The sequence below is a fragment of the Stenotrophomonas nitritireducens genome (assembly GCF_050984405.1).
GTDB lineage: Bacteria > Pseudomonadota > Gammaproteobacteria > Xanthomonadales > Xanthomonadaceae > Stenotrophomonas > Stenotrophomonas nitritireducens_B.
In genome coordinates this window covers 1,390,135-1,447,805 of record NZ_CP158790.1, presented here as the reverse complement: position 1 = coordinate 1,447,805, position 57,671 = coordinate 1,390,135, and the positions used below count along the sequence as shown (strand labels likewise).

The 57,671-nt window shown below is 70.1% G+C and carries 46 protein-coding genes (2 of these 46 only partly in view); 25 read left to right on the top strand and 21 right to left on the bottom strand.

Annotation, left to right across the window (positions count from 1 at the left end; all coding sequences use genetic code 11):
- Positions 1–985 carry the 5' portion of a ribosome small subunit-dependent GTPase A gene (rsgA, locus tag ABTV91_RS06080; protein WP_433853706.1) on the bottom strand. The gene continues 113 nt to the left of window position 1, outside the view, so 985 of the gene's 1,098 nt are visible here — the first part of the coding sequence; the start codon lies at positions 983–985; its stop codon lies off the left edge, out of view.
- A 189-nt stretch (positions 986–1,174) separates the two neighbouring features.
- On the opposite strand from rsgA, the gene ABTV91_RS06075 reads away from it, so the two are divergent.
- The 4 genes from ABTV91_RS06075 (at position 1,175) to ABTV91_RS06060 (ending at position 4,314) form a co-directional block, all read left to right on the top strand.
- A complete protein-coding gene (locus ABTV91_RS06075; protein WP_433853705.1) occupies positions 1,175–2,446 on the top strand; it encodes a pyridoxal phosphate-dependent aminotransferase in 1,272 nt (423 codons plus the stop codon).
- Between the two features lie 96 nt (positions 2,447–2,542).
- Entirely contained in the window at positions 2,543–3,211 is a 669-nt protein-coding gene (locus ABTV91_RS06070) for an SGNH/GDSL hydrolase family protein (protein ID WP_433854132.1), read from the top strand.
- Between the two features lie 23 nt (positions 3,212–3,234).
- A complete protein-coding gene (locus ABTV91_RS06065; protein WP_433854131.1) occupies positions 3,235–3,906 on the top strand; it encodes a class I SAM-dependent methyltransferase in 672 nt (223 codons plus the stop codon).
- Positions 3,907–3,984: 78 nt separating this feature from the next.
- Positions 3,985–4,314, top strand: coding sequence for a DUF6172 family protein (locus ABTV91_RS06060; protein ID WP_433853704.1), 330 nt, complete (start codon positions 3,985–3,987; stop codon positions 4,312–4,314).
- Positions 4,315–4,481: 167 nt separating this feature from the next.
- Here the strand turns inward: ABTV91_RS06060 and ABTV91_RS06055 are convergent, their stop codons facing one another.
- Positions 4,482–5,732 carry a DEAD/DEAH box helicase gene (locus ABTV91_RS06055; RefSeq protein ID WP_433853703.1) on the bottom strand — a complete coding sequence of 417 codons (1,251 nt, stop codon included), beginning with the start codon at positions 5,730–5,732 and terminating at the stop codon, positions 4,482–4,484.
- A gap of 35 nt (positions 5,733–5,767) precedes the next feature.
- On the bottom strand, positions 5,768–6,562 hold the full coding sequence (locus tag ABTV91_RS06050; protein WP_433853702.1) for a polysaccharide deacetylase family protein: 795 nt from the start codon (positions 6,560–6,562) through the stop codon (positions 5,768–5,770).
- Between the two features lie 47 nt (positions 6,563–6,609).
- On the opposite strand from ABTV91_RS06050, the gene grxD reads away from it, so the two are divergent.
- Complete coding sequence (gene grxD, locus ABTV91_RS06045; RefSeq protein ID WP_433853701.1) at positions 6,610–7,536, top strand: Grx4 family monothiol glutaredoxin; 927 nt, start codon at positions 6,610–6,612, stop codon at positions 7,534–7,536.
- Positions 7,537–7,714: 178 nt separating this feature from the next.
- Here grxD and ABTV91_RS06040 read toward each other — a convergent pair whose 3' ends face one another.
- A complete protein-coding gene (locus tag ABTV91_RS06040; RefSeq protein ID WP_433853700.1) occupies positions 7,715–8,254 on the bottom strand; it encodes a DUF924 family protein in 540 nt (179 codons plus the stop codon).
- Between the two features lie 270 nt (positions 8,255–8,524).
- On the opposite strand from ABTV91_RS06040, the gene ABTV91_RS06035 reads away from it, so the two are divergent.
- The 5 genes from ABTV91_RS06035 to ABTV91_RS06015 all read left to right on the top strand — a co-directional run bounded on the left by ABTV91_RS06035 (position 8,525) and on the right by ABTV91_RS06015 (position 13,365).
- Positions 8,525–9,934: an amidohydrolase gene (locus ABTV91_RS06035; RefSeq protein ID WP_433853699.1), complete on the top strand. Its 1,410-nt coding sequence runs from the start codon at positions 8,525–8,527 to the stop codon at positions 9,932–9,934.
- Complete coding sequence (locus ABTV91_RS06030) at positions 9,931–11,202, top strand: amidohydrolase family protein (protein ID WP_433853698.1); 1,272 nt, start codon at positions 9,931–9,933, stop codon at positions 11,200–11,202. Before ABTV91_RS06035 ends, ABTV91_RS06030 begins: the two co-directional genes overlap by 4 nt.
- A 132-nt stretch (positions 11,203–11,334) precedes the next feature.
- The gene (locus ABTV91_RS06025) at positions 11,335–12,279 is read left to right on the top strand and encodes a DegV family protein (protein ID WP_433853697.1); all 945 of its coding nucleotides are present in this window, start codon (positions 11,335–11,337) and stop codon (positions 12,277–12,279) included.
- Positions 12,280–12,348: 69 nt separating this feature from the next.
- Positions 12,349–12,687, top strand: coding sequence for a hypothetical protein (locus ABTV91_RS06020; protein ID WP_433853696.1), 339 nt, complete (start codon positions 12,349–12,351; stop codon positions 12,685–12,687).
- A 3-nt stretch (positions 12,688–12,690) separates the two neighbouring features.
- The gene (locus ABTV91_RS06015; RefSeq protein WP_433853695.1) at positions 12,691–13,365 is read left to right on the top strand and encodes an ATP-binding protein; all 675 of its coding nucleotides are present in this window, start codon (positions 12,691–12,693) and stop codon (positions 13,363–13,365) included.
- Between the two features lie 156 nt (positions 13,366–13,521).
- On the opposite strand, the gene ABTV91_RS06010 is transcribed toward ABTV91_RS06015, so the two are convergent.
- From ABTV91_RS06010 to frmR, 4 genes are all read right to left on the bottom strand, one after another.
- The gene (locus ABTV91_RS06010; RefSeq protein WP_433853694.1) at positions 13,522–14,943 is read right to left on the bottom strand and encodes a GGDEF domain-containing protein; all 1,422 of its coding nucleotides are present in this window, start codon (positions 14,941–14,943) and stop codon (positions 13,522–13,524) included.
- Between the two features lie 103 nt (positions 14,944–15,046).
- Complete coding sequence (gene fghA, locus ABTV91_RS06005; protein WP_433853693.1) at positions 15,047–15,877, bottom strand: S-formylglutathione hydrolase; 831 nt, start codon at positions 15,875–15,877, stop codon at positions 15,047–15,049.
- Between the two features lie 61 nt (positions 15,878–15,938).
- Entirely contained in the window at positions 15,939–17,048 is a 1,110-nt protein-coding gene (locus ABTV91_RS06000; RefSeq protein WP_433853692.1) for an S-(hydroxymethyl)glutathione dehydrogenase/class III alcohol dehydrogenase, read from the bottom strand.
- Between the two features lie 159 nt (positions 17,049–17,207).
- On the bottom strand, positions 17,208–17,483 hold the full coding sequence (gene frmR, locus ABTV91_RS05995) for a formaldehyde-responsive transcriptional repressor FrmR (RefSeq protein ID WP_055772201.1): 276 nt from the start codon (positions 17,481–17,483) through the stop codon (positions 17,208–17,210).
- 641 nt (positions 17,484–18,124) lie between these two features.
- Between frmR and ABTV91_RS05990 the strand changes: the two genes are divergently transcribed.
- Both ABTV91_RS05990 and ABTV91_RS05985 read left to right on the top strand, forming a co-directional pair.
- Positions 18,125–19,810: a ShlB/FhaC/HecB family hemolysin secretion/activation protein gene (locus ABTV91_RS05990; protein ID WP_433853691.1), complete on the top strand. Its 1,686-nt coding sequence runs from the start codon at positions 18,125–18,127 to the stop codon at positions 19,808–19,810.
- Between the two features lie 11 nt (positions 19,811–19,821).
- Complete coding sequence (locus ABTV91_RS05985; RefSeq protein ID WP_433853690.1) at positions 19,822–26,568, top strand: MBG domain-containing protein; 6,747 nt, start codon at positions 19,822–19,824, stop codon at positions 26,566–26,568.
- 304 nt (positions 26,569–26,872) lie between these two features.
- On the opposite strand, the gene ABTV91_RS05980 is transcribed toward ABTV91_RS05985, so the two are convergent.
- From ABTV91_RS05980 to ABTV91_RS05965, 4 genes are all read right to left on the bottom strand, one after another.
- The gene (locus ABTV91_RS05980) at positions 26,873–27,661 is read right to left on the bottom strand and encodes a DUF3011 domain-containing protein (protein ID WP_433853689.1); all 789 of its coding nucleotides are present in this window, start codon (positions 27,659–27,661) and stop codon (positions 26,873–26,875) included.
- A 247-nt stretch (positions 27,662–27,908) separates the two neighbouring features.
- Complete coding sequence (locus ABTV91_RS05975) at positions 27,909–28,151, bottom strand: hypothetical protein (RefSeq protein WP_153191005.1); 243 nt, start codon at positions 28,149–28,151, stop codon at positions 27,909–27,911.
- 149 nt (positions 28,152–28,300) lie between these two features.
- Complete coding sequence (locus ABTV91_RS05970; protein WP_433853688.1) at positions 28,301–28,933, bottom strand: glutathione S-transferase family protein; 633 nt, start codon at positions 28,931–28,933, stop codon at positions 28,301–28,303.
- 53 nt (positions 28,934–28,986) lie between these two features.
- A complete protein-coding gene (locus ABTV91_RS05965; protein WP_433853687.1) occupies positions 28,987–30,351 on the bottom strand; it encodes a glutamate--cysteine ligase in 1,365 nt (454 codons plus the stop codon).
- A 341-nt stretch (positions 30,352–30,692) separates the two neighbouring features.
- Here ABTV91_RS05965 and ABTV91_RS05960 point away from each other — a divergent pair, with 341 nt between their 5' ends.
- The 3 genes from ABTV91_RS05960 (at position 30,693) to ABTV91_RS05950 (ending at position 33,898) form a co-directional block, all read left to right on the top strand.
- Positions 30,693–31,394 carry a VIT1/CCC1 transporter family protein gene (locus ABTV91_RS05960; RefSeq protein ID WP_433853686.1) on the top strand — a complete coding sequence of 234 codons (702 nt, stop codon included), beginning with the start codon at positions 30,693–30,695 and terminating at the stop codon, positions 31,392–31,394.
- On the top strand, positions 31,391–32,230 hold the full coding sequence (locus ABTV91_RS05955) for a helix-turn-helix transcriptional regulator (protein WP_433853685.1): 840 nt from the start codon (positions 31,391–31,393) through the stop codon (positions 32,228–32,230). The genes ABTV91_RS05960 and ABTV91_RS05955 overlap by 4 nt, the downstream gene beginning before the upstream one ends.
- A gap of 693 nt (positions 32,231–32,923) precedes the next feature.
- Entirely contained in the window at positions 32,924–33,898 is a 975-nt protein-coding gene (locus ABTV91_RS05950; RefSeq protein ID WP_433853684.1) for an MBL fold metallo-hydrolase, read from the top strand.
- Positions 33,899–33,969: 71 nt separating this feature from the next.
- Here the strand turns inward: ABTV91_RS05950 and yihA are convergent, their stop codons facing one another.
- On the bottom strand, positions 33,970–34,572 hold the full coding sequence (gene yihA / locus ABTV91_RS05945) for a ribosome biogenesis GTP-binding protein YihA/YsxC (RefSeq protein WP_433853683.1): 603 nt from the start codon (positions 34,570–34,572) through the stop codon (positions 33,970–33,972).
- 126 nt (positions 34,573–34,698) lie between these two features.
- Between yihA and ABTV91_RS05940 the strand changes: the two genes are divergently transcribed.
- The 4 genes from ABTV91_RS05940 (at position 34,699) to ABTV91_RS05925 (ending at position 37,973) form a co-directional block, all read left to right on the top strand.
- Positions 34,699–35,484 (top strand): c-type cytochrome, encoded by a 786-nt coding sequence (locus ABTV91_RS05940; RefSeq protein ID WP_433853682.1) that lies wholly within the window; start codon positions 34,699–34,701, stop codon positions 35,482–35,484.
- A gap of 89 nt (positions 35,485–35,573) precedes the next feature.
- Positions 35,574–36,221 carry a thiol:disulfide interchange protein DsbA/DsbL gene (locus ABTV91_RS05935; protein ID WP_433853681.1) on the top strand — a complete coding sequence of 216 codons (648 nt, stop codon included), beginning with the start codon at positions 35,574–35,576 and terminating at the stop codon, positions 36,219–36,221.
- A 119-nt stretch (positions 36,222–36,340) separates the two neighbouring features.
- Entirely contained in the window at positions 36,341–37,168 is an 828-nt protein-coding gene (locus tag ABTV91_RS05930) for a thiol:disulfide interchange protein DsbA/DsbL (RefSeq protein ID WP_433853680.1), read from the top strand.
- Positions 37,169–37,235: 67 nt separating this feature from the next.
- Positions 37,236–37,973, top strand: coding sequence for an endonuclease/exonuclease/phosphatase family protein (locus ABTV91_RS05925; RefSeq protein ID WP_433854130.1), 738 nt, complete (start codon positions 37,236–37,238; stop codon positions 37,971–37,973).
- Positions 37,974–38,149: 176 nt separating this feature from the next.
- Here ABTV91_RS05925 and ABTV91_RS05920 read toward each other — a convergent pair whose 3' ends face one another.
- Positions 38,150–39,028, bottom strand: coding sequence for an EamA family transporter (locus ABTV91_RS05920; protein WP_433853679.1), 879 nt, complete (start codon positions 39,026–39,028; stop codon positions 38,150–38,152).
- A 140-nt stretch (positions 39,029–39,168) separates the two neighbouring features.
- The gene (locus ABTV91_RS05915; protein WP_433853678.1) at positions 39,169–39,576 is read right to left on the bottom strand and encodes an ExbD/TolR family protein; all 408 of its coding nucleotides are present in this window, start codon (positions 39,574–39,576) and stop codon (positions 39,169–39,171) included.
- Positions 39,577–39,744: 168 nt separating this feature from the next.
- Here ABTV91_RS05915 and ABTV91_RS05910 point away from each other — a divergent pair, with 168 nt between their 5' ends.
- Together ABTV91_RS05910 and ABTV91_RS05905 are read left to right on the top strand one after the other, a co-directional pair.
- Complete coding sequence (locus ABTV91_RS05910; protein ID WP_433853677.1) at positions 39,745–41,691, top strand: transglycosylase SLT domain-containing protein; 1,947 nt, start codon at positions 39,745–39,747, stop codon at positions 41,689–41,691.
- A gap of 124 nt (positions 41,692–41,815) precedes the next feature.
- Positions 41,816–43,036 (top strand): multifunctional CCA addition/repair protein, encoded by a 1,221-nt coding sequence (locus ABTV91_RS05905; protein WP_433853676.1) that lies wholly within the window; start codon positions 41,816–41,818, stop codon positions 43,034–43,036.
- A gap of 18 nt (positions 43,037–43,054) precedes the next feature.
- Here ABTV91_RS05905 and ABTV91_RS05900 read toward each other — a convergent pair whose 3' ends face one another.
- The 6 genes from ABTV91_RS05900 to ABTV91_RS05875 all read right to left on the bottom strand — a co-directional run bounded on the left by ABTV91_RS05900 (position 43,055) and on the right by ABTV91_RS05875 (position 50,622).
- Positions 43,055–44,134, bottom strand: coding sequence for a S41 family peptidase (locus ABTV91_RS05900; RefSeq protein WP_433853675.1), 1,080 nt, complete (start codon positions 44,132–44,134; stop codon positions 43,055–43,057).
- 66 nt (positions 44,135–44,200) lie between these two features.
- The gene (locus tag ABTV91_RS05895; protein WP_433853674.1) at positions 44,201–45,265 is read right to left on the bottom strand and encodes an acyltransferase family protein; all 1,065 of its coding nucleotides are present in this window, start codon (positions 45,263–45,265) and stop codon (positions 44,201–44,203) included.
- A 474-nt stretch (positions 45,266–45,739) separates the two neighbouring features.
- Complete coding sequence (nagA, locus tag ABTV91_RS05890) at positions 45,740–46,879, bottom strand: N-acetylglucosamine-6-phosphate deacetylase (protein WP_433853673.1); 1,140 nt, start codon at positions 46,877–46,879, stop codon at positions 45,740–45,742.
- A gap of 300 nt (positions 46,880–47,179) precedes the next feature.
- Positions 47,180–48,205, bottom strand: coding sequence for an SIS domain-containing protein (locus ABTV91_RS05885; RefSeq protein ID WP_433853672.1), 1,026 nt, complete (start codon positions 48,203–48,205; stop codon positions 47,180–47,182).
- A gap of 4 nt (positions 48,206–48,209) precedes the next feature.
- The gene (locus tag ABTV91_RS05880) at positions 48,210–49,286 is read right to left on the bottom strand and encodes a LacI family DNA-binding transcriptional regulator (RefSeq protein WP_433853671.1); all 1,077 of its coding nucleotides are present in this window, start codon (positions 49,284–49,286) and stop codon (positions 48,210–48,212) included.
- 43 nt (positions 49,287–49,329) lie between these two features.
- Complete coding sequence (locus ABTV91_RS05875) at positions 49,330–50,622, bottom strand: sugar MFS transporter (protein WP_433853670.1); 1,293 nt, start codon at positions 50,620–50,622, stop codon at positions 49,330–49,332.
- A 369-nt stretch (positions 50,623–50,991) separates the two neighbouring features.
- Between ABTV91_RS05875 and ABTV91_RS05870 the strand changes: the two genes are divergently transcribed.
- The 4 genes from ABTV91_RS05870 to ABTV91_RS05855 form a co-directional block, all read left to right on the top strand.
- Positions 50,992–52,014 carry a glucokinase family protein gene (locus tag ABTV91_RS05870; RefSeq protein WP_433853669.1) on the top strand — a complete coding sequence of 341 codons (1,023 nt, stop codon included), beginning with the start codon at positions 50,992–50,994 and terminating at the stop codon, positions 52,012–52,014.
- A gap of 90 nt (positions 52,015–52,104) precedes the next feature.
- Positions 52,105–54,780, top strand: a complete 2,676-nt coding sequence (locus ABTV91_RS05865) for a TonB-dependent receptor (protein WP_433853668.1) — start codon at positions 52,105–52,107, stop codon at positions 54,778–54,780.
- Positions 54,781–54,890: 110 nt separating this feature from the next.
- Positions 54,891–57,200: a family 20 glycosylhydrolase gene (locus ABTV91_RS05860; RefSeq protein WP_433853667.1), complete on the top strand. Its 2,310-nt coding sequence runs from the start codon at positions 54,891–54,893 to the stop codon at positions 57,198–57,200.
- 350 nt (positions 57,201–57,550) lie between these two features.
- Positions 57,551–57,671: the start of a glucokinase family protein gene (locus ABTV91_RS05855; RefSeq protein ID WP_433853666.1), read on the top strand. 902 nt of this gene lie beyond the right edge of the window; the window shows 121 of its 1,023 coding nt (coding positions 1–121); its start codon is at positions 57,551–57,553; the stop codon falls past the right edge of the window.

Sequence of the window (57,671 nt, the reverse complement as noted above, 5' to 3'; positions counted from 1 at the left end):
CTTCCTCGCGCAGCTTGAGGTAGTTGAGCAGGCGGCTTTCGTCGATCTCGCCCCGCTCGATGGCCGCGCGCACCGCGCAGCCCGGTTCGTGCTGGTGCGAGCAGTCGCGGAAGCGGCACTGCGCGGTCAGCGCCTCGATGTCGGCGAAGCCGCCCTCGGCCAGGGTTTCCTCGCCGGTGGGCTTGAGTTCGCGCATGCCCGGCGTGTCGATCAGGCAGGCGCCGCTGGGCAGCGGCAGCAGCGCGCGGTGCGTGGTGGTGTGGCGGCCGCGCGAATCGCTGCCGCGCACCTCGCCGGTCTTCATGCGGTCCTGGCCCAGCAGCGTGTTGGTCAGCGTGGACTTGCCGGCGCCGGAAGAGCCGACCAGCACCACGGTGCGGCCCGGCCCCAGCCACGGCGCCAGCGCGGCGACGCTGGCCGGGTCCTTGCCGTTGATCGCCAGCAGCGGGATGTCCTGCGCGGACAGGTCCTCCAGCACCGCCAGCGCGTCGGCGCCGTACTCGGTCTGGTCGGCCTTGGTCAGCACCACCACCGGCGCCGCGCCGCCGCTGCCGGCCAGCATCAGGTAGCGCTCGATCCGGCGCGGATTGAAGTCCGCGTCCAGCCCGCAGACGATGAACACCGTATCGATGTTGGCCGCGATCACCTGCTGGTGGTAATGCTCGCCGGCCGCGCCGCGCTTGATCGAGGTGCGCCGCGGCAGCAGCGCGACGATGCGCGCGTCCTCCAGCAGCACCCAGTCGCCGACCGCCGCGCGCTCGTGGCTGGGGAAGCGCGGCCGCTGCCATTCCGGCAACGACTCGGCCTTGAGCGCGGCATCCGGCGCGTCGGCCACCACGTAGCCGGAACGGTGCTGCTCGACCACCCGCGCCGGGCGCGCCCGCGGGTGCGCGGCGAAGGCGGCCTGCCAGGCCGGCGCCTCGGGCGGGCCGGGCCAGGGCCAGCCGATGTGGCCCAGCGCGGTGAAATCGATGGTGTCGGTCATCGGGGGATTTTAGGAGCAGGAACGAGTGGAGAGAAACGAGGAACGAGTAAGAGCAGAAGCAGAGCCGGAGCAGGAGCGATCCCCACCTGCGTGGGGATGACGGCCGTTGCCTTTACTAGTTCCTCGTTCCTCCCCCGCAGCGCAGCAATTCCGCTACCATGCGGTTTCCCGCCCATGACGGCCCCACGCATGTCAAGCCCTGTCAAACCGCTGCCCACCCGCGAACGCCTGTCCGAAGTCCGCTACGAGATCCGTGGCGAGCTGGCCCGGCGAGCCCGCGAGCTGGAGGCCCAGGGCCGCAGGCTGATCAAGCTCAACATCGGCAACCCCGGCAACTTCGGCTTCCGCGCGCCCGAGCACCTGCAGCACGCCATCGCCGACGACATGGGCCGCACCGATCCCTATACCCACCAGCAGGGCCTGCCGGTGGCGCGAGAGGCCATCGCCGCGGCCTACGCGCGGCGCGGCGCGCCCGACGCGCACGCCGACCGCGTGTTCCTCGGCAACGGCGTGTCCGAGCTGATCGACCTGTCGCTGCGCGCCCTGCTCAACCCGGGCGACGAAGTGCTGGTGCCCTCGCCCGACTACCCGCTGTGGTCGGCGGCCACCATCCTCAATGACGGCCGCCCGGTGTATTACCGCTGCGCGCCGGAGAACGGCTTCCAGCCCGACCCGGTGGAGATCGAGACGCTGGTGTCCTCGCGCACCCGCGCCATCGTGCTGATCAATCCCAATAACCCCAGCGGCGCCAGCTACCCGCGCGAACTGCTGGAGAAGATCGTCGCCGTCGCCCGCCGCCACAACCTGCTGCTGCTGGTGGACGAGATCTACGACCAGATCCTCTACGACGGCGCCACCTTCCAGCCGGTCGCGCCGCTGGCCGGCGACCACCCGTGCCTGACCTTCAGCGGCCTGAGCAAGGTGCACCGCGCCTGCGGCTGGCGCGTGGGCTGGATGCTGCTGTCCGGCGCCGCCGAACGGCTGGGCGAGTTCCGCGCCGCGCTGGACCTGCTCAGCGCGCTGCGCCTGTGCGCCAACGTGCCCGGCCAGTACGCCATCGAGGCGGCGGTCAACGGGCCGGACACCATTTCCGCGCTGTGCGCGCCGGGCGGCCGCCTGTACGAAACCCGCCGCGCGGTGATCGAGGCCTGCGCCGCCAGCGAGCACCTGCAGCTGGTCGCGCCGGCCGGTGCGCTGTACGCCTTCCCGGCGGTGGTCGGGCCAGCCGCGCAGGGCTTCGACGACCACGAGTTCGCGCTGGAGCTGATGAACGACGAGGGCGTGCTGGTCGTGCCCGGCTCCAGCTTCAACGTGCCCTACCGCCACCATTTCCGCGTGACCCTGCTGCCCGAGGCGGCGACCATGCGCGAGGTGTTCGGCCGCATCGACCGCGTGCTGGCGCGCCGCGCCGAGCAGGTGACCAAGGTGGTGCCGTTGCGGCCCCGTAACGCGGTCGGCTGAGAAAGCGAGGAACGAGTGGAGAGGAACGAGGAACCAGTGAAGGCAACAGCAACGGCTGTCAGCCCCACGACCACCGCGATCCCCGCGCAGGCGGGGATCGCTCCTGCTTCTGCTCCCGCTCTTACCCGTTCCTCGTTCCTCTCCACTCGTTCCTACCTGGCGCTAGGCGACTCCTACACCATCGGCGAAGGCGTGCCCGCCGAAGGCACCTGGCCCTTCCAGCTGGCCGCGGCGCTGCGCGCGCGCGGCATCGCGCTGGACGATCCGCAGGTGATCGCCACCACCGGCTGGACCACCGACGAACTGGCCGCCGCCATCGACGCGGCCGTGCCGCAGGGGCCGTACGCGCTGGCGAGCCTGCTGATCGGCGTCAACAACCAGTACCGCGGGCGGCCGCTGGCCGAGTACCGCCAGCAGTTCGAACAGCTGCTGCAGCGGGCCATCGCGCTGGCCGCCGAAGACCCGCGTCGGGTGCTGGTGCTGTCCATCCCCGATTGGGGCGTGACGCCCTACGCGGCCGCACACGAGCGCGATGCCGCCGTGGTCGCGCGCGAGATCGACGACTTCAACGCCGCCGCGCGCGCCTGCTGCGGCGACTACGGCGTCGCCTTCGTCGACATCACCCCGGCCAGCCGCGCGCGCGGTGCCGAGCCGGCGATGCTGGTGGACGACGGCCTGCACCCGTCCGCGGCGATGTACCGGCTGTGGATGGAACAGGCGCTGCCGGTCGCCGCGGACCTGCTGACGGACCCGCCCGCCGCGTGAGCAGGGCAGGCGGCACCGCGGCCATGCCCGCCCAGGACGCCCGGGCCATCGCCCGCGCGTTCGCCCCGCGCCATCCCTGGGGCAACCGCTGGGACTACTGCTACGTGCTGTCCAAGCTGCGCAGCGACCCGCTCTATCCTGGCGTGCTCGACGCCCTGCGCGGCAGCCACGCGCCGCTGCTGGACATGGGCTGCGGGCTGGGGCTGCTGGCGCATGCGCTGCGCCACGACGGCCAGGCCCTTTCCTACCGCGGCGTGGACAACGACGCGGCCAAGATCCGCCGTGCGGCCGGCGTCGCCAGCCGCGCCGGCCTGGCCGCCAGCCACTTCGAGGTGATGGACCTGGCCACCGCCCTGCCCGTCCACCGCGGCAGCGTGGCGATCCTCGACGTCCTCCAGTACCTGCCGGCCGAGGCGCAGGCGAACCTGCTGCGCCAAGCCGCCGCCATGCTCGACGGCGACGGCCGCCTGGTGCTGCGCATGGCGCTGGCCGACGACAGCCGCCGCGGCCGCATCTCGCGCATCGGCGACCGCGCCGCCAACTGGATCGGCTGGATGCAGTTCCGCCCGCGCCACTATCCCGACGCCGCCACGCTGCGCGGCCTGCTCGAGCAGGCCGGCCTGCGGGTCAGCCTGGCGCCGCTGTACGGCAACACCCCGTTCAACAACTGGCTGCTGGTCGCCCACCGCGCCTGAACCACGGACGCGCCGTTTGCGCGGATAATCGCGCCATTCCCCGCCGCCCGTCCCGGCCGGCGCCATGACGAGAACCCCGTGAGAAGAACCTACCGCCTCGACATCGAAGGCAAGCACCCCGACCGCCTGCTGGAAGCCAGCAAGCACGACATCCGCAAGTACATCAAGCGCGAGCGCGGCAAGGCCCTGCCAGCCGGCGCCGATTTCTGGGATTTCGACAGCAAGGCCGGCGTCGACGAGGCCAGCGCGCAGGCCGTGCCGTTCCCCGAACTGATCCGCGCGGTGGACGCGCTGGTCGCCGCCGGCAACAAGCAGTTCTACGTGGAAGTGCTGCGCAAGCCGGGCAAGCGCACGCCGCGCCCGGCCGCGAGCGCGGACGTGCCGGCGGAAAGCGACTTCGAGGATTGATCCCCCGGGCCGGGCTCTGCCCGGCCGGGTTGCTGTGTGACGCCAAGCCGGGGCGATGCCCCGCGCTACCAGAGAAACGGATCGCCGCCGCCCTGGAGCGTGGGGCAAAGCGCCAGCGCGAGGTTGTCCCGTCCTGCCGGTGCGATACGCCGCCCGGCTCGGGACTTTCAGGACGGCTTGGCCTGTGCGGCGGCGCGCAATCTGTCCTTCCTGCTGGGCCGGCGCCCCTTGATGCCGCCGTTGCCATCGCTCGCCGGCGCCGCCGGGGCCACCTCCTGTGGTTCGAAACCCGGCACCACTTCCGGCTCCAGCCGCAGGCCGTGGCGCCGGCAGATCAGCCGCCAGTGCGCCAGCGCCGCTGCCTCGACGAAGCTCACCGCCAACCCCGCGGCGCCGGCACGGCCGGTGCGGCCGATACGGTGCAGGTAGTCGGCCGGCGAACGCGGCAGTTCATGGTTCACCACCACCGGCAGGCCGGCGATGTCGATGCCGCGCGCGGCCACGTCGGTCGCCACCAGCACCTGCAGCTCGCCGTCCTTGAACGCCTGCAGCGCGCGCACGCGGCGGCCCTGCGACAGATCGCCGTGCAGCGCCTGTACGGCGATGCCGCCCTTGCGCAGCGCGCCGGCCAGGCGGTCGCCCTCGCGGATGCTGGCAACGAACACCAGCACCTGCCGCCAGCGCGGATCGCCCAGCAGCGACAGCAGCAGTTCGACGCGGCGGCCGGCATCGACGCGCAGCGCGCGCTGTTCGATCTCCGGCGGCGCCTGCGCATCGACCTGCAGCCGTTGCGGCGCGCTCAGGCCGGCAACAGCCAAGGCCTCGATCTGCTCCGGGAAGGTGGCCGAGAACAACGCCGTCTGCCGCTGCGTGGGCAGCCCGGCGAGGATCTGCCGCAGCTCGTCGCCGAAACCCAGTTCCAGCAGCCTGTCGGCCTCGTCCAGCACCAGCAGCTGCACCTGCCGCAGCGACAGCGCGTTGTGCGCCAGCAGGTCGAGCAGGCGGCCAGGCGTGGCCACCACCACGTCGGCGCCACCGCGCAGCGCCATCATCTGCGGGTTGATCGACACCCCGCCCACCGCGCACACCACCCGCGGCTGCCGCGGCAGTTCCCGGCCCAGCGTGGCGAACACGTCAGCCACCTGCAGCGCCAGTTCGCGCGTGGGCACCAGCACCAGCTGCCGCAGCGCGCGCGGCCTGCGCGGCGGCGCCAGGAAGAAAAGCTGCAACGCCGGCAGCACGTAGGCGGCGGTCTTGCCTGAACCGGTCGGCGCCAGCGCCACCACGTCCTGCCCCTTCAGCAGTACCGGCACCGCCTGCTGCTGGATCGGCGTGGGCGCGCCGTAGCCGGCCTGCCGCAGTGCGCGCTGCAGGGCCGGCAGCACGTAGGGAGACAGGCCGAGTCGGGAAAAGGGCATCTGCGGTTCCAGGGGCCGCCGACGGGGCGGCGAGTCTAAGCGGTTTCCGGCGGCAGCCGGGCGGACAGTCCACGCGCCCGCAGCTGGCGCAGCACCGCTTCGACGATGGCCGGGTTGTGGCCGTGCGCGGCGCCTTCGTGCAGCAGCACGATCACGCCCGGCGCCAGGTCGCGGGCGATGCGCGCCACCACCACATCGGGCTGGCAGTGCACGCCGTCGAACCCGCGCGCGCTCCAGCCCACCCGCGCCAGGCCATGCCGGCGCAGGGCGGCGGCGACGAACGGGTTGGTCATGCCGACCACCGAGCGGTACCAGCGCGGCGGCGTTCCGGCGATGGCCGCCAGCGCCTGCTGGCAATGGCTGATCTCTTCGGCCATCCGCCGCGGCCCGAGGCGCCAGAACCACACCTGCGGATGCGAATGGCTGTGGTTGCCCAGCCCATGCCCGCGCCGCAGCACCTCGCGCACCAGCTCCGGCCGCGCCGCCGCGCGCTCGCCGACCATGAAGAAAGTGGCGTGGGCGTCGTACCGGTCGAGCAGGTCGAGGATCGCCAGGGTGTCGTCGGACGGGCCGTCGTCGATGGTCAGCCAGACCGCCGGACCGGGAAGGCGCGACAGCACCGGCGCGTAGAAGCCGCTGTTGGGCAGGAACACCGGCACCACGAACAGCGCGTGGCTGGCCAGCAGCAGCGGCAACCCGGCCTTCCAGCCCAGCCATGACCAGGCCAGCGCCACCAGCGCCTGCGACAGCAGCAGCCAGCCGATCCAGCGCCAGGGATGGGTCGGCGTGCGATGCAGGGTTCCCGTGGCGGTCATGTCCCATGATGCCATGCGGCGTAGAATCGGCCCCTGTCTTCGACCAACCTCACGAGTTCACGATGTCCCTGGATCCCGCCCTGCGCGAACGCATCGAATCCATCCTCGGCGCCAACCGCGTCGTCCTGTTCATGAAGGGCCAGCCGGCCATGCCGCAGTGCGGCTTCTCGGCCAAGGCGGTCGGCGCGCTGCAGGACCTGGGCGTGGATTTCGCCCACGTCAACGTGCTGGCCGACGGTGAAATCCGCGAGGGTATCAAGGCCTATGGCGACTGGCCGACCATTCCGCAGCTGTACGTGGACGGCGAGCTGGTCGGCGGCAGCGACATCGTGCTGCAGATGGCCAACAGCGGCGAACTGAGCGCCCTGCTCGGCGTGGCGCCGCCGGACCGCACCCCACCGTCCATCACCGTCACCCCGGCCGCGGTGGAAATGCTCAAGGGCGCGCTGGCCGACGCCCCGGGCGCCGCGCTGCAGCTGAGCATCGATGCGCGCTTCCAGCCGAACTTCCAGCTGGCCCCGCTCGACGCAAACGCCATCGCCGCCGAATCCAACGGCCTGCGCGTGCAGTTCGACGCGGCCAGCGCGCGCCGCGCCAACGGCATCACCATCGACTGGGTGGACGACATCCGCGGCCAGGGCCTGGCCATCGACAACCCCAACGCGCCGAAGCCGGTGCAGGAACTGGACGTGCGCGGCGCCGACGACCAGCTGCGCGCCGGCAGCCTGACCCTGGTGGACGTGCGCCCGGCCGACGAGCGCGCCATCGCCGCGGTCAACGCCCCGTTCGAAACCTTCGACGGCGACAACCGCGCCCGCCTCGAAGCGCTGCCGAAGGACACCGCGCTGGCCTTCCTGTGCCACCGCGGCGGCCGCAGCGCGCAGGCCGCCGAGCAGTTCCGCGCCCTGGGCTTCACCCGCGTCTACAACGTCACCGGCGGCATCGACGCCTGGGCCCAGGACGTGGACAGCAGCGTGCCGCGCTACTGATCCAGCGGCCGCGACCGTGGATGCACGAAGACACCGGCGCAAGCCGGTGTTTTCGTTTCGGTGACCAGCATCTCAACAGGAACCCGTAGGAGCGCACTTCAGTGCGCGATGGGGCTTTCCCGGTAGAGCCACTCGCGCACTGAAGTGCGCTCCTACAGGCGCGCTCCTGCGGGCAGCCTCACCCAGCGAAACCGCCCTCGGCCAGGAAATGCAGTTCCTCCGGCGTGGGAATCCGGCCCAGCACCGCGTTGCGGTGCGGGAAACGGCCGAAGCGGCGGATGATGTCGCGGTGCAGTTCGGCAAAGCGCAGGTATTCCAGGTCGCCGAGCACCTCGAACATCGCCACCGAGCGCTCTTGGTCCTGCGGGTCTTCGGAATGTTCGAACGGCAGGTAGATGAAGGCGCGCAGCTGCGGCGTCAGTTCGCGGTCCAGCCCTTCCTCGATGGTGCGCATGGCGTAGTGCCGCGCCAGTCCATCGGTGGCGAAGGAATGGGCGGTGCCGCGGAAACAGTTGCGCGGGAACTGGTCGAGCAGGATCTGCAGCGCCAGCGCGCCGTCGGCGCTGTGCAGCCATTCCTCGCAGCCGCGGCGCGCGGCGCGGTAATGCAGGTCCAGGAAGCGCCGGCGGAAATCGTCGTCGAAGGCGTCGTCGCGCGCGAACCATCGCCGCGGCCCCGCCGAACGCCAGAATTCCACCACGGACTGCACTGCTTCCATCACTCCCTTTCCCGATCGTCCGGCCGCCTGGACGGCGGCGCCGGCAAGCAGCTTACAGAAGGCGAGGAACGAGTGGAGAGGAACGAGGAACGTAGAGAAGGCAGAAGCGATCTCCGCCTTCGCGGAGATGACGACTTTGGCTCCTGCTCCTGCTTTTGTCCTCTCTGCGTTCCTCGTTCCTCCTCACTCGTTCCCTGCCTCCCGCTACTTGGCAAAGCCGGGATCGACAGCTAGCGTTCAGGCACCATCCACGCCGCACAGGGAGAACCCATGCGACATCGATTGCTGGCCGGGCTCGGGCTGGCCCTGGCCTGCGCGCATCCCGCGTCCGCCCCCGCCGCCTCGCGCTTCGTGCAGGACCCCTACCCCAGCACCTACCGTCCGGTTCCCTCGGCGCCGGTGCTGATCAGCCACGCCACCGTGCTCGACGGCACCGGGCGCCGGCTGGAGGACGCCGACGTGCTGCTGGCCGACGGCCGGGTGGTCGCGGTCGGCAGCGCGCTGCAGGCGCCGGCCGACGCGGTGCGCGTGGACGGCCGCGGCAAGTGGGTCACGCCCGGCATCATCGACGTGCATTCGCACCTGGGCGTGTACCCCAGCCCTGGCGTGCAGGCGCATGGCGACGGCAACGAGATGACCGCGCCGGTGACCGCCAACGTCTGGGCCGAACATTCGGTGTGGCCGCAGGATCCCGGTTTCGCCGCGGCGCTGGCCGGCGGCGTGACCGCGATGCAGGTGCTGCCCGGTTCGGCCAACCTGGTCGGCGGCCGCGGCGTGACGCTGAAGAACCTGCCCGCCACCACCTACCAGGCGATGAAGTTCCCCGACGCGCCGTGGGGGCTGAAGATGGCCTGCGGCGAGAACCCCAAGCGCGTATACGGCGGCAAGGGCACCGCGCCGGCCACGCGCATGGGCAATGTCGCCGGCTACCGCGCGGCCTTCATCGACGCCAGCGACTACATCGCCAAGAACACCGCCGCGCCGGTCAAGCGCAAGCGCCGCTTCGGCGGCGGCGACAACGGCGACAGTTCCGGCGACAGCGGCGGCAAGCGCGACCTCAAGCTGGACACGCTGGCCGGCGCCATCCAGGGCGACATCCGCGTGCACATCCACTGCTACCGCGCCGACGAGATGGCGACCATGCTCGACCTGGCGAAGGAGTTCGGCTTCAAGGTCGCCGCCTTCCACCACGGCGTGGAGGCCTACAAGCTGGCCGACCGCCTGGCCGCCGAGGGCGTCTGCGGCGCGCTGTGGGCCGACTGGTGGGGCTTCAAGATGGAAGCCTTCGACGGCATCCAGGAGAACATCGCGCTGGTCGACCGTCCGGCCAACAGCTGCGCCATCGTGCATTCCGATTCGCCCGAAGGCATCCAGCGCCTCAACCAGGAGGCGGCCAAGGTCATCGCCAGCGCGCGCCGCGCCGGCATGGACGAGATCACCCCGGAACACGCGATCCGCTGGCTCACCGCCAACGCCGCGCGCGCGCTGGGCATCGAGGAGAAGACCGGCACGCTGGAGCCGGGCAAGATGGCCGACGTGGTGGTGTGGAACGGCAATCCGTTCAGTTCCTACGCACTGGCCGAGAAGGTCTATGTCGACGGCTTCCAGGCCTACGATCGCGCCGACCGCCGGCAACAGCCGCTGAGCGATTTCATGCTCGGCCAGGGGGCGCAGCCATGAGCGCATCCCTCGTGTTCCTGCGCCGCCTGGCGTTGCTGGCCGCGGCCGCCGCCCTGCCCGGCGCCGCCGGCGCCCAGGACGTGCTGGTCCGCAACGCCACCGTGCACACCGCCACCGCGCGCGGCACGCTCACCGCCAGCGACGTGCTGGTGCAGGGCGGCGTGATCCGCGCCGTCGGCCCGGCGCTGGCCGCGCCGGCCGGCGTCGAGGTGGTCGATGCCGGCGGCCGCCCGCTGACCCCGGCGCTGTTCGGCGGCATCACCGACATCGGTGTGGAGGAAGTTTCCGGCGAAGCCTCCACCGTCGACAGCGCGGTGAAACTGGAAGAGCAGCCGCAGCGCCCCGAGTTCGACGTCACCCTGGCCTACAACCCCGATTCGGTGCTGATCCCGGTCGCGCGGGTGGAAGGCATCGGCTTCACCGCGCTGGGCGCCAACAGCGGCGGCGGCTTCATTGCCGGCCAGGGCGGTGTCGTGCGCCTGGACGGCAGCGCCGACCCGATCGGCCCGCGCATGCTGTTCGTGCGCATGGGCGCGGCCGGTTCGGAACTGTCCGGCAGCTCGCGCGCGGCGCAGTGGATGCTGCTCGACCAGATGGTGGCCGAGGCGCGCGGCCGCATCCCCGCCGACTCGCCGCACGCGCTGCTGACGCCGGCCGGGCGCGCCACGCTGGCGCGCTACCTGGCCGGCACCGGCCGCGTCGTGGTACGCGTGGACCGCGCCGCCGACATCCGCCAGCTGCTGCGCTGGGCCAAACGCGAGCAGGTGCGCATCGCGATCGCCGGCGGCACCGAGGCCTGGCGCGTGGCGCCGCAACTGGCCGAAGCCGGCGTGCCGGTGTTCGTCGACGCGCTGTCCAACCTGCCGGCCAGCTTCGACCAGATCGGCGCGACGCTGCAGAACGCCGCGCGCCTGCACGCGGCCGGCGTGGCGGTGGCCTTCAGCCAGGACGGCGACGCCTCGCACAACGCGCGCAAGATCCGCCAGCTGGCCGGCAACGCGGTGGCCAACGGCCTGCCCTGGGACGCGGCGCTGGCCGGCCTGACCCGGGTGCCGGCACAGGCCTTCGGCGTGGCCGACCGCATCGGCAGCATCGCCGTGGGCCAGCAGGCCGACCTGGTGCTGTGGGAAGGCGATCCGCTGGACGTGGGCCACTATGCCGAGCGCATGTGGCTGGGCGGACGCGCGGTGCCGATGCGTTCGCGCCAGACCGAGCTGCGCGACCGCTACCTGGGCGGAGCGCCGGCGCTGCCGGCCTACCGCCGCTGACGTCGCGCTCCCCGCTCCCGACGCCGCCGTCGGGAGCGGACCACCGCGCCGCGCGGCATTGCCCTGACTGCCTGGCGCGCGGTTTTGGGTTAGTGTGATCGCAGGCACACAACGCACCGGGGAGGTTGGATCATGCGCATCGGGATCGTCGTGGATTCGGCCTGCGACCTGCCGGCCGACTTCATCCGCGAACACAGGCTGATACTGCTGCCGATCACGGTCCGGATCGGCGAGGCCGTGCTGGCCGACCACCGCGAGGAGGACGCCACCCTCAACTTCCTCGATACCCACGTCGCCGAACGCGGCGCGGAGGCGGAAACCATCCCCTTCAGCGTCAACCAGATCCGCGACCTGTTCCTGCAGCACCTGGTCATCGACTACGACCATGTGTTCTGCCTGACCATCACCAGGACCCGCAGCCCGATCCACGACAACGCGCTGCAGGCCAGCTTCGCCATCCTCAACGAGTACCGGCCGATCCGCCAGGCCGCCGGCCACAACTCGCCGTTCGCCCTGCGCGTGGTCGACACCCAGAACCTGTTCGCCGCGCAGGCGGTGACCGCGGTGGAAGCGGTGCGGCTGCGCGAGGCCGGCGCCAGCGTGGCGCAGATGCGCGAGCGGCTGGAGGAACTGGCCGGCAACGTGCACGGCTACATGGTCACCCGCGACCTGTACTACATGCGCGCGCGCGCCCGCCACAAGGGCGACCGCAGCGTCGGCCTGCTTACCGCCGCGCTGGGCAGCGCGCTGGACATCAAGCCGGTGCTGCACGGCTACCGCGGCGAGACCGCGCCGGCGGCCAAGATCAAGGGCTTCGACAACGCGGTGAAGCGGCTGTTCGATTTCGTCGGCCAGCGCGCGGCGCACGGCCTGCTGACCCCGGTGGTGTGCGTGAGCTACGGCGGCCCGCTCGACGAACTGCGCGCCCTGCCCGGCTACGCCGCCCTGCGCGAAACCTGCCAGGCGCACGGCGTGGCCCTGCTGGAAAGCGTGATGAGCCTGACCGGCATGGTCAACGTCGGCAAGGGCGCGGTGACGGTCGGCTTCGCCGACGTCCCGCACGAATTCGAAGCCTGATCCGCACCGGCGTGTACGCGGGCGCGACGCCCGCCGCGCCACACTGTCCTTCCCAAGGAGACCCCACGCATGTCCGTGCACTACTCGATCTCGCTGCCCGACCCGGCCGCCGCCCGCGGCACCGATCCGCGCCTGTCCTTCACCGCCAACGGCGCCGACGCCTTCGCCGAACAGTTGCAGCATGCACTGCGCACGCCGGAACTGTTCGAGCGCTGGCGCGCCACCCAGGAAGAACCCGACGACGTCGACCCGAGCTGGGGTGTGACCGACCCGGAGGCGACGGTGAGCGGCAGGCAGTCGGACCTGCGCATCGACCTGGTCGCCGTCACCCGCATTCCCGGCGACGTGCTGAAGCGGCGCCTGCGCTGGCTGGCGGGCAACCACTGGGAACTGCGCGACGTGCGCTGAGCGGTGATACCCGCCCTGTTGTCCTGGAGCGGCGGCAAGGACGCCGCCTGGGCGCTGCATGTCCTGCGCCAGCGCGGCGACGTCGACGTCGTAGCGCTGCTCAGCACGCTGACCGAGGGCTACGACCGCTCCTCGATGCAGGGCGTGCGCGACACGGTGCTGCGGATGCAGGCCGACGCCGCCGGCCTGCCGCTGCTGCGCGCCTGGATCCCGCAGGCCTGCGACAACGCCGGCTACCTGCGGCGCATGGCGCAGACGCTGGACGAGGCACGCCGGCAGTGGCCGGGGTTGCGCACCCTGGCCTTCGGCGACCTGCTGCTGGAGGACATCCGCCAGTGGCGCCAGCAGCAGTACGCGGCGCTGGACTGGGACTGCCTGTTCCCTTTGTTCGGCCAGGACACCGCCGCGCTCGCGCGGCAGATGATCGACGCCGGGCTGCGCGCACGGCTGTGCTGCGTGGACACCCATAGGCTGGACGCCGCCTTCGCCGGCCGCGCCTTCGACCACGCCCTGCTCCACGCGCTGCCCGCCGGCATCGACGCCTGCGGCGAGAACGGCGAGTTCCACACCTGCGTCAGCGCCGGGCCGATGTTCCGCGGTGCGCTGCGGCTGCGGCAGGGCGATACCGTGCTGCGCGAGTCGCGTTACGCCTATACCGACTTCGAACCGGCCTCCTGACGCGCCCCCTCACCTCGGCTCCTCACGCGGGAAAGGAGGCTTCGGCCGCGGCACGGAAGAATGGACCGCGGCCGGGCGAACCGTGAGGCGGACGGCTGGCGGGCGCCGGCGACACGCGCGCTGCAGGAATACGACGATTCAACGTGCCTCGTGGAACTACCCGTCGCCCGCCGGAACTCCCTGCTCCTGCCCGGTTTCCACCCACGTCTGCACCCGGTTGCGGCCGGCGCGCTTGGCCGCGTACAGCGCGGCGTCCGCGCCGGCCAGCAACGCCTCCAGCGGCTGCGGCGACGCCGGCCAGGCGCCGGCCACGCCCACGCTGATGGTCACCGCCTGCGGCAGGTCGCCGGCGGGAATCGCCTGCACCGCCAGGCGCAGGCGCTCGCCCAGTTCATGGGCCTTTTCCGGACTTGCCGCCGGCACCACCACGGCGAACTCCTCGCCGCCGTAGCGCGCCACCAGATCGGCGCCGCGCGCCGCGGTGGCCTGCAGCACCGCGGCCACCTTCTGCAGGCAGCGGTCGCCCGCCGGGTGGCCGTAGGTATCGTTGAACCGCTTGAAGTGGTCGATGTCGATCAGCAGCAGCGACAACGCGCCGCCCTGGCGGCGGGCGCGGTTCCACTCGGCCTGCAGCACCGCGTCGAACTGGCGGCGGTTGGCGACGCCGGTTAGTCCGTCCAGGCGCGCCAGCGCGTCCAGCGCCGCCTGCCGCTCCAGCAGCCCGACCTGCAGCAGCATGCTGCGCAGGCCGAAGCCCAGGATCGCCGCCACGAAACCGGCCAGCGCCCAGTACCGCTGGTGGTCGACCACCAGGGTCGCGACCACCAGCAGCAGCAGCGGCAGGATCATCGGCCCGCCCGCCTGCACGGCGTGACGCAGGCGCGGGCGCGTGCGCGACGGGGCGGGTTCGCGCGCGCGCAGCGCCAGCACCGCCAGCAGCAGGAAGGGCAGGTCGATCAGCAGGTCGGCGTACAGGCCGAACGGGCTGTATTCGGAGACGTGGTTGATGTAGCCGGCCACTGCCAGGTAGGCCAGCGCGTATATCGCCAGCACGCGGAAGAACGCGCGCCGGTCCGGCAGGTCCGTGCAGGCCCAGCGCAGCAGGGCGAACGCCGCGATGCCGACGTTCTGGATGTCGAACATCATGCGCAGGCCGGCCATGCCCGCGTCGCCGGCGTTGGCGTGGTAACGGGTGTGCAGGAAGAACAGCACGCCGAGCAGGGCCGCCAGCAGCGCGTCGATCAGGCTGATCGCCCAGCGCTCGCGGCGCGCGCGCGCCAGCACGAACACCAGCGGCACGCCGTAGGCCACGTAGAACAGCAGGCTGATCTGCGGAGTGCTGCTGGGGTCGCCCGCGTGCAGCGCATCGGCCATGTTCAACGCCATGCCGCTCGCCCACAGCAGCATGGCCAGCGCGGTGGCCTGCCAGCCCAGCGCCGCACCGCGCCGTCCCTGCCACAGGCAGGCGGCGCCGGCCAGCAACGGCGCGGCGATGAGGAAGCAGAACGACAACACGGTGGCCGCTGCCGGCAGCAACGTCAGGGCCAGGCCATGGCACAACACGAACAGGACTGCCATCACTACCGGCATGCGTCCCCCTTGTCAGCGCCGATGGCCCGACGATAACAAGGCGCCGTGTGTGGAAAGCGCGACGAGGTGCGCGCTTTTCCACACTGCCCGCTCAGGCCATGGCGCGGGCGTGGTGGGCGATGTGCTCACCGATGAAACTGGCGATGAAGTAATAGCTGTGGTCGTAGCCGGGGTGCAGCCGCAGCTGCAGCGGATGGCCGGCGGCCGCACAGGCCTCCTGCAGCAGGTGCGGGCGCAGCTGGTTGTCGAGGAACTCGTCGGCCCTGCCCTGGTCGACCAGCAGCGGCAGCCGCTCGGCCGCCCCGGCCACCAGCGCGGTGGCGTCGTACTGCCGCCACGCATCGCGGTCCTGGCCGAGATAGGCGGCGAGCGCCTTTTCGCCCCACGGCACCTGCGACGGCGCCACGATCGGCGAGAATGCCGACACGCTGCGGTAGCGCCCGGGGTTGCGCAGCGCGACCACCAGCGCGCCATGCCCGCCCATCGAATGCCCGCTGATCGCCCGCGCGTCGCTGGCCGGGAAATGCGCCTGGACCAGGGCCGGCAACTCGTCGACCACGTAGTCGTACATGCGGTAATGCGGCGCCCACGGTTGCTGAGTGGCGTTGACGTAGAAGCCGGCGCCCTTGCCCAGGTCGTAGCCTTCGGCATCGGGCACGTCATCGCCGCGCGGACTGGTGTCCGGCACGACCAGGATGACGCCGTGCTCGGCGGCGTAGCGCTGCGCGCCGGCCTTGGTGATGAAGTTCTGCTCGGTGCAGGTCAGGCCCGACAGCCAGTACAGCACCGGCAGCTTCGCCCCGCTCTCCGCCTGCGGCGGCAGGTACACGCCCAGCGTCATGTCGCAGTCCAGCGCCTGCGAGCGGTGCCGGTAGACGTCCTGCCAGCCGCCGAAGCAGGCGCGGTGTTCGATGCGTTGCATGGTTCTCTCCAGTCTCGCGGAAGCATGGCGGGAGCGCGCATCGGCGCGCTCCCGCAAACCGTCAGAAGTGCACGACGCTGCGGATCGACTTGCCCTCGTGCATCAGGTCGAAGGCTTCGTTGATCTGCTCCAGGCCCATGGTGTGGGTGACGAACGGCGCCAGTTCGATGTCGCCCTTCATCGCGTCCTCGACCATGCCCGGCAGCTGGCTGCGGCCCTTCACGCCGCCGAAGGCGGTGCCCATCCACTTGCGCCCGGTGACCAGCTGGAACGGGCGGGTGGAGATTTCCTGGCCCGCGCCGGCCACGCCGATGATCACGCTCTGCCCCCAGCCGCGGTGCGCGCATTCCAGCGCCGCGCGCATCACGTTGACGTTGCCGATGCATTCGAAGCTGTGGTCAACGCCCCAGCCGGTCATCTCCACGATCACCTGCTGGATCGGCTTGTCGTGGTCCTTGGGGTTGACGCAGTCGGTGGCGCCGAACTGGCGGGCCAGCTCGAACTTGGACGGATTGGTGTCGATGGCGATGACGCGGCCGGCCTTGGCCTGGCGCGCGCCCTGGATCACCGCCAGGCCGATGCCGCCCAGGCCGAACACGGCCACGCTGTCGCCTTCGGCCACCTTGGCGGTGTTGTGCACGGCGCCGATGCCGGTGGTGACGCCGCAGCCCAGCAGGCAGACGTGTTCCGGGTTGGCGTCCGGGTTGACCTTGGCCAGCGAGACCTCAGCCACCACCGTGTACTCGGAGAAGGTCGAGCAGCCCATGTAGTGATGGATCGGCTCGCCGTTGTAGGAAAAGCGGCTGGTGCCGTCCGGCATCACGCCCTTGCCCTGCGTCGCGCGCACGGCGGTGCACAGGTTGGTCTTGCCGCTCTGGCAGAACAGGCACTGGCCGCATTCGGCGGTGTACAGCGGGATGACGTGGTCGCCCGGCTTCACCGAAGTCACGCCCTCGCCCACCTCCACCACGATGCCGGCGCCTTCATGGCCGAGCACGCACGGGAACAGGCCTTCCGGATCGTCGCCGGACAGGGTGAAGGCATCGGTGTGGCAGACGCCGGTATGGGTGATCTTAACCAGCACTTCGCCCTGCTTCGGCGGGGCGACGTCGATCTCGACGATCTGCAGCGGCTGGCCCGGGCCAAAGGCGACGGCGGCACGTGATTTCATGGGTTTCTCCTGTAGCGGTTGTTCGTGGGTGCGTGCATCCGCATGCACCGGTGTTTTCGCGCGAGCGGCTTCCGTTGCAAGAGGGCCTTCGCATTCGGTTCCCATGCCGGCAGCCATGGGGAGATCCGCGTGAAAGCCCTTTCGCGGCCGAAGCCGCTCCTACTTCAGGTAGGAGCGGATCAGGCCGGACATCTCGGCCACGCGCGCGGCGCGCTGCGCGGCCGACTGCGCCGGCTGGCCGAACTCCTCGCGCAGGTGCGCTTCCATCACTTCGGACATCAGTCCGTTGACCGCGCCGCGGATGGCCGCGATCTGCTGCAGCACCGGACCGCAGTCGGCCCCGGCCTCCAGCGCGCGCTCCAGCGCATCGCACTGCCCACGGATGCGCCGCACACGCGCCAGCACCTTCTTCTTTTCTTCGGGGGAATGCGGCATGCGCCCGTCTCTATCCTGTACTGGGGGACAGTATATTTGACGAACGCCGCACTGTCAGCGTTCCCGGACGCATGCCCGGACAGCCGTGGTCTGTGGCTCACGTACAGAGCAGGGCCAATGCCGCCCCCAGCGCCCAGAGGGCCCGAAGGGGAGCTCCAGGCGCCAGCGGCAAGGGCCAGGATGCAGCAGCATCGATAGGGTGCATCGATCCATCGGATCCGCCGCCGGATGCGGGCGTTCGCAATGCCCGATCCACGCCAGGCCGCCGGGCGGCGCCGGCGTGGATGGGCAGTCCCTGGCTTCTCCATCCGCATTGCGGATGACTCAAAGCAGGGGGCGCACCTGGCGGGACCAGAAGGCGGCAGTGCTTTCTGGAGTTCCGCGCTTGCGATGACATCTGCATGCCTGGGTCCGCACGGCCCCGGGCGACGGCCCTGCGCCCGCCTCCCCACGGTGGACGCTTCTTTCAGAGCCAGTCCCGGCCCTGCCGCACAGCTGGCAATTCAAATTGAGATATTCGTCACATATCATGCCGCCCACCTGAAATCGGGTGATGCCATCAGGCCGCTTTTCCCGGTTAGAAAGTAAGCCGGTCGCGTTCCCGGCAAGCGTTCTCAAAATCATTAACGGATACCACGCTGATGCCTTTTACTGGCAGCAACACCTCCATTCGCGCCCGCCGCTCCCATCCGCTGCGTGGCGCCGTACTGGCCGCCGCGTTGGCATCCGTCTTCAGCCCCTGCACATTCGCGCAGGATGCCGCGCCCACCACGACGGCCGCCACCGTGCATATCGCCCGCATCGCGGTCGAAGGCGTCGGCGAGCATCCGGACAGCGGCATCAGCCGCGCGGCGATCGATGCGGTCGCCAACCAGGCTCTGCGCGATATCAGCCCCACGCTGCCTGCAGCGCTGAACTTCGAGCAGATCAAACAGATCACTGCACGCATCACCCAGACCTACCGCGAGGCCGGCTTCCTGGTTTCGGTGGCCTACGTACCGCCGCAACAGATCGACGACAGCCAGACACTGACGCTGAAGGTGATGGAAGGCCGGGTCGGGCGGGTGCTGGTGCAGGGCAGCCGGCGCTATCGCGACGACCAGCTCAGCGCCAGCAGCCTGGGCCTGATCGGCCGCCCGCTGCGCCAGGCGGAGCTGGAACGCGCCCTTCTCTACGCACGCGACCTGCCCGGGGTGTCAGTCACCTCGGTGCTGCAGCCGGGCCAGAATGAAGGCGAGACCGACATCATCCTGGTCGCCCGCGACAGTGAACGCCCCTATGAAATCACCGCCGGCCTGAGCAACCACGGCACCGACAGCACCGGCCGGTACCGCGCCGAGCTGGGCGTGAGCGCGTTCAATGCACTGGGCCTGGGCGACGTGCTCGCCGCAAGCGTCGGCTACGGGCTGGACCCGGCCGACAGCTGGCAGGCGGCGCTGTCCCTGAGCGCCCCGCTGGCAACGGTCGATGGGCTGAGCGCCATTGTCGGCGCCAGCCGCAGCGAGATCGAGCTCAACTCCGGGCCGTTCGCCGCCATCGGCATCAAGGGCCCGACCACGCTCTACTACGCGGGCAGCGACTGGAAGTTCATCCAGCGCCCGGACCTGCAGGTCCAGGCGTCGGCGCGCTGGGTCCATGAGGAATCCAGGCTCGAGGGCCTGGACATCGAACTCTCGCGCCACACCTTCGACGTGGTCGAGGCCGGAGTGAACCTGCGCCACACCGACCGCCGCTGGCGTGGCATGAACCTGGCGCAGCTGTCGGTGCGCAAATCCGTCAAGGATGGTTCCCCGTCCTTCAACTGGCTGTATGCCGCGCACGATTCCTACTTCTGGGTGAGCCGGCTGGCACTGGCGCGCCTGCAGGCCCTGCCCGGCAACCAGCGCCTGCTGCTGCGCGGCAATGCCCAGTTCAGCGATGATGCGCTGACCCCGGTGGAGCAGTTCAGCATCGGCGGACCGACCAGCGTGCGCGCCTATCCGCTGTCCACGGCACTGGGTGACCGTGGCGTGCAGGCGACCTTCGAATACCAGGTCAGCGCGCCGGGCTTTGCCGACACGCCCTCGCCGTTCGATGGCCGTCGCTGGGGCGACCTTGTCGAGCTGAACCTGTTCTACGACTGGGGCCGCACCTCGCCGGCACCCGACAACCGCCGCATCGGCTTCCAGCCCACGACGCTGGAAGGCGCCGGTGTCGCGATCGGCCTGCGGCTGCCCTGGAAGCCGGAACTGCGGCTGGAGGTGAGCGGCGCCCGGCCTACGGGCAGCTACCGCGCCGCCGATGGACACAGCACCCAGTACTGGGCACGCATCAGCACCACTTTCTAAGGACACCGGCCATGAATCGCATCTACCGTCTCGTGTTCAACCGCGCCCTGGGCCAGGTCCAGGTGGCCTCCGAGCTGGGGGCCTCTCCCTGCGGGACGAGCGGCGCCACGCGCCGCCTGCCGGCCGGCCCGCGGCTGACGCCACTGGTGCTGGGCCTGCTGGTGTCCATCGGCAGCCAGGGGCTGATGGCGCAATCGTTGCCGACCGGCGGCAACATCGTGTCCGGCAGCGGCCAGATCGGCGCGCCCGGCGGCAACCAGCTGGTCATCAACCAGGCCAGCGACAAACTGGCGATCAACTGGCAGAGCTTCAACATCGGTGCCGGGCAGAAGGTCACCTTCAACCAGCCCGGCGCGAACGCGATCGCGCTCAACCGCGTACTCGGCGTCGACGGCTCCCTGATCATGGGCCAGCTGGACGCCAATGGCCGGGTTTTCCTGGTCAATCCCAACGGCGTACTGTTCGGCGCCAGCGCCCAGGTGAACGTCGGCGGCCTCGTCGCCTCCACCCTGGGCATCAGCGACGCCGACTTCGCCGCCGGCAACTACCGCTTCACGGGCGACGGCAGCAATGCGGCGGTGATCAACCACGGCTCGCTCAACACCCGCGCAGGCGGCGCCATTGCCCTGCTCGGCGGCAGGGTCGGCAACCACGGCGTGATCGTCGCCAACCAGGGCAGCGTGGCGCTGGCCGCCGGCGATGCCATGACCCTGGACTTCGCCGGCAACGGCCTGCTCAACCTGCGGGTCGATAAGGGCATGGTCGATGCCCTGGTGGAGAACCACCAGCTGATCAAGGCCGATGGCGGCCAGGTGCTGCTCACCGCCCACGCCGGCGATGCCCTGCTCAAGACCGTGGTCAACAATACCGGGGTGATCGAAGCCCGCACGGTGGGCGAGAAGGACGGCAGGATCCTGCTGATGGGCGACTTCGACGGCGGCGTGGTGAACGTCGCCGGCACCCTCGATGCCAGCGCCCCGAACGGGGGCGATGGCGGCTTCATCGAGACCAGCGGCGCCCACGTGAAGATCGCCGACGACGTCAGGATCACGACGCTGGCGCCCAACGGCAAGACCGGCGAGTGGCTGATCGACCCGTACAACGTGACCATTTCCAACGGCACAAGCTCCGGCATGGGCGGTTTCAACGGCAACGCCAACGACAGCGTGCTCAACGTCACCACCCTCAGCAACGCCCTGGCCAGCACCGGGGTGACGGTGACCACCGGCGTCGGCGGCAGCCAGGCCGGCAACATCACCGTGGACGCGCCCATCAGCTGGAGCGCCAATACGGTGCTGGCGCTCAACGCCGCCGGCAGCGTCATCATCAACAAGGACATCACCGCCACGGGCAACAACGCCGGACTGTCGCTGTCCTACAGCGGCGGCTACAGCCTGAACAAGGGCGCTCGCGTGACCCTGTCCGGCAGCAACGCCAGCCTCGTACTGGGCGGCACCGGCTACACCCTGATCCATGACATCGGCGCGTTGCAAAACATCACCAGCACGGGTTTCTACGCCCTGGGCAACGACATCGACGCCAGCGCCACCGCGGGCTGGAACGGCGGTGCCGGCTTCAACCCGCTGGACGGGGTGAGCACCAACTTCGCCGGCCTTGGCCACAGCATCGACAGGCTGACCATCAACCGCGGGCTGGAGAGCGACGTCGGGCTGTTCCGCACCGTGAGCGGCAATGTCCGTGACCTGACGCTGTCGAATGCCCGCATCACCGGCCAGATGAACGTCGGCGGCATCGCCGCGACCCTTGGCGGCACCCTCAGCAACGTCCACATGACCGGCCGCGTTTCCGGCTCCGGGGCCTTCGTCGGCGGCCTGGCCGGCACGGTCAACAACGGCATCATCCGCTACTCGTCCTCTGCCGCCGACGTGACCGGCCTGACCGTGGTAGGCGGACTGGCGGGCAGCGCGCAGAGCATTGCCATGGCCGACTCCTATGCCACCGGCTCGGTCACCGCCACGGTCAGCAACACCAGTGCGTTTGCGGGCGGGCTGCTGGGCGAGGTGATCTCCAGCGCGACGCTGACCAACACCTACGCCAGCGGCAAGGTCACCGGCTACACCACCACGGGCGGCCTGATCGGCGGCGGCTACCTGCCCACCATCACCGTCAACACCAGCTACTGGGACATCAACAGCACCGGCCAGTCCAGCTCCCTGGGTGGCGGTACCGGCCTGACCAGCGCCGTGCGCAACCAGTCGGCCTACACCGGTTTCGACTTCACCAACATGTGGGTGATGTTCGAAGGCGATACCCGACCGATGCTGCGCAACGAATACTCCACGACCATCTTCACCCCCCACGCCCTGCAACTGATGGGGCTGGACCTTAACGCCAATTACCGCCTGGGCACCGACCTGAGCCTGGCCAGCGCCATGGCCGCCAGCGGCGGCTACTACGGCGAGGTGTGGGGCGCGTCGGGCTTCCGCCCGGTCGGCAACAACGCACAGCAGTTCACCGGCAGCTTCAACGGACAGGGCCACAGCATCAGCGGCCTGGTCATCAACCGTGCGGCCACTGACTATGTCGGCCTGTTCGGCTACACCTCCGGCGCGACCCTGGCCAACGTCAAGCTGGTGGGCGGCAACGTCACAGGCAGAGACAACGTCGGTGCCCTGGTCGGCTACATGCTGGGCGGCACCCTCGGCAACGCGTCGGCCAGCACCACGGTCAGCGGCACCAGCACCAGCGAAGCCAACACCGGCGGGCTGGTGGGCACCAACGACGGCGGCGCCATCGCCGATGCCTCCGCCACCGGCAATGTCACCGGGGCCGGCTACCAGGTCGGTGGCCTGGTCGGCTTCAACGTCAACGGCGGCAGCATCACCCGCTCCCATGCCACCGGCAACGTCACCGGCACCAACACGACCGCCAACCTCGGCTATGTCGGCGGCCTGGTGGGCGCCAACGGCTACAGCGGCGATGGCGGCTCCATCAGCCAGTCCTACGCCACCGGCACGGTCAGGGCGTCGTCGGGGCCGGTCGGCGGCTTCGTCGGCCACAACGAAGGCAGCATCACCGACTCCTACGCCACCGGCGCGGTGATCGGCCAGGGCTCTGCGAGCAACATCGGCGGCTTCGCCGGAGTCAATTTCATCAACGGCACCATCAGCAACAGCTACTCCACCGGTTACGTCACCGGCGGCAGCCAGACAGGCGGGTTCGTCGGCTACAACAACGGCACCAATGGCGCCATCAGCAACGCCTACTGGAACACCCAGACCAGTGGCCAGTCGCTGGCCGCAGCCGGTGGCCTGGTAAACGGGATCACCGGGCGTACCACCGCCCAGCTCCAGGGTGGCTTGCCGGCCGGTTTCTCCTCGTCCATCTGGGGCACCGGCGCCAACCTCTACCCGTATTTCAGCTGGCGCTACGGCACCACGCCCATCGCCATCAGCGGCAAGGCCTTCGGCAATGCCGGTGCCGCCGCCCTGGCGGGCGCGACGCTGACCGCCGTGTCCGGCGGCGTGGCCATCGGCAGCGCCAGCAGCGGGGCGGACGGCTACTACTACATCCTCGGCGATGCCAGCAGCCTGGACGCCAATGCCGCCATCGCCTACCTGGACGGCAACCTCGACACCGGTGCCGGCTTCGGCGACGTGATCGGCACCAACGGCGTCCAGGGGCTGGACGTCTACAGCTCCGCCATGCGCCTGTTCACCGGCCAGGGCAGCCTCTCGGCGACCCGCAGCCGCTACCTGGCCGCGCGCGGCAGTTATGCAGACAGTGACCTCGCTTTCCTCTCGTCCAGCGACTTCTCGGCCCTCACCAGCAGCGGCTACGGCCTCTACCTGGCTGCCAGCGCCGCCAGCTACAGCCTGGACACCAACCTCGGCTCCGGCGGCCTGCTCAGCCTGGACAGCGGCGGCACCTTCAGCATCAGCGGCACCCGCCAGCTGTCGGCAGGCGGCAACCTCAACGTCGCCGACCGCCTGGCCTGGGGCGACAACGCCGGGCTGACCTTCACCACCAGCAACGGCGGCAACGTCGTGCTGGGCGATGGCATCGATGCGGCCAACGGCAGCCTGGCCCTGTCCGCTGCCGGCACCGTAACCAGCAACGGGGGCGTCAACCTAGGTGTGCTGAATCTCACCAGCGGCACCTGGCGCCAGGTGGCGGCCAGCCTGCCCGGCTTCAACGTCACCGACTTCCGCCTCGGCCCCGGCGCCACTTTCGTGCGCGCGCTGGGCGGCGATGGCAGCGCCGCAACGCCGTACCGCATCACCGATGCCTACGGCCTGCAGGGCCTGGCGTCGACCAGCCTGGCGGGCAGCCGCTTCGTCCTGGCGAACGACATCAACGCCTCCAGCAGCGCGCTGTGGAACAGCGGCGCCGGCTTCCTCTCCATCGGCAGCCTGGCCACCCCCTTCAGCGGCCGGCTCGACGGACAGGGGCATCGCATCAGCGGCCTGGTCATCAACCGTCCCGGCAGTACCTACAGCGGCCTGTTCGGCTACAACGCCGGGTATGTCGGCAACCTCAACCTGGTGGGCGGCAGCGTGGCCGGCGGCAGCTACAGCGGCGCCGTGGTGGGCTACAACGCCGCCGGCGGGGTTATCGAGCGGGTCAGCAGCGACACCACCGTCACCGGCACGGGCAACGTCGGCGCCCTGGTCGGCAGCAACGCCGGAACCCTCAGCGAGTCGCTGGCCACGGGCAGCGCCGGCGGCGGCCTCAATGGTGGCGGCCTGGCCGGCAGCAACGCCAGCACCGGCGTCATCCGCGACAGCTACGCCACCGGCAGCGCCCAGGGCAGCGCCACCGCGGGCGGCCTGGTCGGGTTCAACGACGGCAGCCTGCTGCGTGTCTATGCCACCGGCACGGCCAGTTCCAGCGTCGGCGCGGTCGGCGGCCTGGTGGGCAGCAATGTCGGCACCGCCACCGGCAGCTTCTGGAACACCAGCAGCAGCGGCCTGGCCCAGGGCGTCGGCGCCGGCAACGGCACCGGCATCTCCGGGTTGACCAGCGCCCAGCTCACCGGCCTGGCGCCCTTCGTGGCGGCCGGCTGGAGCATCGACGACGCCGGTGGCACGGGCGCCACCTGGCGCATGTACGAGGGCCACAGCGCGCCGCTGCTGCGCAGCTTCATGACCACGCTCAGCGTCAACGCAGGCAATGCCAGCAAGACCTACGACGGCAGCGCCAGCAGCAGCGCCGGCGCCCTGGTGTTCCCCATCGGCTACGACCCGGCCCTGGTGTCCGGCAGCGCCGTCTACACAGCCAACAGCGCCAACGCCGGCACCTACACCGGCGCCAATCTGCGTGCCAGCGGGCTCTATTCCAGCCAGTTCGGCTATGACATCGAGCTACTTGCCGGCACCCTGACCATCGGCAAGGCCGGCCTGACCATCGCCGCCAACAACGGCAGCAAGACCTACGGCCAGGCGGGCGGTGTCAATGGCTTCAGCGCCAGCGGCCTGGTCAACGGCGACACCGTGTCTTCGGTCCAGCTGGCCTCGGCCGGCACCGCGACCACCGCCAACGTCGGCAACTACACCATCACCGCCAGCAATGCCGCGGGCAACGGCCTGTCCAACTACGACATCACCTACGTCAACGGCACCCTGACCATCGGCAAGGCCGGGCTGACCATCACCGCCAACAACGGCAACAAGACCTACGGCCAGGCAGGCGGTACCAACGGCTTCACCGCCAGCGGCCTGGTCAACGGCGACACCGTGTCTTCGGTCCAGCTGGCCTCGGCCGGCACCGCGGCCACCGCCAACGTCGGCAACTACACCATCACCGCAAGCAATGCCGATGGCAGCGGCCTGTCCAACTACGACATCAGCTACGTCAACGGCACCCTGACCATCGGCAAGGCCGGGCTGACCATCACCGCCAACAACGGCAGCAAGGCCTATGGCCAGACCGGCGGCATCAACGGCTTCACCGCCAGCGGCCTGGTCAACGGCGACACCGTGTCCTCGGTCGAGCTGGCCTCGGCCGGCACCGCGGCCACCGCCAACGTCGGCAACTACACCATCACCGCAAGCAATGCCGACGGCAGCGGCCTGTCCAACTACGACATCACCTACGTCAACGGCACCCTGACCGTCGGCAAGGCCGGCCTGACCATCACCGCCAACAACGGCAGCAAGACCTATGGCCAGACCGGCGGCATCAACGGCTTCACCGTCAGCGGCCTGGCCGACGGCGACACGGTGTCCTCGGTCGAGCTGGCCTCGGCCGGCACCGCGGCCACCGCCAACGTCGGCAACTACACCATCACCGCAAGCAATGCCGATGGCAGCGGCCTGTCCAACTACGACATCACCTACGTCAACGGCACCTTGAGCATCGGCAAGGCCGGCCTGACCATCACCGCCAACAACGCCAGCAAGAACATCGGCCAGCGCTCACCGCTCAACGGATACACGGCGGAGGGCCTGGTCAACGACGACACCATCGACGCGGTCAGGCTGTTCAGCGACGGCAGCGGCGTGAATGCCCAACCCGGCAGCTACGCCATCGTCGCCAGCGATGCGCAGGGTGCACGGCTGGGCAACTACGACATCACCTACCGCGAAGGAACGCTGGAGGTAAAGGGCCTGTCCGTCGCGCAGAACCTGCAGGTGGGCCGTGAAGTGGCCGCCAGTGTGCGCACGCCCGCAACCCGCCCGCCCACCGCTTCGTCCGCCGCCGGCTTGTACCGCCTTGCCGATGCGGCCATCGCCCCGGCCAGCGACGCCTGCACGTCCCTGGAGGAGGTCCGCTGTCCCATCCGCCAGCCGGAATGACGGCGGGCCGGTGAAGGGAAAAGGCGCGTCTGTCGACGCGCCTTTTTCTTTGTACGGGGCATTGCCGCTGCCGTTCCCCGGAGGCTTGCGCGGAGATCCCGCCCGCTGCCACGGCGATGCCGGCCGCAGCTTCCGACGACGCGGCGCCGGCGGCCATGACATCCACCGGAGCCGCCGACATGAAAACGCGCCGCCCGGGCAATACGCCGCGGAGGCGCGAGGGCATCCTGTTGCAGGTACGGCAGCGCAGTCACCGCCACCTGCGCCCACTCATCGTCTGGGCGGCACCCCGCCGCCCAGACGATCACTTCGGCTGGCGCTTCAACCGGGTCAAGGACATCACCTGGCCATCGTTGCGCGCCATGCACAGGTAGCGGCCGTCCGGATAATCGATGATCAGTTCGGCGGCCTCGTCGTTCAGCGGCACGCGCGTGACCAGCGCGCCGGATGCGCCCGCACGCCGATTGCAGGCGCCCAGCAGCCCGGCACCGTCGGCGGCGGCCACGGGCGCCACGTAACCGCGGTGCTGGCCGTGGTCGGCCTGATGCCCGCCGTCCCCCGGCGTGTTGCGGAACACCGCGCGGCACCCGTCCTTGACCCAGACGGAATTGCGCGACAGCCCCCAGTTCCGGCCCTCCACGCATTCGGTGCGGCTCAGCTGACGCACGACCTGGACATCGCCTCGGGTGTCCATGTCGCACTCGGCCTGGGTATTACCCTGCGATTGACAGGTCACTTCCCGGGGCAGACCCGCGGGCGCGTCGTGCGATCCGCCGCGCGCGTCGTGGCGGCCGATCGAACACACGCCGTTCGCGCCGCCTTGCCCCGTATAGGACATCTGCACACCGCCGTCGGCGGACGTCGTGATCGACAGGGTCACGCCGCTGGCCGGGTCGTGCGCTTCGACGTAATCGTCGTTGAAGCGCTTTAGCCGGGTTTCCTTGCCGTTGACATAGACCGGCCCGCCATCGTCGGCATGCACCTCCAGTCCACCGGGGCAGGTGCCGTTGAACATCGGGAGGGCGGCCTGCGCCTGGAAGGCGAAAGGCAGCGCGAGCAAGGCGGTCGCGGCGAGCAGGGACGACGTCTTCACGGGAAGCTCCAGGGTCGGGTCGCCGGATCTTACGCGAGCCGATGCAGGGCGCACTGCATGGAAAACGTCACGCGGCGGCAGGCGGCGCATGCGCTCCGCCGAGCGGCACGGGATCGCGCCGATGCCGGCGCGTGGCTTTCCCACCGGGCGCATCACGTCCACAGCGTCGAGCCAGGCAGGAACGGAAGGCCGGCACGCGTGGCGCCGACGTGCCGGCCTCCATTCGGGGACTTCGCGCCGCGACGGCTCAGCCGCCGCAGCCGCCACAGCATTCCGAAGGCACGCGCTCCAGCTGCGCGGCGGAGATCGGCAGGCCGCCGCGGCCCAGCGCCGGCAGCAGGCTGTGTTCGTCCAGCAGGGTCGAGATGCGCAGCACCCGGCTGAGCGGCTCGATGTCCAGCAGGACGGAAGGATCGGCATCCTGCAGCGCGTCTTCCAGCACCTGCAGGTCCGGCGCCGTGCCGGACAGGGAAATCCTGAATTGCGTCATCGACATACTCCCGGGGCGGGCACGCGACCGGATGCCCGCCCCGCGGCCGACCCGGCGGCGGGCGACCGTGCCCGCCCGCCGATACTGCGTGCCGGCGGCGGCGTCCGCCCTGACCGGGGTCAAGCCACCGTGCGACCGCGGTCCGCGGCTCAGCCGCCGGCGGCCAGCGCGTCGTCCAGCGCGGCGGCGCGCTGCCACGCCGGGCGCGCGCGCAGGCGCGCGCCGTACTCGGCGAAGGCCGGCCGCTCGGGCAGGCTCTTGAACATCATGCCCCACAGCACCTGGCTGCCCACGTAGACATCGGCGGCGCTGAAACGCTCGCCCAGCAGCCACGGCGCGGCGCCCGCGGCGGCCTTCTCCAGGGTGTCGACCACCTGGTCGAAACTGCCGTAGCCCACCATGCCGGCCTTCTCCGGCGGCGCCAGCAGGCCCAGCGCCTTGGCGCTGACCGCGGCCTCGACCGGCCCGGCGGCGAAGAACAGCCAGCGGAAGTAGCTGCCGCGCAGCGGGTCGTCCTGCGCCGGCGCCAGCCCGGCCTGCGGGAACGCATCGGCCAGGTAGCTGCAGATGGCGGCAGCCTCGGTGACCGCCACGCCGCGATGGACGATGGCCGGCACCTTGCCCATGGGGTTGATGGCCAGGTAGTCAGCCGACTTCATGCCCTCGCCGTAGCCCAGCACCTCGGTGCGGTAGGGCTGGCCCGTCTCCTCCAGCATCCAGCGCACGATGCGGCCGCGCGACTGCGGGTTGGTGTAGAAGACGATCTCGTCCGTGTTGCCCATGTACCTGTCTCCGCGAAAGGAGCCGGCAGTCTAGCAACGGGCCGGACGCCGCATCAGTAGGCGAATTCGCCGAACACCGGATCGACGCTGCCGTTCCATGCGCCGTGGAACAGCTCCAGCTTGCGCTCGGCGGCGGTCCGGCCGGAATCGACGATCTCCTGCAGCACGTCGAGGAAACGCGTCTCGTCCTGGCCGTCGCCGTTGAGCGCGGCGCGCCGGCGCAGGCCTTCGCGCGAGATCTCCAGCGCGCGCCGCGCCAGGTCGCGCACGCTGCCGCCGCGGAACGGCAGATTCATCGCCTGCTTCGGCACGCCGTCGCGCAGCGCGTGGCGCTCGGCCAGGCTGAAATCCTTGACCAGGTCCCAGGCCGCGTCCAGCGCCGCGTCGTCGTACAGCAGGCCCACCCAGAACGCCGGCAGCGCGCAGATGCGGCTCCACGGGCCGCTGTCGGCGCCGCGCATTTCCAGGTACTTCTTCAGCCGTACTTCCGGGAAGGCGGTGGTCATGTGGTCGGACCAGTCGCGCAGCGTCGGCAGCGCGCCCGGCAGCACGTCCAGTTCGCCCTTGAGGAAGCGGCGGAACGACTTGCCGCTGGCGTCGTGGTAGATGCCATCGCGGTAGGAGAAGTACATCGGCACGTCGAGCAGGTAGTCGACATAGCGCTCATAGCCGAAGCCGTCCTCGAACACGAAGTCGAGCATGCCGGTGCGGTCGGCGTCGGTGTCGGTCCAGATGTGCGAGCGGTAGCTCAGGTAACCGTTCGGCCTGCCCTCGGTGAACGGCGAATCGGCGAACAGCGCGGTGGCGATCGGCTGCAGCGCCAGCGACACGCGGAACTTCTTCACCATGTCCGCTTCGGAGGCGTAGTCCAGGTTGACCTGGACCGTGCTGGTGCGGGTCATCATGTCCAGGCCGAGCGAGCCGACCCTGGGCATGTAGTCGCGCATGATGCGGTAGCGGCCCTTGGGCATCCACGGCATGTCCGCGCGCGTCCACTTCGGCTGGAAGCCCATGCCGAGGAAGCCCAGCCGCAGCTCGCCGGCCACCTGCGCGACCTCGTTGAGGTGGGTGCCGGTCTCCACGCAGGTCTGGTGGATGGTTTCCAGCGCCGCGCCGGACAGTTCCAGCTGGCCGGCCGGCTCCAGCGTCACCGACGCGCCGTCGCGCAGCAGGGCGATGGTGTTGCCGTTCTCCTGCACCGGTTCCCAGCCGAAGCGGGTCAGCCCGGTCAGCAGCGCCTGGATGCCGCGCTCGCCCTCGAAGGTCGGCGGGCGCAGGTCGTCCAGGCGGAACCCGAACTTCTCGTGCTCGGTGCCGATGCGCCACTGCGGGCGCGGCTTCTCGCCGGAGGCGATCACCCCCACCAGCTGCGAGCGGTCGGTAATGGGCGTATCGGCGACGTGGCTGGGGCTCGACAAGGGCTGGCTCGCAGTGGTCTGGCTGGGCGGGGGAAATGGGGGCCTGCCCCCGGCATCACAAGAACCGGCCCGCGATCCGTCGCGCTCGTCCCGCCTCCCGCGCGGCCGGCAACGCACGCGTATCGCTACGCGGCGCTTGCTGCGCTCCGCCACGGGCCGCCGGCCCTCGCTCACGATGGATCGCGAACAGCTTCCGAGCGCGCACTATATCGCGGCGCCTATTGCCGGCATGTCGCGGTGACGGTTTTCAGCATCCCACCGGCGACGACTTGACCGGCGCTCGCAGCCGCAGCTGCGAGTCATTCCGGCCGGGCACCTGCCAGCGGCCTACACTGGCGGGCATGAAACGTTCCCCGCACAAGGAAGTCCACCGCTCCGACCGCGTCGGCTGGCTACGCGCGGCCGTGCTCGGCGCCAACGACGGCATCGTCTCCGTCGCCGGGCTGGTGGTCGGCATCGCCGCCAGCGGCGCGCCGGCCTCCACCGTACTGGCCACCGGCGTGGCCGGCACGGTCGCCGGCGCGATGTCGATGGCCGCCGGCGAATACGTCTCGGTGCAGTCGCAGGCCGATACCGAGCATGCCGACCTGGCGCTGGAACGCCGCGAACTGCACGAGGATCCGCATACCGAGCTGGAGGAACTGGCCGGCATCTACCGGCGCCGCGGGCTGACCCCCGAGCTGGCGCACCAGGTCGCCGTGCAGCTCACCGCGCACGACGCGCTCGCCGCACACGCGCGCGACGAACTGGGCATCACCGAGGAACTGCGCGCACGCCCGCTGCAGGCCGCGCTGGCATCGGCCGGTGCCTTCATCGCCGGCGCGATACTGCCGGTGCTGACCGCCCTGCTCGCCCCGCACGCGCACGTGGCGCAGATCACCACCGCCTCCACCCTGGTCGGGCTCTGCATCACCGGCGCGATGGCCGCCCATGCCGGCGGCGCGCCGCGCCTGCGCGGCGCGCTGCGGGTGATGTTCTGGGGCGCGCTGGCGATGGCCGCGGCGGCGGGCGTCGGCCGCCTGTTCGGCGCCCACGTGGCATGACCGCCATGCTGCCACCGGCCACTGCACTGCTGGCGGAAATGGCCAGCCTGGCCGGCTGCGGACGCGCCGAGGGCTATGCCTGCATCACCGCGCGCCGCGAGCACGGCGCCAGTTCGGTGGAGATTCCGCAGCCCCAGTTCGCGATCCTGCTGGAAGGCCGCAAGCAGGTGCGCACTGCGCACCAGTCGCTGGCGTTTGTTCCCGGCGACATCCTGCTGCTGACCCAGCGTTGCCGCATCGATGTGGTCAACACCCCCGATCCCTGCAGCGGCCGCTACCTCAGCGCCATCGTGCCGCTGTGCGCCGAAGTGCTGGCGGCGGCGCGCACGCTGTGGAACGAGGCGCTTCCTGCCCCAGGCCCGGCGATGGCGCGGCTGGCGTTGATCGAACATGACGCGGCGCTGCGCCAGTGGCGGCAATCGCTGCAGGACGGCCGTTACAGCGAAGCGCGGCTGGCCCTGGCCTCGCTGGTGCTGACCCTGTGCCGGCAGGGTCATGGCAACCTGCTGCTGCCGCAGGCGCCGAGCCTTGGCGAGCAGATCCGGGACCGCATTGCCGCCGAGCCGGCGCGCGACTGGCAATCACGCGATGTGGAAGAGCAGTTCGCGCTGAGCGGCGCGACCCTGCGCCGTCGCCTCGCCGCCGAAGACACCAGCCTGCGCCAGCTGCTCACCGAGGCGCGCCTCGCGCACGGCATGCAACTGCTCTACACCACCGATCTGCCACTGAAGACCGTCGCCGCACGCGCGGGCTACCGGTCTGCGGCCAGTTTCAGCAGGCGCTTCGCCGAGCAGTACGGGCTGGCGCCGACGGACATCCAGGGTGGGGGCCGGTAAGGCCGCGCCCTGCACCCGCCGAGGCAACGGCCGAAACAACCGCCGGGACATTGGATGCTGCGCGTTGGGCGGGGCGGTGTGGGCAGGCAGTACACGCCGTAAACCCATCCATGGGGGCTCGTTGGCGCCATCCAGGGCGCCAACGGTCCTGCCTGCCCACACCGCCCCGCCTTCGACAGTTTCCCGGTGGCCGGTAGATCCACGCCATGCGTGGATGAATGTCCATCGAGATCGAATATTTCGAATTTGAATCCTGGGGTCAGATCCGCGGATCTGACCCCAGGAGCATTTCCCACCAACGGATCGCGGAATCTGCCGAAGGCGGGGTGAGTCCGGTTGCGGGGGTGTCCGCGGCATGGATGCCGCGGCCAAGCCTACAGGGGTGAGGGCGCTTTGCTTGCGAAGCACTGCTTCGCAAGCGCCCGAACGCCCAGCCGCCAGCGGCTGGGCCGGACCGCGGAGCGGGATTTACGGCGTCCCCCGCAACCGGACCCACCCCGCCTTCCCACGGAGTGTTCGCTGTTGCTGTTGCCGTCGCTTAGGCCGTTGCTCTGGCTCGCAGCGGGTGCGGGGCGCAGCCCTGCGTACACCCCCTCCCTGAGCATTCCACGCAGTGGATTGAGCGCCGCGCACACGCCGGCCACGGCACGCTGGGCGCAACGGAACCGCCCGTCATCCACCGAGAACCACACCATGACCCTGCGTCCTCTACAACTGCGCACCACCCTGCTGCTGGCGCTGTCCTCCCTGCCGCTGGCGGCGCTGGCCGAAGCCACCTCGCCCGCCCCCATCCAGCAGGTGCCGGGTGTCTATCACCAGCGCGTCGGCGCGCTGCAGGTCACCGCGCTGTTCGATGGCGTGGTCGCGCTGGGCCGGCAGGAAGTGGTGGACTTGCCGCCGACGCTGGTCAGCCGGCTGCTGGAGGGCCGCTACGTGCCCGAGGACAAGAAGGGCCTGCAGACTGCTATCAACGCCTTCCTGGTGCGCCAAGGCAACCACCTGACCCTGGTCGATACCGGCACCGCGCAGTGCTTTGGCCCCGACCTGGGCCAGGTGCTGGGCAACCTGCGCGCTGCGGGCGTAGACCCGGCCGAGGTGGACGAGGTGCTGCTGACCCATGCCCACCCGGATCACCTGTGCGGGGTGCTCGACGCGCAGGGCAGGCCGGCCTACCCGAACGCCACGGTGTGGCTGTCCAGGGCCGATGCCGATTACTGGCTCGACCCGGCCAGCGCGACCACCGCACCGAAGGGCGTGCGCTTCGCCTTCCCGCTGGCACGCAACGCGGTTGCGCCTTACCAGGCCAGCGGCCACCTGCGTACCTTCAGCCCCGGCGATTCCCTGCCCGGCGGTGCGGTGGCGATGGATACCCATGGCCATACCCCTGGCCATGTCTCCTACCGGTTCGACAGCCAGGGCCAGTCACTGCTGGTATGGGGCGATGTGCTGCACTTCCACGCGGTGCAGTTCGCGCACCCGGAGGCCGCATTCGAGGCGGATTCGGACCGCAAGGCGGCCATCGCCAGCCGTCGCGGCCTGCTGCGACAGGCCGCCGCCAACGGTTGGTGGGTGGCTGGCGCGCATCTGCCGTTCCCGGGCCTGGGCCACGTGCGCAGCGAAGGCCAGGCCTACGCCTGGGTGCCGGCGGAGTATTCGCCGTTGAACTGATCCACCGCGGAGCCGAGCACAGCCCCGGCTCCACAGAAATGCCGCCGGGCATCGCCCGGCGCACTTTGTTCTTATTCCAGCCCCAGCCAGCCGCCGATCACCGCGCGGGCCTCGTCCACGCCCTGCTTCGACTCGCCGGAGAACGTCTGCACGCTCACCGAGTCGCCGAACGTGTCGGCCAGTTCCCTGCGCACCTTCTGCAGGGTCTGCGCCTGCTGGCCGCGGCCGAGCTTGTCGGCCTTGGTCAACAGCGCGTGCGCCGGCAGGCCGCGCTGCACCGCGTAGGCCAGCATCTGCCGGTCGTAGTCCTTGAGCGGGTGGCGGATGTCCATCACCACGACGAGCCCCTTGAGCGCGTCGCGGGTGCGGAAGTAGTTGTCGATGAAGGCCTGCCAGTGCGCCTGCAGTTCCTGCGGCACCTTGGCGTAGCCGTAGCCGGGCAGGTCGACCAGATGCGCGTCGGGGGTGACCTGGAAGAACACCAGCTGCTGGGTGCGGCCGGGGGTCTTGGAGACGCGGGCCAGCGCGTTCTGGCGGGTCAGCGCGTTGAGCGCGCTGGACTTGCCGGCGTTGGAGCGCCCGGCGAACGCCACTTCGGCGCCCTCGTCGGGCGGCAGTTGCCGGGCGTTGTGGGCGGAAAGCAGGTAGCGGGCGCGTTCTAGGAGCTGTGACATGGGCATAGGATCGCACGCCGCGGCCTCCCCTGCCGCCCCGTGCGTTGACCCTGCCATGAAACGGCGTGGATAATCCGGTCGATGCCGGCGCGGACCCGCCCGGCCCGTTCCACACGGAGCTTCTGCATGCGCCACGCTCGTGTCTTAGCCGTTTCTGCCCTCGCCATCCCGCTGATCGCCGCCGTCGCTTTCGCGCAGAGTTCGGTCACGCCCGTGCCCGACAACGCACCGGTGCAGACCGCGCCGCTGGAAATCGACCTCAGCAAGACCATGCCCGGCGACGCCGAGGCCGGCGAGGGCAAGGCGCAGGCCTGCGCCGCCTGCCATGGCGCCGACGGCAACTCCGCCATCGAGATGTACCCGCGCCTGGCCGGCCAGAGCGAGCGCTACATCGCCCGCCAGCTGGCGCTGATCGCCGGCGGCCAGCGCACCGAGGGCGCGGTCGCCGTCATGCTGCCGTTCGTGCAGGGCATGACCGCGCAGGACATGCGCGACATCGGCGCCTTCTTCGCCGGGCAGAAGTCCGGCGTCGGCGTGGCCGACGACATGGCCGTCGCCGACGGCCCGTACGCGGGCATGAAGTTCTACGAGATCGGGCAGAAGCTGTACCGCAGCGGCGACGCCAGCCGCGAAATCCCGGCCTGCATGGCCTGCCACGGCCCGACCGGCGCCGGCAACCCCGGCCCGTCCTACCCGCATATCGGCGGGCAGCATGCCGGTTACGTCGCCCAGCGCCTGCAGCACTACCAGGCCGGCCAGACCAACGAGACCGACCCGTCGCAGTTCCGGATCATGGCCCAGGTGGCGAGCAGGCTGACCGAGCAGGAAATCCAGGCGCTGTCCAGCTACGTGCAGGGCCTGCACGCACGGGCCGACGACATGGGCGTGGCCGCGGCGCCCTCCCAGCCCTGACGGTGCCGGTCGCCGCGGCGACGCAAGCTGTTCCCCGGATACGCCGACCCCTGCGGTCGGCGTCTCTTTTTTCAGTTGGAGACTCCCCGATGAAGCATTTCCCGCGCCTGTTCCTCCTGCTGCTGGCCCTGCTGCCGCTGGCCGCCTGCGCCGCCGACACCGCCGCGCCCGTGGAAGGACGCGACTATGAACTGATCGCCGAGCCCGGCCCGTTCGCGCCGCTGGCCGGGAAGATCGAGGTGGTCGAGGTGTTCGGCTATCCCTGCATCCACTGCGCCCATTTCGAGCCGCTGCTGGAAGCCTGGGTGGGCAAGCTGCCGGCCGACGTGCGCTTCACCGCGGTGCCCGGCGCCTTCGGCGGCCACTGGGACGCCTACGCGCGCGCCTTCTACGCCGCCGAGCAGACCGGCGTGCTCAAGCGCAGCCACGCCGACGTGTTCAAGGCGCTGCACGAGCGTCGCAGCCTGCCGATGCAGAACGTGTCGCCGCAGGAACTGGCGACCTTCTACGCCAGCTATGGCGTGCAGCCGCAGCGCTACATCGACGCGCTGCGCAGCGGGCAGGTCGACGAAAAGGTGAAGGCCGCGCGCGCATTCGCGATGCGCGCCCGGGTGCCAGGCACGCCGGCGCTGATCGTCAACGGCAAGTACCTGGTCAAGGGCCGCGGCTTCGACGACCAGCTGCGCATCGCCGGCGCCCTGGTGGAACGCGAGCGCGCCGCCGCGCGGCGCCGCTGAATCCGCGCCGGAGCGTTCCGCGAACCGGTTCAGCCGCTGCCGCAGATAATGTCATCATGCGCCCGGCGGTCGCCGCAGGCGACCTGACGACCCGACGAATTCCCGCTGGAGATCCACCGATGAAGATCCGTTTCGTACTGGCCCTGACGGCCCTGCTCCCGCTGATGGTCGCCTGCAAGGCGCAGGACGGCTCCGCCGACGCCGTGGCGCCGGCCGCCACCGAACAACCGGCCGCCGGCACCGCGGAAACCGCGCCGGCACCGGCCGCCGAGGGCGAAGCCGCCGCAGCGCCGGCCACCGGCGATGAAGCCGCCGCCGAACCGGCCGCCGACAACACCCCGGTGCCGGCGCAGGCCCGCCTGGTCGGCCCCGAGCCGGTGGCCGGCACCGACTACCTCGTCATCGAGGGCGGCCAGCCGATCCAGCCGGCGACCGGCAAGATCGAGGTCGCCGAGGTGTTCGGCTACGTCTGCCCGGCCTGCGCCCGCTTCCAGCCGCTGATCGGGCCGTGGAAGGCCGGCCTGCCGTCGGACGTCAGCTTCGTCTACGTGCCGGCCATGTTCGGCAGCATGTGGGACGACTACGGCCGTGCCTTCTACGCCGCCGAGGCGCTGGGCGTGCAGGAGAAGACCCACGACGCGCTGTACTCGGCCATCCACGTCGAGCATTCGCTCAAGGGCGAACTGGGCCGCGACTCGGTCGAGGACATCGCCAACTTCTACGGCAAGTACGGCGTGAACCCGAAGACCTTCGCCGACACCATGGGCAGCTTCTCGGTGGTCGCCAAGACCAACCGCGCCAAGCAGTTCGCCCAGCGCAGCAAGATCAGCGGCACGCCGTCGCTGATCGTCGCCGGCAAGTACCTGGTCAAGGGCAAGAGCTACGACGACATGCTGCGCATCGCCGACCACCTGATCGCACGCGAACGCGCCGCCAACGCCAAGTAAGGTATGAAGGGCCTCCCACCGAGGCCCTTGTTCCACCGCCGTGAAATCCCCCACCCACACCCTGCGCCTGCTCACGGCCAACATCCAGGCCGGTTCCAGCACGCGCCGCTACAGCGACTACGTGACCCGCAGCTGGTCGCACGCGCTGCCATCGGGCAGCAAGCGCTCCAGCCTGGACGCCATCGCCAGACTGGCCAGCGGCCGCGACATCGTCGGCCTGCAGGAGGCCGATCCCGGCAGCCTGCGCTCGGGCTTCACCAACCAGACCCACTACCTGGCCCAGCGCGCCGGCTTCAACTACTGGAGCCATCAGCCCAACCGGCGCATGGGCGGCGTGGCCTCCAGCGCCAACGGCCTGCTCAGCAAGCTGGAGCCAGTGGAAGTGCAGGACCACGCCCTGCCCGGCCGCATCGGCGGCCGCGGCGTGCTGCTGGCGCGCTTCGGCGACGGCCGCGAGGGGCTGACGGTCGCCGTCGCCCACCTGTCGCTGGGCGTGGGCTCGCGCATGTCGCAGCTGGACTTCATCGCCGACCTGCTGTCCGACTACCCCAACGCTGTGCTGATGGGCGACTTCAACTGCAAGGCCGAACGCCCGGAAATGCAGGTGCTCTACCGCAGGACCCGGCTGCAGCCGCCCGGCTGCCTGGTGCCGACCTTCCCCAGCTGGCGACCGGACCGGGCCATCGACCACATCCTGGTCAGCGACAGCCTGCGCACGCTCGAAACCGGCGCCGTCGCCGCCGCCCATTCGGACCACCTGGCGGTGGAAATGCAGGTCGAAGTGCCGGGCGACAGCCTGCGGTAGCGGCGCAGGCGCTGGCGCCCCAAGGTCTGCGTTGCGGGTCCTGGATCGCGCTCCCGATCCCACACCGGGTCACTTCGCGGCCGCCACTGGCTCGGGGGCTTTCCTCCAGATCCATCCCGCAGTGCCGGCCGCCGGCGCCAGCAGCGTGAATCGTCGGCCAACTCGTGCGGTTGCCTTCACGTCACCACGGCGGCGGGCGCCGGCGGCGGACGGCGCGCGGTCGCCGCGCTGCCCACCGACGCCAGCACCGTGCAGGCGATCGCCAGCCACTGCAGCCCGCCGAGCCGCTCGTGCAGCAGCAGCAAGGCCCACAGCGCGGCCACCGCCGGCTCCATGCTGATCAGGATGCCGAAGGTTTCCTTGGGCAGACGCTTGAGCGCCATCATCTCCAGCGACATCGGGATCGCGCTGGACACCACCGCCACCACCAGCCCGGCCAGCAGGATCGGGGGCTGCAGCAACGCCGTGCCGGCATGGGCGATGCCCACCGGCACCACCACCAGCGCCGCGGCCGCCAGCCCCAGCGATACCGAATGGCCGGCGTGCAGATGCCCGGCGCGCTTGCCGAACACGATGTACAGGGCCCAGCAGGCCGCCGCGCCCAGCGCATACAGCACGCCCGCCGCGTCCAGCGCCGGCCCGCCGGCCAGCGGCAGCAACAGCAGCAGCCCGGCCACCGCGCAGCCGACCCACAGGAAATCGATCGGCCGCCGCGAGGACAGCATCGCCACCGTCAGCGGGCCGGTGAACTCGATGGCCACCGCGATGCCGAACGGGATCGTACGCAGCGCCATGTAGAACAGCAGGTTCATCAGGCCCAGCGTGAGGCCGTAGCGCAGGATCGCCGCGCCGTCGGCGCGGCTGGTATGCCAGCGCCACGGCCGCCACAGCAGCAGCAGGAACAGCGCCGAGAAACCCACGCGCAGCGCGCTGGTGCCCTGGGCGCCGATCAACGGAAAGAGATGCTTGGCATAGGAGGTGCCGATGGCCAGCGAAGTCACCGAGCCGAGCACCGCCAGCGCCGGCAACAGCGGCGCGAATCGGGAAGTCTGCATGCGCGTAGTGTATTGCGCCGGAAGCCCGCGGCTGCGCCCGACGCATCACTTTCGTCGCGATCACGGCGCACGTGGCCGTCTCCGCGGACGGTTGCCGCGCAGCGGGCCGCCCACGCAGGCGGGCGGCCCTTGGGCAAGGCTCAGCGCAGGAAGGCGATGCGCTCCATGTGCGCGTTGTCGGCGGCCGCCAGGACCTTGGCCATCGTGTCGTACTCGGCGTCGGGGCTGGCGTCGATGCGCAGTTCCGGCAGGTTGCCGGCATGCAACCGGGCCTGCTCCTGCAGGCGCGCCTGCAGCGCGGCGACCGGCAGCGCCTGGCCGTTCCAGGTGAGCTGGTTGGCCGCATCCACCCGCAGTTCGATCGGCGGCGGCGGCTCGATGCGCGGCACCTGCAAGGTCGTGCGCTGCGGCAGATCCACCGGGATCGGCCAGGACACCAGCGGCGCGGTGACGATGAAGATGATCAGCAGCACCAGCATCACGTCCACCAGCGGCGTGACGTTGATGTCGGCGATCGGTCCGGAACTCCCTGCTGCACTGAATGCCATGGTCCGCTCCTTCGGGGAGGCGGCGCGCCTCGCCATCGACACTACGCCGCGGCCGCGGGCGCCAGCCGGGCGCGCAGGGCCGGCATTCAGCCACGGTTTCGGCAGGCGTTCATGCGCGAGCCGGCAACGCCGCGGCGGTGTTGACGGTGGCCCGGCTATGCTTCCCCCATGAAACGAACCACCTGCCTGCTGCCTCTCGCCGCGTCCCTGCTGCTGGCCTGCACCGGTACCGGCGCGCAGAACCTCGACACCCAGCGCTCCGCCATGCGCATGGCCATCGACAACGCCGAGCGCGGACAGTTCGACGCCGCCGCGAGCGCCGGCCTGCGCAACCACCCGCTGTACGGCTGGCTCGAATACAGTGCGCTGCGCCGTGGCATCGACACGGTGGGCACGCCGCAGGCGCTGGATTTCCTCAAGCGCTACCAGGGCCAGGCCGTGGCCGATGCGTTCCGCGCCGTGTGGCTGCCGGCGCTGGCGCGGCGCCAGGACTGGCCGGCGCTGCTGGCCAACTGGCAGCCGAGCAGCGATCCGGGCCTGCAGTGCGCCGAGCTCAACGCGCGCCTGGCCACCGGCAAGGCCGACGCGAAATGGACCAGCGACGCGCAGGCGTTGTGGCGCGGCAGCGGCAAATCCCTGCCCGACGCCTGCGACCCGGTGTTCGCCGGTCTCGCCGACCGCGGCGGGCTGACGCCGGCGCTGCGCTGGGAGCGTATCGACGCCGCCGCCGACGCGCAGCAGCCCGGCGTGATGCGCGCTGCCGCGCGCGGCCTGCCCGCCGCCGAACTGGCCCAGGCCAACGACTACGCCGCCTTCGTCGACAAACCCGATGCGCGCGCGCTGAAGTGGCCGAAGACCGAACGCAGCCGCCGCATCGCCACCGACGGCCTGGCGAAGCTGGCGCGCACCGATCCCGATGCCGCCGAGCGGCAACTGCCGCAGTACGCGCAGGCGCTGGACCTCAGCGCCGCGCAGCAGGCGCAGGTGCGCTACCAGATCGCGCTGTGGACGGTGGCGTCCTACCTGCCGGATTCGGCGCGGCGACTGGCCGCGGTACCGGAATCGGCCTACGACGAGCGCCTGCACGAATGGCGCGCGCGCGAGGCGATGGCACGCGGCGACTGGCCTTCGGCGCTGGCCGCGATCCGCGCGATGCCGGCGGCCCAGCGCGGCGATTCGCGCTGGCGCTGGTTCGAGGCGCGGCTGCTGGAGAAGACCGGCAGGGCCGCCGAGGCGGCGCCGCTGTATCGCGCCGCCGCCGCCGAATCCACCTTCCACGGGTTTCTCGCCGCCGACAAGCTGCGGCAGCCGTATGCGCTGTGCCCCTGGAATCCCGGCGACGGCGCGGCGGCGCGCGCGGCGGTGGCGCGCGACCCGGCGCTGGTGCGCGCGCTGGAACTGTTCCGCATCGACCGCGCCGCGTGGGCGGCGCGCGAATGGGCCGATGCGCTGTCGCGTTTCGACGACACCCAGCGCCGCCTGGCGGTGGAAGTGGCCAGCCAGGCCGGCTGGTTCGACCGCGCGGTATTCGGCCTGAAGGGACCGCAGGAAATGCGCCTGTATGCGCTGCGTTTCCCGCTCCACCACGACGAGGCGATCCGCCGCGAAGCGGCGCGCAACGCCCTGGACCCGGCCTGGGTCGCGGCCGAGATCCGCGCCGAAAGTACCTTCAACCCGAACGCGCGCTCGCCGGCCAACGCGATGGGCCTGATGCAGGTGCTGCCGGCCACCGGCGCGGGCGTGGCCAAGCGCATCGGCCTGACCGGCTACGGCGGCGCGGCCAGCCTGTACGACGCGGACACCAACATCGCCATCGGCACCGCCTACCTGCGGCAGCTGCTGGACAAGTACGACGGCCTGCCCTATGTGACCATCGCCGCCTACAACGCCGGCCCCACGCCGACGGCGCGCTGGCAGTCGCAACGCCCCGGCTTCGACCCGGATTTCTGGATCGAGACCATCAGCTACAAGGAAACCCGCGAGTACGTCGCGCGCGTGCTGGCCTTCAGCGTGATCTACGACTGGCGCCTGGACGGCGACGCGCTGCCGCTGAGCGACCGCATGCGCGGGCAGCGGGTGGACACGCGCAAGAAGTTCGCCTGCCCGGCCGGATGACGGGCAGGAATCCGCTCCTGTAGGAGCGACTTCAGTCGCGAGGGGGCTTCACCGGTAGAGCCCATCGCGACTGAAGTCGCTCCTACGGGAGGGCAACAGCCTCCGCTTCCGGCATCATTCCCGCATGAAAACCTATCTCGTTGGCGGCGCCATCCGCGATGAACTGCTCGGCCTGCCGCATGGCGACCGCGACTGGGTCGTGGTCGGCGCCACCCCGCAGCAGATGCTCGACGCCGGCTACAAACCGGTGGGCCGCGACTTCCCGGTGTTCCTGCATCCGCACACCGGCGAGGAGCACGCCCTGGCGCGCACCGAGCGCAAGAGCGGGCGCGGCTACCGCGGCTTCGTGGTCGACGCCGATCCATCGGTGACGCTGGAGCAGGACCTGCAGCGCCGCGACTTCACCATCAACGCCATCGCCCGCGACGGCGACAGCGGCGGGCTGGTCGATCCGTGGGGCGGCGTGCGCGACATCCAGGCGCGCGTGCTGCGCCACGTCGGCCCGGCCTTCGTCGAAGACCCGCTGCGGGTGCTGCGCGCGGCGCGGTTCATGGCGCGCCTCGCGCCGCTGGGTTTCACGCTCGCGCCGGAAACCGCGGAGCTGATGCGGCAGATCGCCGACAGCGGCGAGCTGGACGCGCTGGTGCCCGAACGCATCTGGCAGGAACTGCGCAAGGCGCTGCGCGCGCCGCGCCCTTCCGCGTTCCTGCGCACGCTGCACGACACCGGCGCGCTGGCGCCGATCCTGCCGGAACTGGAAGCGCTGTACGGCGTGCCGCAGCGCGCCGAGTTCCATCCGGAAGTGGACACCGGCACGCACCAGGAAATGGTCAGCGACATGGCCGCGCGGCTGGCGCCGGGCGACGACCTGGTCGGCTTCGCCGCGCTCACCCACGACCTGGGCAAGGCGCTCACCCCGGTGGACCAGCTGCCGCGCCACGTCATGCACGAACAGCGCGGGCTCAAGCCGCTGGCGGCGCTGTGCGAACGCCTGAAGATTCCCGCCGACCACCGCCAGCTGGCCGAGGCGGTGTGCCGCGAACACCTCAACGTGCACCGCATCGACGAACTGCGCGATGCCACGGTGCTGGACCTGATCCAGCGCTGCGACGGCTTCCGCCGTCCCGAACGCATCACGCAGATGGCGCTGGCCTGCGAGTGCGACAAGCGCGGCCGGCTCGGCTTCGAGGACAGCGACTATCCGCAGCGCGCCACGCTGCAGCGCCTGCACGCCGCCGCGCTGGCGGTCAACGCACGCGACCTCGCCGCCGAGGGCCTCACCGGCCCGGCGGTGGGCGAGGCATTGAAGAAGGCGCGGGTCCGCGCGATCGGCGCGGCGCGCTGAGCGGAGCCGACGCGGGAGTCAGCGCGCGCTTTCCCGCGTTGCCTGTTTCCCCATGTTTCGCGCGGGCCTGCCGCTGCAGGCAGGCTGTTCCAGCAGCCATGCCTGCGCCAGCCGCGTCGCCTCGGCGCGCTGCGCCGCGGTGACGTCCGGCGCGATGCGGGCGCCGTCGCCCAGGCCGTTGCGGTCCTTCATCAGCGTACTGGTCAGCAGCAGGGTGCTGCCATCGACCAGCGTCACCGGCACGTTGCCGGTGGAGTAGCCCATGGTCGGGGTACCGAAACTGCGGCTGTGCGGGCGCCCGCGCAGGGCCAGCACGATGGCCTCGCCGGAACTGGCGGTGCGCGCGGACTGGAGCAAGGCGACCGGTGCGTCCGGCCTGCGCAGGCGGCGGGCCGCATCGTCCGGCGCCAGCCTCAACGCGTCACCCACCCATACCGCACCCTCGCGGTAGCGCCAGGGTTGCAGCCCGGTCGCGTCCAGAAAATGCCCGACCACGTCCGGCCCATCGGCCCGGCCCGGCAGCAACGGGCCCACGCCCAGCAGCATCGGCCACATGTTGCCGCCGGTGTTGTCGCCCAGGTCCACGATCCAGCCGCAGCGGCTGCCGTCGTCCTGGCGCCAGAGCTCGTCCTGCAGGCGGTGCGCGTGTTGCCGCTCGGCGTCCCGCTGCCGTTCGCGCGGGAGCGCGGGATCGGGCAGGTAGGGACCCACGCGGATCAATCCCAGGCGCGCATCGAGCGGGTAAGTCTCCGGCGCTCCAGCGGCAACGGCGGCCTGGGTCGTGCTCGACCGTGCGCCCCGCTTCCGGTACCCCTCGCGCATCTCCTCGGCCGACATCCAGCCGCCATGGCCCGCGGTCGCCCGGTTGATGGCGTCGGACAGCAGCCTGCGTTGCCGGTCCGGATCGTCGGTGGCGGCGAGATCGCGGCGCAGCGCCGTCCAGTCGACCCGGTCGCGATGCAGCGCCCGGTGTTCCAGGAGGCCCAGCATCTGCTCCCGGGCCGGCAACGACGGCACCGGGGTCGCCGCGGCCGGCAGCGCCAGCAGCACCGCCGCCAGCAGGATCGACACCGTCACACTGTTCCGCTTCCCGCGCATCGTGGTTTCCATCCCATGGATCGGTACCGGCGCAGGATAGAACGGATCCCCGCCCTGCAACCGCCCCTAGATCTTCAGATAGATGCGCCGCCGGTCCAGCCACCACACCGGCAGCCACCAGACGGCGACGAAGGCGATGGCCATCGCCAGCGACGCCGCTTCGGCACCGGCCAGCGGCGTGATCCAGCGGTCGAACACGTTGCGGTACAGCCAGCCCCAGCTGCCGGTGCCGAGCATCGCCAGCACCATCACACCGGAGCCCGCATAGGCGGTGATGGCGTTGGCGCCGAAGCGCCGGCCCAGCGGCGGCCACTGCACGCGGTCGATGAGCATGTGCGCCAGCCACAGCGCCGCCAGCGCCCAACCTGCGGTCCACAGCACATAGGACGGCGTCCACAGATTCTTGTTGAGCGGCTGCCAGTTCGACCACAGCGCACCGAGCGCCAGCAGCACGGCGGCGGCGAGCAGCAGGCGCGCCGGGCGACCGCTGCGCAGCAGCGCGCCGGCCCACAGGCCGATCAGGGTCGAGGCCAGCGCGCCGAGCGTCGAAAGCAGCCCTTCAGGATCGTGCCCCAGCCCGGTGGCGGCGTCGTATTTGTATGCCATGTCGCCGAACAGGGCGGTATCCACGCGGCTGGGCAGGTTGTGCCAGGGCTCGAGGGTTCCGCCGGCCGCCAGCAGCGCCGCGTACCCGCCCAGCACCAGCAGCAGGCCCGCCCGCTGCGCCGACGCGCGCAGCCAGATCGCCATCGTGCCGACGACGGCGAAGCACACGCCGATGCGCTGCAGCACGCCCAGCGGCCGGTAATGCGCCAGATCCAGCCACCACCACGCCAGCAGGTGCAGCAGCATGCCCAGGCCGACGATGCGCAGCGCGCGCACCAGCACGGTGCGGGTCAGGGCGGCGCGGTCCGCGCCCTGCTCGACGCGCGGCACCACACCCAGCGCGATCGACACGCCGACGATCACCAGGAAGAACGGGAATACCAGGTCCGTGGGCGTGCAGCCGTTCCACTCCGCGTGTTCCAGCGGCGCGTACACATGGCTCCACGTGCCCGGGTTGTTGACCAGCAGCATGGCCGCGACGGTGATGCCGCGCAGGGCATCGACCGATGCGTAGCGGGCAGGCATGGTGCGAACGGATTGGGAAGCTGTCATGGCATTCACCCAAACGATGGAGTCGGCACTGCGTTGTTGTTGCTGCTGCTTTTGTTGTTGCTTTGAAGCTTTTGACTTTCCGGATTCCCTTCCGCAGCGACGGAGCCGACGGATAAGACCCGAAGGGCGACGTGCAGGGATGCACGTCGTTTTTCGACACGACAGGGATGTCGTGTCGAAAAATCCCGGCGGCGGAGTGGACCCGATGCGCGCAGCGCGTCGGGCGCGGAGGCAGGGGGTGCTTTCTTTTGGTTACTTTTCTTTGCACAAGCAAAGAAAAGTGACTCGCTCCTGCGAAGCAGGAGCGAAAGCTCTCGCCTTCAGCCGTTTTCCCCAGAGGAAAAACAGGCAAGCTCCGCGCGACTCAAACTACGCTGGGTATGGCCTCTCCTCACCATGGAAGAGGGACCATGTCCCGAACTCGTTCCAACTGATGGAAAGCAAACCTCAATCCCGCTGCCCCGCGATCCACGTCGCCTGCACCTGCAGGCCTTCATCCAGCAGCACGAAATCCGCCTGGTAACCCGCGGCGATATGCCCGTACCGGTCGTCCACGCGCAGGAACTGCGCCGGATACGTCGAGGCCATGCGCGCCGCCTCGGCCAGCGGCAGCCCCAGCAGGTTGACCGTGTTGCGCACGGCGGTGGCCATGTCCAGCGCCGAGCCGGCCAGCGAGCCGGCGGCGTTGCGCACCACGCCATCCACGGCGGTGATGACCTCGCCATACAGCTCGAACGAGGGATCGTCCGCGCCGACCATCGGCATCGCGTCGGTCACCAGCAGCACCTTGCCGCGCGGCTTGGCCGCCAGCGCCACGCGCAGGCTGGCCGGGTGCACGTGCACGCCATCGACGATCACCCCGCACCAGCTGTGCGGATCTTCCAGCGCGGCGCCGACCACGCCGGGTTCGCGCCCCTGCAGCGGCGTCATCGCGTTGTACAGGTGGGTGAAGCCGCTTATGCCCGCATCCAGCCCGGCGCGGGTTTCCTCGTAGCTGCCGGCGGTGTGGCCGGCGCAGACGATGGCGCCGTTGCCGACCATCGCCTTGATGGTATCGACCGGTACCCGCTCCGGCGCCAGCGTGATCAGGGTGACGCCGTTGTCCAGCGAGGTCGCCATCGCCACCTCGTCCGGCCCGGGCACGCGGAACTTGCCGGCGTCGTGCGTGCCCTTGCGCGCCGGCGCGATGTACGGCCCTTCCAGATGGATGCCGAGGATGCCGGGCACGCCTTCGTCGATGGCCTGGCGCACCGCGGCGATGGCCTTGGCCATCACCGCCGCGTCGTCGCTGATCAGCGTCGGCATCATGCCGGTGGTGCCGAAGCGGCGGTGCCCGCGCATCATCGCGCGCAGGGCGGCCACGTCCGGCGTGTTGTTGAGCAGCACGCCGCCGCCGCCGTTGACCTGCACGTCGATGAAACCCGGCAGCAGCCAGCCGCCGCCAAGATCATGCTGCGGCACGCCGGCCGGCAGCGAGGCCTCGGGCAGGACCGCGGCTACCTTGCCGTCCTGCACCAGCACGGCATGGCCGGAATGGAAGTCGTCGTTGCCCAGGACACGGGCGTTGGTCAATGCGTAGCTGTTCATCGTTTCGTTTCCGGTTTCCCCGCTGCCAAGGCGCAGGAGGAAGGCTGGGAATGCAAAGCCTCCTCTCCCACCGGGGCGAGAAGGCACGGCTTGCGCGCCACTGGCGCGCGTGCCCTGGAGCGCCCACGCCGCTGGCGTGGGTCGGGGCGCGGAGGCGGGGAGAGGGTCGGGCGACGCCTTCGCCATGCCTGGATGCACAAGGCTTCATCCCTGCCCTCATCCGCCCCTTCGGGGCACCTTCTCCCGGAGAGGAGAAGGAAAAAGCGCTCTCCTTTCCCCCAAGCGTGAGAAGGAGAACCGTCAGACCGTTTCGGTCACCTTGTTCAGATGCGGCGGCAGGTCCGGATTATGGCCCCGGCGCAGCGCCAGCGCGTTGATCGCCCGGTAGAAGCTCTGCACCGTCAGCAGCGGCGCACACAGCGGGTGCGGCGCGGCGGCGACGGGCAGGTTGCCGCCCTCGCCGGCCAGCCACACGCGCGCGCCGCGCGCGGCGAACTCGTCGGCCAGCGCACGCGTACCGGCGCCGGTCTCGTCCGGCTGGGCGAAGGCCAGCACCGGGAAATCCCGGCCCACCAGCGCCATCGGCCCGTGCTTGACCTCGGCCGAGCTGTAGCCCTCGGCATGCAGGCCGCAGGTTTCCTTGAACTTGAGCGCCGCTTCCTGCGCCGCGGCCAGGCCGGGGCCGCGGCCGACGACGAACAGGTTGTGCGCATCGACCAGGCCGTCGGTCAACGCGGTCCAGTCGCACTCCCAGGCCTGGGCCATGGCGGCCGGCAGCGCATCGAGCGCGGCGATCAGGGTCGGATCGTCGCGCCAGTACGCGCACAGCTGCAGGATCGCCGCCAGCGAGGCGAGGTAGCTCTTGGTCGCGGCCACGCTGCGCTCGGCGCCGGCGCCCAGCGGAATCACCGTGTCGGCCAGCTGCGCCAGCGGCGAATCCTCGACGTTGACCAGCGCGACCACGCGCGCGCCGGCGGCCTTGGCCGCCTCGGCGTTGCGCAGCAGGTCCGGGCTCTTGCCCGACTGCGAGATCACCAGGTACAGCGCGTTGTCCAGCTTCTGCTTCGCCTCGTAGACCGAGCCCACCGACGGCGAGGCCGAAGCGGTCACCAGGCCCAGCCGCGTCTCGAACAGGTACTTGGCGTAGGTGGCGGCATGATCGGAACTGCCGCGCGCGCAGGTCACCACGAACGGCGGCGGGTTCTGCCGCAGGTCGGCGGCCAGCGCCCGCACCACGTCATGGTTGCGCGCGAACTGCGCGGCGATCACGGAGGCGCTGGAAGCGGCCTCGTTGAACATCAGGGTTTCGGTCTCGCTGGGCAACATGGTTCTACTCGGAAAGATCGGGGGAAAGGGAAGGCGGCCGCAGCGGCTGCTGGCGCAGCGGCGCGGTGGAGCCGCGCACCACCAGCTGCGGCACGAAGCCCTGGTTCTGCAGCTGCACCGGGTTGTCCTCGTAGGCGTCGGTGCGCAGCTGGCTGATCAGCAGGCGCGCGGCGTGGCGCGCGATGTCGCCGGTGGCCTGCTTGGCGGTGGTCAGCGCCGGCCACGACTGGCGCGAGAACGGGCTGTCCTCGAAGCCGGCGATGGACAGGTCGTAAGGCACGTTCAGCCCGGCCGAATTGGCCGCGGCCAGCACGCCGGCGGCGATCTCGTCGTTGGAACCGAAGATCGCGGTCGGCGGTTCGCGCAGCGCCAGCAGGCGCCGCGCGCCGCGGAAGCCGTCGTCGAAGGTGTAGTCGCCCGGGATGACCAGGTGCTTGTCCAGGGTGATGCCGTAATCCTTCAGCGCCGCCTCGTAGCCGGCGTAGCGCTCGCCGCTGGAACGGTGCTCCGGACCGCCCCACAGGAAGCCGATGCGCTGGTGGCCGAGCTGGATCAGGTGCTCGGTGATCTCGTAGGCCGCGTCGCGGTCGTCCACGAACACGCAGGCGCCGTCGGCCGGGTCCTCGGTGGCGGCGATGATGCGCACCGTCTTGATGCCGCGCGCGTTGAGCGCGGCCACCAGTTCCGGGCGCTCGGACATCGGCGCGGTCAGCACCAGCCCCGCCAGGCGCGAACGCTGCACCCAGTCGGCCAGTTCCTCGGCCAGCATCGGCGAGGTCGAATCGCAGGGATGGATCTGCAGGCCGAAACCGGTCTCGCGGCAGGCCGACAGCACGCCGTTCTGCACGCCGATGATGTGGTACGGGTTCGGGTTGTCGTAGACCAGCCCGATCACGAAGGTGGTGTTGCTGCGCAGGTTGCGCGCGGACGGATCCGGTTCGTAGTCCAGCTCGGCGACCGCGCGCAGCACGCGCGCGCGGGTGGCCTGCATCACCGAAGGCTCGTTGTTGATGACCCGCGACACCGTCTTGAGCGAGACCTTTGCCCGCTCGGCGACGTCCTTGATGGTGGGCCTGCGCATGACGGTTTCCTGCCTGGAATGACTGTCCGCCATGATGCTCGATTCAGCCGCCATGCGCGCGGCCCGCACGCTGTCCGCTGACAGCGAAATACAGGATGTACAGGTAGCACGGCACCATCAGCACGGCGAACACCAGCTGGAAATGCTCCGGCGCCTGGTGCTTGAGCAGCGCGAACAGTTGCGGAATGATCGCGCCGCCGGCGATGCCCATCACCAGCAGGGCCGAGCCGGTCTGGGTGAAGCGGCCCAGGCCGCGGATCGCCAGCGGGAAGATCGCCGGCCACATCATGGCGTTGGCGAAGCCCAGCGCGGCCACGAAGCCCACCGAGACATAACCCTTGGTGAAGAACGCGCCCAGGGTGAACAGCACGCCCAGCACCGCCGAAACCGCCAGGTACTTTTCCTGCGAGATGACGCGCGGGATCAGCGCCAGGCCCGCCAGGTAGCCGACCAGCATCGCGAACAGGGTGAAGGAGGTGAAGAACTTGGTCTGGTCCAGCGGCAGGCCGAAGGCATGGCCGTAGGTGCCGATGGCGTCGCCGGCCATCACTTCCACGCCCACGTACAGGAACAGGCAGATCACGCCCAGCCACAGGTGCGGGAACTGGAAGATGCTGGTGCGCGCCGCGGCGCCGGTGGCGCCCGACGCGGCGTTGGCCTCCTCGGCCTGCACTTCCGGCAGCGGCGAGAACCAGACGGCGACGGCGGCGACCAGCAGGATCGCGAACATCACCAGGTAGAAACCGCGGATGCCGCCGGCGAAACCGGACAGCAGCGCCTCGCGCGTGGCCGGATCGGCCTTGGCCACTTCCGCGGCCAGGTCGCCCACGCCGTGCAGCACCAGCGAGCCGAGCAGCAGCGGTGCGAGGATGCCGGCGATCTTGTTGCAGATGCCCATCAGCGCGATGCGCCGCGCAGCGGTCTCGATCGGGCCGAGGATGGAGATGTACGGATTGACCGAGGTCTGCAGCAGGGCCATGCCGCCGCCGAGCACGAACAGACTGGCCAGCGCGCCGGGGAAGATGCGCCACGTGGCGAACTGGCCGAACGCCGCCGCGCCCAGCGCCATCACCACCAGGCTCAGCGCGAGTCCGCGCTTCATGCCGGTGCGCCGCAGGATCCACGAAGCCGGGATGGCGAGGAAGAAATACGACAGGTAGAACACCATCAGCACCAGGAACGCGGCGATCTCGCTCACCTGGAAGGCGAGCTGCACGAAGGTGATCAGCGGGCCGTTGAGCCAGGTGAAGAATCCGAGGATGAAGAACAGGCCGCCGACGATGGCGATGGAGGACGCCATGCCATTGCGCGGCGTGGAAGCGGGAACAGCGGACATTGGCAAGGCTCCTGCAGCTGCGAGAGGGACGGCTCACGCCGACCGGTGGTAACTGGGAACAACGTTGTCACATTTATTGGTTGGTGCCGACGGATTTGTCAACAACGCGTGCACGCGTGCGTCGACCGCGACCGCGGCCGAGGGCGTGGCGGAGCCATGGCGCTCAACGCCTTTGCCCTGCAAACGCAGGATTCACCAGCGACCTGCTTTCGAATGCAACAAAACGACGGGCGCCGCGACTGCGCGAAATGTCGCTGCGGCGCAGCATCGAAAGTTTCAATTATCCGTTGACATCGTTGTCAGAACGATTACAGACTCGGCCCCCGATGGCGCCTGACGGGCGCTCCCCCAACGCCATAGGGAAACCGAGTGACCGCTGCCGCCCCCACACTGCAGACCTTTCCGCTCGACAGTGCGTCGCGGCCGTTCCTCGCCGCGGATGTGGGCGGCACGCATGTCCGCCTTGGCCTGATCCGCGCCGGCAGCGGCGAAGGCCGGGCGATCGAGATCCTGTCCTACCGCAAGTACCGTTGCGCAGACCACGCGAGCCTGAGCGCGATCCTTTCCGATTTCGCCCGCCACCACCCGCCGGTGGAGCACTGCGTCATCGCCACCGCGGGCTACGCGCTGGCCGACGGCACCGTCATCTCCGCCAACCTGCCCTGGCCGCTGTCGGCCAGCCGCATCCGCGACGACCTCGGCTTCCAGGCCGTGCACCTGGTCAACGACTTCGAGGCCGTCGCCCACGCCGCCGCCCACATCGACGGCAGCCAGGTCCTGCAGCTCGCCGGCCCGGCCGAAGCACCGCGCGGCCCCACCCTCATCGTCGGACCCGGCACCGGCCTGGGCGCCGCGGTCTGGATTCCCGTCGGCGACCGCTCCGTCGTGCTCGCCACCGAAGCCGGCCAGGCCTCGCTCGCCGCCAGCACCGAGCTGGAAATGGCCGTGCTGCAGCAGATGCTGCGCAACCGCAGCCACGTCTCCATCGAACACGGCGCACTGTCCGGCCCCGGCCTGCTCAACCTCTACAACGCACTGTGCGCCGTGCGCGGCGCCGCGCCCGTCCACGCCACCCCCGATGCCGTCAGCGCCGCCGCCTGCGACGGCAGTGACCCGCTCGCGGTCGAGACCCTGCAGCTGTTCTGCGGAATCCTCGGCTCCACCATCGGCGACATGGCCCTGCTCTACGGCGTGCAGGGCGGCATCTACCTGGCCGGCGGCATCCTGCCCAAGCTCGGCCAGTTCCTCATCGGCAGCTCCTTCGTCGAACGCTTCCTCAACAAGGGGCCCATGACCAAGGCGCTGCAGCGCATCCCCGTGAAGCTGGTCGAGCACGGGCAACTGGGCGTCATCGGCGCGGCCAGTTGGTATCTGGAAAAGTTGGCCAAGTAAGCCTCGCAGCATAAGCAACAGATGCACCAGCAAGACCTGAAGTACCGCGGCACGCCAGTGCCTTTCATTCCGATGTTGAGGAGAGACAACATGCATCGCAAGACCCTGCTTTCGGCAGCCATCGTCAGCTGCCTTGCCTTCAGCGCCCAGGCGCAGGAAGCGCAGCCCCAGGCGACCGACCTGGACACCATCACCGTCACCGGCATCCGCGGCTCGATGGAGAAGTCGCTGGACACCAAGCGCGAGGCCAACGCCCGCGTCGAAGTCGTCACCGCCGAGGACGTCGGCAAGCTGCCGGCGCACAACGTCGCCGACACCCTGCAGCGCCTGCCGGGCGTAAACATCAGCTCGTCCAGCGCCGATGAAGGCGGCTTCGACGAAGCCGACCGCGTCAGCCTGCGCGGCACCAGCCCGAGCCTGACCCAGACCCTGATCAACGGCCACAGCGTCGGCTCGGCCGACTGGTTCGTGCTCAGCCAGGGCAGCAACGTCGGCCGCAGCGTCAGCTACACCCTGCTGCCGTCGGAACTGGTGCGCTCGGTGGAAGTGAACAAGTCCTCGCAGGCCAAGCTGCAGGATGGCGGCACCACCGGCTCGGTGAACATCATCACCCGCAAGCCGCTGGAATTCGCCAAGCAGATCACCGCCGAGGCCTCGATCGGCGCGGTGCGCTCCGACCAGGCCAAGTCGAACGACCCGCAGCTGGCCGGCCTGTTCAACTACAAGAACGACGAAGGCACCTTCGGCGTGATGGTGCAGGCGTTCAGCCAGAAGCGCGAGCTGCGCCGCGAAGCGCAGGAAATCCCGTCCGGCTTCTTCCAGATCACCGGCAAGGACGGCGACGGCAACCTCACCGAAGTCGGCCTCAACAATCCGGATCTGATCGGCGTGTACGCGCCGAGCCTGCTGGGTTCGACCCTGTTCGAGCAGACCCGCGAACGCAAGGGCGGCCTGCTGGGGCTGCAGTTCAAGCCGTCCGACAACCTGACGCTGGGCCTGGAAGGCTTCACGTCGAAGATGGACGCCAACAACTACAACCGCAACTTCATGTTGTGGGGCGGAAACTTCGCCAACTCCGAGTCGCCGGATGCGGGCTATGTGGTCAAGGACGGCGTGCTGACCGACGCCAAGTACAGCGGCGAGGCGGGGACCAACTATGCGGTCTACGACATGATCTACCGCGAAGCCACCGCCAAGAGCAGCTACGTCACCCTGGATGCCGACTGGCAGATCAACGACAACCTGAGCGCCAAGTTCCAGGCCGGTTCGACCAAGGGCACCGGCTCGACTCCGCGCCAGTTCATCGCCGAGGTCACCGCCGCCAACGGCGGTGGCGCCAGCTGGACCAGCCATGGCAATGGCGCACCGATGGACTGGAACGTCGGTGGCGACATCAGCCCGGCCGGCGTCACCAGCTTCGGCACCTGGGGCAACCAGGAAGTGACCGCGGAAGACAAGGAGAAGTGGTTCACCGCCGACTTCAGCCAGTACTTCAACGACGGCACGCTGAGCTCGATCGATTTCGGCGCACGCTATGCCGACCACAAGCGCGAGGCACTGTCGCCCGAAGGCGCTTCCCCGGGCAACATCTGGGACACCCTCAAGAACGGCGCCACCGCTCCGTATCCGGGCGGCTTCGCTGGCGGCATCGGCGGCACCTTCCCGCGCAACCTCTGGTACTTCACCCCGGCAGCGCTGAAGGAAGCCATCCTCAAGAACTCCACCTGGCTGTCGAACAATGACGGTCCGGACGGCCGCCACAACTATGGCGCCGAGTGGAAGGTGCAGGAGAAGAACTTCGGCGCCTACGTCCAGGCCAACTTCGTCGGCGACCGCTGGAGCGGCAACGTCGGCCTGCGTTACGTCAACATCGACCAGGACATCAACACCTACCAGGCGGTCAGCGATCCGGCCAACGCCGACGTCCGGAGCCTGTTCGGCGCCTGGAAGGCACTGTCCTTCAACAACAAGCACAGCCGCGTGCTGCCGAGCGCGAACCTGAAGTTCGACATGGCCGACGACCTGGTGTTCCGCTTCGCCGCCTCGCAGACCCAGACCCTGCCCGACTTCTCGGCGCTGGGTGCTTCGTCGTGGGGTTCGGACCTGAGCCGCATCGGCGGCGGCGGCAACCCGAAGCTCAACCCGGTGGTGTCGACCAACTTCGACGTGAACCTGGAGTGGTACTTCATGCCGCGCGGCCTGCTGTCGGTCGGTGCGTACTCGATGAACCTGAAGGACTACGTGGCCTTCGGCACCGAGACCCAGATGCTGTTCAGCGAACTGACCAACCAGCTCGAGGCCTACCAGGTCGCCGTGCCGGTCAACTCCAACGGCAAGGTCACCGGCGTGGAAGTCGCCTACGAGCAGCCGATCGGCGACAACTTCGGCATCAACGCCAACTACACCTACGCCGATGGCAGCACCTCGCACACCTGGGCTGACGGCAGCAACAACCTGCTGGGCACCTCGAAGAACACCTACAACGTGGGCGGCTACTTCGAGAACGACACCTTCGGCGCGCGCGTGAGCTACACCTACCGTTCGGCGTTCCTGATCGGCCTGAAGGGCCCCAGCCCGTACTACCAGGACGATTTCGGCACCCTGTCGCTGTCGCTGAGCTACAAGGCGACCGACTGGATGAGCATCAGCTTCGATGCGCTGAACCTCAACAACCCGACCCTGAAGTACTACCAGAGCGCCACCATCCCGAGCGCGTTCTACGAGAACGGTCGCCAGTACTACCTGAACTTCCGCTTCAAGTACTGATCGATCCCGGCGCGCTGCATCGCCGGACCGCGTGACGCGCCGGGCCTGGATCATTCCGGGCCCGGCGTTTTTTTGCAGGTACCCTCCAGAAAACACAGGAGCTCCGCCCCATGACGAAGTCCCTCCGCATGCGCCGTCGCGCAACCTGGCTCGGCAGCTGCGTGCTGCTTGGCATCACCGCGCTGCAGGCCCACGCCGCCGCCGACGCGTCCACGCCGCCGCTGATCCCGCTGCCCGCCAGCTACCAGGCGACCGGCGGCAAGGACTTCGTACTGGCCGGCTCCGCCCGGGCCGGCGGCAACGACGATGCCGCGCGCCGCGCCGCGGCCCGGTTCGTGCAGCTGCTCGCGCAGAACGGTGGGCCCACCCTGGCCGTGGCCGAAAATGCCGGCAAGGCGCAGATCCGCTTCCGCCTGGACCCGTCGGCCACCCGTACCGCCGAAGGCTATTCGCTGAAGGTTTCCAACACCGGCATCGACGTCAGCGCCGGCGACGACGTCGGCCTGTTCTACGGCGCGGTCACCGCCGCGCAGCTGCTGACCGGCGATGTGCCCGGCCACGCCGCGGCCGCCACCATCGAAGATACGCCGCGCTTCCGCTGGCGCGGGCTGATGCTGGATTCGGCGCGCCACTTCCAGAGCATGGACGAGATCAAGAAGCTGCTCGACGCCATGGCGCAGCACAAACTCAACACCTTCCACTGGCACCTCACCGACGACCAGGGCTGGCGCATGGAGATCAAGCGCTACCCGAAACTGACCGAAGTGGGCAGCTGCCGGGTGCCGCTGGGCGATGCCGGGCGCAACGAGGCCACGGGCGAGCCGCGCCGCTACTGCGGCTACTACACGCAGGAACAGATCCGCGAAATCGTCGCCTACGCGGCCGAGCGCCACATCCAGGTGATTCCGGAGATCGACGTGCCCGGCCACGCCACCGCCGCCATCGTCGCCTATCCGGAGCTGGGCGCCACCGACAGGCCGCTGGCCATCGACAACCAGTGGGGCGTGTTCCCCAACCTGTTCAACACCGAGGAAAGCACCCTGCGGTTCCTCGAGAACGTGCTGCTGGAAGTGATCGGGATGTTCCCCGCGCGCTACGTGCACGTCGGCGGCGACGAGGCGGTCAAGGACCAGTGGATCGCCTCGGCCCGCGTGCAGGCGCACATGCGCGAGGTCGGCGCGAAGGACGAGATGGAGATGCAGAGCCATGTCATCAAGCGCCTGGAGAAGTTCCTCGAGCAGCACGACCGGCGCCTGATCGGCTGGGACGAGATCCTCGAAGGCGGGCTGCCGCCGGAAGCCACGGTGATGTCCTGGCGCGGCACCGAGGGCGGGCTGAAGGCCGCCAGCGAAGGCCACGACGTGGTGATGACGCCGGTCACCCACATGTACATGGACTACCTGCAGACCCGCTCGCCGAACGAGCCGCCGGGCCGCCCGGCGACCATCGAACTGCGCAAGGTCTACGAGTTCGAACCGGTGCCTGCGGAGCTGGCTGCCGACAAGCGCGAGCACATCCTCGGCCTGCAGGCCAACATGTTCACCGAGCACACGCGCAACGACCGCAACCTGGAGCACAACCTGTTCCCGCGCCTGGCCGCCGTCGCCGAGACCGGCTGGAGCCCGCAGGACAAACGCAGTTTCGACGGCTTCCTGCAGCGCCTGCCGCGCCAGCTGCAGCGCTACCGCGCGATGGGCATCCAGTACGCGCAGACGCCGTTCCAGGTGGACATGCACGACACCGGCGACCGCGCCGCCGGCACCGCCGCGGTCACACTCGACAACCCGCTCGGCTACGCGGTGCATTACACGCTGGACGGCAGCGAGGTGACCGCCGCGTCGCCGCGCTACGCGCAGCCGCTGCAGGTCAGGCTGCCGGCCGACGTCCGCGCCGCGGCGTTCTTCGACGGCAAGCCGCTGGCCGCGGCCAGCCGCTTCGCCGTCACCGCCGGCTCGCTGCTCGTGCGCGACGACACCCGGCTGGACCTGTGCCCGGGCGACGGCAAGCTGCTGCTGCGCCTGGAGGATGACGGCCCGGCCGAGGGCGAACGCGCGGTGTTCAACGTCAACATCTTCAGCCCGTGCTGGCTGTGGCAGGACGCCGACCTCACCGGCGTGAGCGCGGTGAAGGTGCGGGCCGGCCGCATTCCCTACAACTTCCAGCTGGCCCACGACGAGCCGAACCGCAAGTTCGTCCCGGCCCGCACCGCGCACGGCGAACTGGAGATCCTGGCCGACTGCAAGGGCACGCCGCTGGTGTCGCTGCCGTTGCCCGCCGCGCCGGGCGCCGATGGGTTCCTCGAGCTCGACGCGCCGCTGCCGGCCACGGCCGGACACGCCGACCTCTGCATCCGTTTCACCGGCGACACGCGGCCCAATCTGTGGACGCTGGACTGGATAAAGCTGGAAACCGCACGCTGAGTGAGTGCATCACCCGAAGGCCACCGGAAACGGTGGCCTTCTCTTTTGTGGAATCACACCGTCTGGGCCCGTTTCCTGCACAGGGCAGCGGCCCGTTGCCCGGAAGTCGCCGCCGATACATGCGAAAAAATTTCACGCAACAGGAGAAACCCTCCCCCCAATCCTCACGTACGGCCAACAAGTTTCCTGTGAAATAATTTTTTCCATTGTATTCATTAGGATACGGAGGAGCACACCACTGAAACTTGGTTGAAAATTTTTTGCAAATCAGCTTGACATCGTTGTCACGTAACACCGACACTCCGGATGCCGCAGCTCCCCCGGGATCTGCAGACATCCAGGGAGATCGCGTGGTCGCCAGCTTCAGTCCAGCTCATGACCTGACCGTCGCCACGTCGGCCGCGCCGCTGATCGCCGCCGACGTCGGCGGTACCCATGTGCGTGTGGGACTGATCCGTACCGGGCAGGGCC

Bases quoted from the DNA above. Each gene is read 5' to 3' on its own strand.
- ABTV91_RS05940 (WP_433853682.1), top strand. From the start codon at position 34,699: ATGCGCCACGCTCGTGTCTTAGCCGTTTCTGCCCTCGCCATCCCGCTG.
- ABTV91_RS06010 (WP_433853694.1), bottom strand. From the start codon at position 14,943: ATGGCAGTCCTGTTCGTGTTGTGCCATGGCCTGGCCCTGACGTTGCTG.
- ABTV91_RS05900 (WP_433853675.1), bottom strand. From the start codon at position 44,134: ATGCGCGGGAAGCGGAACAGTGTGACGGTGTCGATCCTGCTGGCGGCG.
- grxD (WP_433853701.1), top strand. From the start codon at position 6,610: ATGTCCCTGGATCCCGCCCTGCGCGAACGCATCGAATCCATCCTCGGC.
- ABTV91_RS05960 (WP_433853686.1), top strand. From the start codon at position 30,693: ATGAAACGTTCCCCGCACAAGGAAGTCCACCGCTCCGACCGCGTCGGC.
- yihA (WP_433853683.1), bottom strand. From the start codon at position 34,572: ATGTCACAGCTCCTAGAACGCGCCCGCTACCTGCTTTCCGCCCACAAC.
- ABTV91_RS05915 (WP_433853678.1), bottom strand. From the start codon at position 39,576: ATGGCATTCAGTGCAGCAGGGAGTTCCGGACCGATCGCCGACATCAAC.
- ABTV91_RS05955 (WP_433853685.1), top strand. From the start codon at position 31,391: ATGACCGCCATGCTGCCACCGGCCACTGCACTGCTGGCGGAAATGGCC.
- ABTV91_RS05910 (WP_433853677.1), top strand. From the start codon at position 39,745: ATGAAACGAACCACCTGCCTGCTGCCTCTCGCCGCGTCCCTGCTGCTG.
- ABTV91_RS06040 (WP_433853700.1), bottom strand. From the start codon at position 8,254: ATGGAAGCAGTGCAGTCCGTGGTGGAATTCTGGCGTTCGGCGGGGCCG.
- ABTV91_RS06035 (WP_433853699.1), top strand. From the start codon at position 8,525: ATGCGACATCGATTGCTGGCCGGGCTCGGGCTGGCCCTGGCCTGCGCG.
- ABTV91_RS05865 (WP_433853668.1), top strand. From the start codon at position 52,105: ATGCATCGCAAGACCCTGCTTTCGGCAGCCATCGTCAGCTGCCTTGCC.
- ABTV91_RS05875 (WP_433853670.1), bottom strand. From the start codon at position 50,622: ATGTCCGCTGTTCCCGCTTCCACGCCGCGCAATGGCATGGCGTCCTCC.
- ABTV91_RS05930 (WP_433853680.1), top strand. From the start codon at position 36,341: ATGAAGATCCGTTTCGTACTGGCCCTGACGGCCCTGCTCCCGCTGATG.
- ABTV91_RS05880 (WP_433853671.1), bottom strand. From the start codon at position 49,286: ATGCGCAGGCCCACCATCAAGGACGTCGCCGAGCGGGCAAAGGTCTCG.
- ABTV91_RS06050 (WP_433853702.1), bottom strand. From the start codon at position 6,562: ATGGCATCATGGGACATGACCGCCACGGGAACCCTGCATCGCACGCCG.
- ABTV91_RS05895 (WP_433853674.1), bottom strand. From the start codon at position 45,265: ATGCCTGCCCGCTACGCATCGGTCGATGCCCTGCGCGGCATCACCGTC.
- ABTV91_RS05985 (WP_433853690.1), top strand. From the start codon at position 19,822: ATGAATCGCATCTACCGTCTCGTGTTCAACCGCGCCCTGGGCCAGGTC.
- ABTV91_RS05935 (WP_433853681.1), top strand. From the start codon at position 35,574: ATGAAGCATTTCCCGCGCCTGTTCCTCCTGCTGCTGGCCCTGCTGCCG.
- ABTV91_RS05950 (WP_433853684.1), top strand. From the start codon at position 32,924: ATGACCCTGCGTCCTCTACAACTGCGCACCACCCTGCTGCTGGCGCTG.
- ABTV91_RS05970 (WP_433853688.1), bottom strand. From the start codon at position 28,933: ATGGGCAACACGGACGAGATCGTCTTCTACACCAACCCGCAGTCGCGC.
- ABTV91_RS05990 (WP_433853691.1), top strand. From the start codon at position 18,125: ATGCCTTTTACTGGCAGCAACACCTCCATTCGCGCCCGCCGCTCCCAT.
- nagA (WP_433853673.1), bottom strand. From the start codon at position 46,879: ATGAACAGCTACGCATTGACCAACGCCCGTGTCCTGGGCAACGACGAC.
- ABTV91_RS06025 (WP_433853697.1), top strand. From the start codon at position 11,335: ATGCGCATCGGGATCGTCGTGGATTCGGCCTGCGACCTGCCGGCCGAC.
- ABTV91_RS05885 (WP_433853672.1), bottom strand. From the start codon at position 48,205: ATGTTGCCCAGCGAGACCGAAACCCTGATGTTCAACGAGGCCGCTTCC.
- frmR (WP_055772201.1), bottom strand. From the start codon at position 17,483: ATGCCGCATTCCCCCGAAGAAAAGAAGAAGGTGCTGGCGCGTGTGCGG.
- ABTV91_RS06055 (WP_433853703.1), bottom strand. From the start codon at position 5,732: ATGCCCTTTTCCCGACTCGGCCTGTCTCCCTACGTGCTGCCGGCCCTG.
- ABTV91_RS05975 (WP_153191005.1), bottom strand. From the start codon at position 28,151: ATGACGCAATTCAGGATTTCCCTGTCCGGCACGGCGCCGGACCTGCAG.
- ABTV91_RS05920 (WP_433853679.1), bottom strand. From the start codon at position 39,028: ATGCAGACTTCCCGATTCGCGCCGCTGTTGCCGGCGCTGGCGGTGCTC.
- ABTV91_RS06030 (WP_433853698.1), top strand. From the start codon at position 9,931: ATGAGCGCATCCCTCGTGTTCCTGCGCCGCCTGGCGTTGCTGGCCGCG.
- ABTV91_RS06000 (WP_433853692.1), bottom strand. From the start codon at position 17,048: ATGAAATCACGTGCCGCCGTCGCCTTTGGCCCGGGCCAGCCGCTGCAG.
- fghA (WP_433853693.1), bottom strand. From the start codon at position 15,877: ATGCAACGCATCGAACACCGCGCCTGCTTCGGCGGCTGGCAGGACGTC.
- ABTV91_RS05905 (WP_433853676.1), top strand. From the start codon at position 41,816: ATGAAAACCTATCTCGTTGGCGGCGCCATCCGCGATGAACTGCTCGGC.
- ABTV91_RS06020 (WP_433853696.1), top strand. From the start codon at position 12,349: ATGTCCGTGCACTACTCGATCTCGCTGCCCGACCCGGCCGCCGCCCGC.
- ABTV91_RS06065 (WP_433854131.1), top strand. From the start codon at position 3,235: ATGCCCGCCCAGGACGCCCGGGCCATCGCCCGCGCGTTCGCCCCGCGC.
- ABTV91_RS05860 (WP_433853667.1), top strand. From the start codon at position 54,891: ATGACGAAGTCCCTCCGCATGCGCCGTCGCGCAACCTGGCTCGGCAGC.
- ABTV91_RS06075 (WP_433853705.1), top strand. From the start codon at position 1,175: ATGTCAAGCCCTGTCAAACCGCTGCCCACCCGCGAACGCCTGTCCGAA.